Origin of the sequence: Proteiniborus ethanoligenes, from assembly GCF_900107485.1 — a bacterium.
Taxonomy (GTDB): domain Bacteria; phylum Bacillota; class Clostridia; order Tissierellales; family Proteiniboraceae; genus Proteiniborus; species Proteiniborus ethanoligenes.
In genome coordinates this window covers 1-55,019 of record NZ_FNQE01000027.1, presented here as the reverse complement: position 1 = coordinate 55,019, position 55,019 = coordinate 1, and the positions used below count along the sequence as shown (strand labels likewise).

Sequence of the window (55,019 nt, the reverse complement as noted above, 5' to 3'; positions counted from 1 at the left end):
AAACAAATATCTTAGATACTACCTGATTGAGGCTGCTAACAGTGTTCGAAACCATATACCAGAGTATAAACAATTTTATTACAAGAAGTACGGTGAAGTAACTACCCACCAACATAAAAGAGCACTCGCACTTACATCTCGTAAATTAGTACGACTGATTTTTGGATTGCTGACTAAAAATCAAATCTACTCCACCGATAAAGTTGGAGAGATTCAATAAAATATTTTCCCTTCTCAAACCTATTTTTCTCAAAAAAATTATAGGTTCTATTAAGATTACTCTTTTTTAATTGTTTCTTTTATTTTCTTTAAAAATCATCTCTTGACATATTACCAGATTGCTCTTAAAATATAATAATTTAAAAAGAATCTAAATCTATATGACAATAGCCTCCTGGGTTTTTCTTTAAATAATTCTGATGATACTCCTCTGCATCATAGAAGCAGGTAAGTGGTTCTACTTCAGTAACTATAGCTCTACTATGTTTTTTTTGCTCCTCTTCTAAAGACTTTTGTATAATATTTAAGTCACTGTCATCTATATAATAAATGCCAGTTCTATATTGATGACCTACATCTGGTCCTTGTCTGTTTAAAGCAGTAGGATCGATAACCTTCCAAAATTTATCCAAAAGCTCTTCAAGAGAAATTATTTCTTCATTGTATTTAACAATACATGCTTCAGCATGGCCAGTAGTTCCCGTGCATACCTCTTCATAAGTAGGATTTTTCCTTGTTCCATTAGCATAACCAACTCTAGTATCTTCTACTCCATTAATTCTAGATATATACTCTTCAACACCCCAAAAGCATCCACCAGCTAAAATGATTTCTTTCATTGTGTATGTACACCTCCAAATAATATATTCTCTGTACTATTATACCCTATAATTGATGTTACCTTATAAGAATTATGATATTATTTAATATAGCAGTATAAAAAATAAATTAATAAATGATTGAAGGGTCAAATTTTTTCAATATATTTATTGTATTTTCATATAATCAGTGATATAATACCATGATGTAGTATATTATCCTTGCTCTATTATAAAAATAGGGCCGTTTAGTCCAAAAGGAGGTGAAGTACATGAGAAAATACGAAGCTGTTTTAATTTTTGCACCAGGCATGGAAGAGGAATCAAGAAACAACCTTGTTGAAAGATTCAAAGGCATAATTGAAACAAATGGTTCAGTTGATAACATTGATGTATGGGGAAACAGAAAGCTTGCTTACGAAATCAATGATTACCAAGAAGGCTACTATGTTTTACTAAAATTCAATGCTGGATCAGATGTTGTTGACGAAATGGATAGAATAGCAAAAATTACAGACAATGTAATTAGACATATGATTATTAGAGATGAAGAATAATAATGTTGTACGGGGGTGTAATTGTGAATAGTGTAATACTAATTGGAAGATTGACAAGAGACCCTGAACTTAGATATTTGTCTAGTGGTATGGCAGTTTCTAGATTTAGCATAGCAGTAGATAAAAATCATTTATCGAGAGAAAAAAAACAGGAATTAGAGAGCAAAGGACAACCTACAGCTGATTTTATTAATATTGTGGTTTGGGGAAAGCAAGCAGAAAACTGTGCAAATTATCTAGTAAAGGGCAGGCTTGTAGGAATCCAAGGACGCATCCAAACTGGAAGCTATACTGCTCAAGATGGAACCAAAAGATATACCACTGATGTGGTAGCAGATAGGGTACAATTCCTTGAGTGGGGAGATTCTAAGCAAGGAAGTCAAAACACAAATAGAGACTTCAATAGTATGAATAGAGACTTTGATGCTGGAATAGACATGGACGGTTTCCATCCAGCTGATGATGATGATATTCCATTCTAAAAAAGGAGGGAAAAAGAATGGCACAACCAGGAAGAAGATTCAGAGCAAAAAAGAGAGTTTGCAGCTTCTGCGTAGATAATGTTGATAAAATAAACTACAAAGAAGTTAACAAGCTTAAAAAATATATTACCGAAAGAGGAAAAATACTTCCTAGAAGAATTTCGGGAAATTGCGCGTTACATCAAAGAGAACTAACAAGAGCTATTAAAAGAGCAAGACAAGTTGCGATTTTACCATACACAGCAGACTAGTTTAAATAGATTTAATAATAAACAAAAGGGAATATATTTAAGTATATATCCCTTTTTTTTATTAAATAGATTTTTGGCTTGTTTTCTGATAGAATTAGCAAGTAAACAAATAAGTTATAGATATAAAAATTTTTTGCGAGGTGAGGTTTAAATGAAGCGTAAGGTTCTCTCAACAAGATTTATTACTAGAACAGGACTTTTTCTAGGGCTAGCTTTAGTGTTTCAAATAGGCCTAAGGCAGCTTTCGCAGCCTATTGTAGGCTCATTAGTAAACCTAGTTCTTATTATAAGTGCAGGCTTAATGGGAACATTTTCAGGTGCAGTAGTAGGTAGTTTCACACCTTTAATAGCATTGCTCATTGGTATAATGGGATTTCCACCAGTAGTTCCTTTTATTATTATAGGTAATTTTGTATATGTTTTTATTTTTAATATATTAAGAAGAAATTTAAATATAAAGGGAGCAAGCATAACCGCTGTTGTAGGTGCATCATTAGCTAAGTATTTGGTTCTTATGATATCAGTAAAATATGTTTTAGCATTTTTTGTACCTAATGTTCCGCCCAAAATCATAGCTATGTTTTCTCTTCCACAGCTTTATACAGCTTTAGTGGGAGGGGTTTTAGCAACAATAATATTGAGATTATTACCTAAGACTTTAATTAAAGATTAAGCTTCCAGTAGCTTTGGAAGCTTAAATTATTCTGTAGAAATAAGAAAAAACACAATGGTTTAGTTAAGAGCTAAGGAATTATTTAAATTGAGAAGGATTTTTGTTAAATATAATTAGTTAAACCACGGTAGATTTGTTATAATGTATTATGGGGGGGTATAACATGACTTTCAATGATAAAAATATAGATATTACAAAAAATATTAAGATTATTGAATGGTTAAAAAGTGAACTCTTAACAGCCATAGCTTCGTTGTATGAGCTTCTTGCAAAGGGTATACAAGACAGTCATGATGCAATGCTAGATGCAATATCCAATATAATACTAGTAGCATACCTACTTGGTAAAAGGCTTGGTCTTTCATATGAAAGCATAGATGCTAAGGTAGAAGAAAAAGCAAAGCTAGGACTTATTGAAGATCATAAAATAGAAAAGTGGTATGGAGATTTAAGTAGTCTACTAGAATACTCTAAGAGAAAAAGAGGATAGAGGTGAAAAACTTGAACTTAGGAAATAAGACAAATGGCATAACGGAAGCTGCAATAATTACAGCAATTATGACAATACTTGTAATTGTTGGGAACTTAATGTTTCCAGTAATAATTTTACTTTACCCAATACCTTTTATTATCCTAGGAGTAAGGCATAAAACCCAGTATAACATATACTCAATATTAATATCTAGCATATTAATCGGAGTACTTATGGATATTTTTACAGGTATTTTTATTTTTTTAGAATTTGGTTTGCTATCTATTATAATAACTTATATGATAAATAGAAAATATAAGCCTCAGCAAATATTGATTGGTAGTTCAATAGTTACTTTAGTCTCTACTTTATTATCTTTAAGTATTATTGAATACATAACGGGCGTAAGCTTTTTAAGCCAAATTAACACATTTTTAGCAGACAATTTGCAGTTTCAATTAAATATTTTAAAAGACATGGATATATCCAGCTATGAAATGTCTTTCATAAAAGATGCTTTAATGGCAACTGTAGAATATATTATAATTATTATACCTGCATCTTTGATTATAGTTTCTGTTTTTATAGTATATATAAATTATTGGATGGCTACAGCTATATTAAAAAGATTAGGATTTAAAACTGTGGATATACCAATGTTTTCAAATTTTAGACTCCCTAGCAATATAATAATGGGCTCCATAGTTATTCTTGCTGCCGCCTCTGTAATTAGATATATGAAGCTTTTTTATTATGAAACAATATTTATTAATACCTTTTTACTAATATCCTTCGTATTTTTTATTCAAGGATTGTCTGTAGTAGTTTTTTTAGTAAACAGGGGAAAAATGAACAGGATTGTCAAGATTATATTAATAATACTTATAATTATTAATGTTCCTTTGAGTCTGGTAGTTTCTATTATCGGATTATTAGATGTTGGAATTGACTTTAGAAGGCTTAAAAAAGCCGAATAGCTCCTTGGGGGAGGATTTGTCATGGCAAATAAACGATTATTTAAGATTTTAATACCAGATTCGAAGCTCTATTTGCTTATTATAGGAGTATTGATAGGGATAATAGCATTCTACGAACCTAGAATAGCATTAATAGGTGTTGTTCTTTTAGCCTATCTAGTATATTACCATTGGAAAAACAATCATCTGAAAAAAGTTGAATGGACAAAGTATATAGAAAGTCTAACTAGTGGAATAGATACTGCTACTAAATATGCTATAATCAACCTGCCAATTCCTTTAGTTATGGTTGAAACTGATGGCTCTATTAGCTGGTATAATTCTAAATTTCTTCAAATGACAGATTCAAAGGATTTATTAGAAGAAAATATAGGAAATATTATACCAGGCTTCAATATAGATAATATAATGAACAAAAAAGAGGAAACTCCTATAGAAATATCTTATAAGGAAAAATATTATAAGGTACTATACAATATTGTTGGAGTAAGTAAGGGCAGAGATAGTATAGATGAGTATATAATAATGCTATATTGGATAGACAATACAAACTTTACTACACTTAAAACTAAGTATAATGATGAAAAGGTAAATGTAGGCTTAATTCAAATAGATAATTATGATGATGTTAGAAACAATACAGATGAGACAAATAGACCCATAGTTTTTGCTGAAATAGATAAAATGCTAAATTCCTTAGCAGCTAGAATAAGCGGTTTTATAAGAAAATACGAAAATGATAAATATTTAATTATTTTTGAAAATAGACATTTAGAGAATTTAGAAATGAAAAAGTTTGAGATTTTAGATAATGTAAGAGAGATTGATTTAGGAAATAAGATTCCTGTAACTCTTAGTATAGGTGTGGGAGTAAACGGTAAAAGCTTAACACAACAGTATGAATATGCAAAGGCTGCAATGGATATAGCTTTAGGTAGAGGTGGAGACCAGGTTGTTGTAAAGAGAATTGATAAACTCAGCTTTTATGGAGGCAAGAGCAAGGCTGTTGAAAAGAGGACAAAAGTAAAGGCTAGAGTAATAGCCCATGCACTTAGACAGCTTATAGAGCAATCTGAAAAAGTATTTATAATGGGACATAAAAATGGAGATATGGATAGCTTTGGAGCATCTATAGGCATATATAGAGCTGTAAAAAATAGAAATAAGCAACCATATATAGTTCTTAGTGGAGTAAATCCTTCTATTAAGAATATTTTTGACAGACTAAAGGTTGAGCATCCAGAGTATTTGGAAGATATAATAACACCAGATCAAGCCAGAATTATGGCAGACAAATCAGCATTATGTGTAGTAGTTGATAATCATAGGCCTAGTTATACAGAAGCTCCATATTTATTAGAAACTATTGATAAGGTTGTACTCATTGACCACCACAGAAGAGGAGCAGAATTTATAGAAGACCCCGTTTTAACTTATCTCGAACCCTATGCTTCTTCTACTTGTGAACTAGTTGCAGAAATACTATCCTATATGAGCGATAAAATGGATATCAATAAATTTGAAGCTGAGGCATTGCTTGCAGGTATTAGTGTTGACACTAAAAACTTTACATTTCAAACAGGAGTTAGAACCTTTGAAGCAGCATCATTTTTAAGAAGGGCTGGTGCAGATACTACAGCTGTAAGACAGCTTTTTCAGGATGATATAACCACGTTTATATCTAAAGCCGAGGTAGTCAAGGAGGCCAAGATAATAGATGGTAAAATAGCTATTTCTAGCTTTAGGGAAGAAAGCAAAGACTCAGTTCTTATAGCTGCAGAGGCAGCTAATGATCTTCTTAATATTAAAGGCATAGTAGCTTCTTTTGTATTGGCTTTTAGTGAGGGGAAAGTCCATATTAGTGGAAGATCATTAGGAGATGTAAGTGTACAATTAATTCTTGAAAAGTTAGGTGGAGGTGGTCATCTAGCTGTGGCAGGTGCACAGATAGAAAATGTAAGTATAGATGAAGCAGAAGAAATGCTTAAAGAAGCAATTGAGGAATATTTTAAGGAAGGTGAAAAATAATGAAGGTTATATTACTTCAAGATGTAAAAGGATTGGGCAAAAAAGGCCAAGTTGTAAATGCAAAGGATGGATATGCAAGGAATTTTTTATTACCTAGAAATCTTGCAAAGGAAGCTACAGAAGGCAATATTAAAGTTTTAGAAGAACAAAAGACTGCACAAAAAATCAAAAAAGAAGAAGAGCTAACAAACGCAAAGGAATTAGCAGAGAAAATATCAAATCTTACAGTAGAGCTAAAAGGAAAAGCAGGGGAAAACGGGAAATTGTTTGGTTCAATAACTACAATGGATGTGTCAGAAGCACTTAAGGCACAACATAAAATAGATATAGATAGAAGAAAAATGGATATAGAAGGCGGTAACATAAAAAGCATTGGTACTACTATAGTAGACATTAAAGTTTATCCTAATGTTTCTGCAAAACTAAAGGTTAAAGTAATAGAGGAATAAGACTAGATATTACAAGATACTTGATGCAATTATTCATCTAGTATCTTGTATTTATTATTTAAAGATTATTTAACTATTGAAATGGAGAATCAACATCTTTTAAATGTAAAATTGGGGTGATTTAATGGAATTAAATTCACTAGGTAAAATACCTCCTCATAGTATAGAGGGAGAGCAGTCTGTTTTAGGCTCTATGATACTAGATAAGAATGCAATTGTAGTTGCAACAGAGATATTAAAATCTGGAGATTTTTATAAAGAGGCTCATAAGGAAATATATGAAGCAATTATAGACTTATACAACAGAGATGAGCCTGTAGACTTAATAACTTTATCTGATGAGCTTAAAAAAAGAGATACATTAGATGCAATAGGAGGAATACTATACCTTGCAGATTTGTCAGAAAGTATATCTACTACTGCAAATATTAAATTTTATTGTGAAATAGTAGAGGAGAAGTCAATACTTAGAAGGCTTATTAATGCTTCTAATGAAATAATAGCAAAGGGATACGAAGCAGACGAAGATATTAATATAATAATAGATGCAGCAGAGAAGAAAATATTCGATATAACTCAAAAAAGAAGTCGTGAAGGCTTAGATCCGATAAAAGAAGTACTTCTTGAAAGCTTTGCAAGAATTGAGCAGATGGCTCAAAATAAAAGCAGTATTACAGGACTTACAACAGGATTTATAGATTTAGATAACAAAACCTCTGGGCTACAGAAATCTGATTTAGTATTAGTGGCTGCAAGACCATCCATGGGTAAAACTGCATTTTCTGTTAACGTTGCTGTGAATGCAGCTTTAAAAGGAAATGCTTCAGTAGCTATATTTAGTCTTGAGATGTCAAAGGAGCAGCTGGTACAACGTATGCTAAGCTCTGAATCTCATGTAGAACTCCAAAAAATTATAAACGGTAGATTAAATGAAGATGATTGGCCAAAGCTTTTAAGAGCTATGGGACCCCTATCTCAGGCTAATATATTTATAGATGATACTCCGGGAATCACTTTAATGGAAATGAAGGCCAAATGTAGGAGACTTAAAGCTGAAAAAGGCCTAGGACTTATAATGATAGATTATTTACAGCTTATGTCAGGTGAAGGAAGAATTGAAAGCAGGCAACAGGAAATATCTGCCATATCAAGAGGGTTAAAGGGTTTAGCAAAGGAAATGGATTGTCCTGTAGTAGCCTTGTCACAGCTATCACGTGCACCTGAAATGAGGTCTGACCATAGACCTATACTTTCAGATTTACGTGAATCTGGAGCTATAGAGCAGGATGCTGACATTGTAATGTTCTTGTATAGAGATGAATATTATCATCCTGATTCAGAAAAGAAAAATATTGGAGAGATAATTATTGCAAAGCATCGTAATGGACCTACAGGTACTGTAGAATTAGTGTTTATGGGACAATACACTAAGTTTTTAAATATGGAGAAACCAATATAATAATAAGATAGCAGGCGAACGCACTCTATAATCAGGGGGAGAAAAATAGTGTGTGATATTAAAGGAAATAGAATAAAGATAAAATCCTTAGAAGTAAAAGATGTATATGAAATGCTAAATTGGGGAAAGCACCAGGAGCCTTTATTTAAAGACTATAACTTTCCAGAGCTAAGTGATGAAGAGATTGTTAAGTGGTACAATTATAGAACACAGCAAAGGAATACAAAATGCTTTTCCGTGATAGATGGACAGGACAGAATGATAGGATATATAAATATAAGAAACATTAGACGAATATGGAAAAGTGCAAGACTAGGCATAGTCTTTGATCCTGACATATTAAATAAAGGATATGGTACAGAGGCTATAAAATTGTTGTTAGATTATTTCTTTAATATTATGAAAATGAAAACTATGTATTTAGATGTAGCGAAATTTAATAAGAGAGCCATAAAATGCTATGAAAAATGTGGCTTTAAAACCATACGTGAATATAAGGCAAAGCATATAAATTTAAAAAATGAATTATATGATGATAAAATATATCTACTATACGAAGATTATTTTTCAATTAAAAACAATACAGTATATTGTGATTACTTTGAGATGAAAGCACAAAAATACACAAATTAACAAAGTTATTCACAAATAACAAGCGAACACCTGTGCATATGTCTGTGGATATGTGGATTAAAAATAGTTTTTTAGGACAAACTGTGGATAAAAACACAATTTCATAGAATTAGTTACCTGTAGATAAATATAAAATCCTTCCTATCAATCTAAGATTTATACCATGCTAAATCTTAGATTGATAATCATTATGAGTCTATGAAAAAAATATAAAAAAATCATTGACAAAAAAGGTCGTTTCTTGTATCATATGAAGAGTAGTCTTTAAACAAGACCCATTAGCTCAGTCGGTATAAGCAGAGAACCCAAACCATGCTTCTGGTTTGGAGTGAATCGCTTAGTTGATATTAATGAATTAAAACGAAGTGATGGCTAATACCGTAAATTAAATTCAACAAGACCCATTAGCTCAGTCGGTAGAGCACCTGACTTTTAATCAGGGTGTCCCGCGTTCGAGTCGCGGATGGGTCACCATTATAACCTAAATAAATTCAATTTACTAAGGGCGCATAGCTCAGCTGGGAAAAGCAGGCATCCAAAACGCGCATAGCGTTTTGCGAGGATCGCTTTGTTGGGACCAGCAAAGTAAATTTAAAAATATGGTTATTACCACAAACAAATCAAATAAGGGCGCATAGCTCAGCTGGGAGAGCACCTGCCTTACAAGCAGGGGGTCATAGGTTCGAGCCCTATTGCGCCCACCATTATACTGCAAAGCAGTAAATTAAAAATTGAAAATTGAGAATTAAAAAAACAAAAAGCCATAAGCTAAGAATAATGGCAATTGAAAATTGGAATGTATTTCCAAAGTAATTCTTAATTCTCCATTCTTAATTCTTAATTAATATATACGGCCTGGTAGTTCAGATGGTTAGAATGCCAGCCTGTCACGCTGGAGGTCGAGGGTTCGAGTCCCTTCCAGGTCGCCATTATGACCTAACCCAATGAGCGAAGCGAATTGTAGGTAGGTCAAACGCAACGAGCACCAAATTTGTACGACCGTATGGGAGTAAACAAATTTGTGTTGCGAGACTGCGCAGATATTATGCTGGTGTAGCTCAATCGGTATAAGCAGGGCACCAAAATCATGCTTTTGATTTTGTGTGCATCGCTTAGTTACAGCGAACGAGTTAATAAAACTAAACAGTTAAATCCGAGAAGTAAAGTTAATTATGCTGGTGTAGCTCAATCGGTAGAGCAACTGACTTGTAATCAGTAGGTTGAGGGTTCAAGTCCTTTCACCAGCTCCATAAAAAAGGCTGTTTTGATTGTAATAATCAGGACGGCTTTTTTATTGCGTAAATAAGCTCACTATCTCTTGAATTTTGAAATAGTGAGCTTTATTATTACTCTCTGTAGGCTTCCCACCTTAAATCAGGTCCATAGAATTTAAGAGGTGCAAATTTGCCAAATACTCTGGAAAAAGTTCTGTTATCATAGGTATTTGCGATTTCCATTAGGGAAAGATTAGTGGAGATAATAGTTTTATTTCGCCTTAATAGCCTCGAATTAATAATGTTGAATATTTCGGTGTTAGTGAATGTATTTGTAAGCTCAGTTCCTAGGTCGTCAATTATTAAAAGATCAGCATCGAATAACAAATTATAGTTATTGTCATCCATGCTTTGCTGGGAGTTTCTTCTAAATCTGTGTTCTTCGATTATCTCTAGTATTTTAAAGGCAGTTTGATAGATTACTATTTTACCCCTATCTAAGAGGGCCTTTGCTATGCAATTGCACATAAATGTTTTTCCTAATCCTGTTGTACCATAAAACAGCAAATTTTCTTCATTATCCTCATCAAAGTTTATACAAAAACCTTCGCAGTTATTTAAAATATTTAGCATATTTTCTCTTGGAGAAAGCTTTTCGTTTTCAAAAGGCTCAGGAGAAAATATATTTATATTAAATGTTTTAAAATTCTCTTTTTCTAAAGCATGTTGAACTCCGGACATTCTGTAGGCTCTGTTTATCATCTCTTGCTTTAGGCAGTTACATTTTGAGCCATTCTTTAAAAAACCAGTATCGCTACATTTATTACAAAGATAGTTTACATCTAGATATTCTAATGGGAAATTATTTTCAGTCATAAGTATAGCTTTTTCTCTTTTCAATTTTTCCATTTCTGCTTTTATTTTATTAAGATTTTCCTCGTATAACTGTGGATTTTGAAGCATGGCAGTAGCTATTAGAAGACCTGTTTTAGATATTTCGTCATCAATTTCTTTTAATCTAGGTATTTTTAAATATATTTCTTCTTTTCTTAACCTTTGCTCGTATAATGCTCTATCTCTCCTAAGCTCATATTCTCTTAATATTTCTTGTATGTATGGCTTTTCCATATATTATCATCCTCTTCGTTTTCTTGCTATTTCTTCTAATTCCTCAGGGGTATATTTTGAAGTTCTCTGTTCAATAGTATGGAATCTGGTTTTAAAATTATTTCCTCCTGCTTGAATATTCTTATCTTTTTTTTGTGCAGGGGCTTTAGGCTTATCTTTTTCAGCTATTTCTTCTACAGTGTTTATTCCTTTTTCGTGCCATGAAGATAATATTCCATCAATATAATTCACACTAGGATTGGCAGTTTTTTTAGTGTTTTCACATGCTTTTAAAACAACCTCCATAGTAAATTTCCATTCGTCAAACCATTTGTCTATAACTTTCATTTCTGCTTCACTTGGGGTTCTATTATTAAAGCCAAGGGACCTCATTATTCTATCATAGCTGTAAAACTTTTCATCCTGCATCTTCAAATGATTTTCTAAAGCTTCTGAGTTAACTATACCCATATCATACCAATTTCTTATAATACCTTCAATATAGTTGATTTTTCTTATGCCTCTCTTTTCAACTGCATGAAAAAAGGCTTTAACTATTACTTCAGGGCTCATGTTGTAATTATATAGCCATTCAAGAATTTTCCTTTTTTCATTAGGCACCAATGGTCGCCTTACGATGTAGTCAATAGATAAAAACATTTCCTGAATACTTGGAATTTTATTTGCCTCAACTAAATCTTCTGGAGAGCAAGTATATATTGTATTAGAGCTTTGTCCAGAGCCAGATGATGTTTTTGGCATAAAGTTATTTTTTATATATAATTGCTTTAAATTTAAAAATTCAACCTTATAATCGTATTCATCACCATCTTCTTTTTTATGCTTTAGGATGATGCCTTTTTGCTCCCAAAAATCCCATGCCTTTAATACATCTGATAAAGGAATATTTAAATGCCTAGATATGCTTTCATTGCTTAAGCATAGGTTTTCATCCTTATCCTTTGCAAATTTATATCCTAATAAATAAACTTTAACATATGTACCATTTGCCATCGGCATAAAATCGTTTATAAATATATTTTCTACAGGGGTATCACCTAAATCTAAATTGGTGATTTCCAGAAAAAATGACATATTCTTCACCTACCAAAATTACATTTTACTTATATAATATTATATCATACCTTCAGTCATATTTTTAATTGTCATAAATATATTATTAATGTGGACAACAAAAAATAGGGAGAAGGATAATGAAAAAACTATTTCAAAAACTGATACACAAAATAATAATATTATTATTAATACTAGCTACACCAATTGTAATATATGTATTCACAAGTGATGATGTCCAAATAACATGGAATATAAACAGTATAAAAGAAATGAATAAGTACACAATAATTACCAAATATATTTCAAAAAGTGAAGGATTGTATGTAAAAGAACAAATTGAATACATAAATAAAACTAATAAAAACATCCAAAAAGTATTTTTATACATTAACAATATAAATATAAGAAAAGAAGCAATTGAAGAGATAGTATCTTTAGAAGGTAAGGAATTTCAAATAAAAAGAGTTAGGGCAAAAGGAAAGAACCTAGACTATAGGATAATTGGCAAAGATAAAAACATTTTAATGGTTAATTTAGACAATGAATTGGAAAAAGAGGATAAAATAATCATAGAAATCGATTATGATGTTAATATTTCGAAACTAGACCTAATTACAAATGAGGGAGAAATAAAATACTCTTTAGACAACTGGTATCCTATTATAGCATATTATAATAAGGGATGGCACCTAGAAAACACATATGATAACAAAGATAAGAACTATTTCTATGTAGAGATAGAGGTCCCAGAAGGATTTAAAGTAAATGCTTCTGGAAGATTAATAGAAAAGATAAAAAAGAAAGACGGAAATTGCTTTATATTTCAAAATAAAGGAACAATTAATTTTTGGATTGATATAATATCGACAAAAAAATAAGGAAAAACATGTATATATCCGTATAAATTATTAGAATAATGAATAAAATAGCAGAAAGACAGGCTATTTTTTGGGGTTGTCAAAACTAATAATTATGATATAATTTACACGTGCGGTTTAATTACAATCTTGTTACAAAGGGGTTACAAATTTGTTTCAGGATAGAAAGGAGCTGTATGATGAAAAGCTCAGGCGAGAATGAAAATCATAGTAATTTTACTAAAAAAATAACAAACATAAAAAGGTTTGTTACATCAAAGGCTTCAAAACTTAAAACTGTAAATATGAGATTTACTAAAGATAAACTTAGAGAATTAAAGAAAATAAAACTTAACAAAAGCATATTCAATGCTAGAACGGGTATTATAGCCATAGTAGCAGTATTGTTTATGACATTTTCATTAGTTCAGTATAAGAAAGGCATAGACCATGAAATTGCTACAAGAGCATTTAACGTTAAGCTGGGAACTACAGAAATTGGATTAGTAAGAGATATGCAAGAAGCAATAAAAATATATGACTCTATACATAAATCTCTTGAAAAAGAACAAGGGCTTGAAGTAGTCATAAATGAAAAGCTGTCCTTTGAAGATGTACATGCAGAGGATGAAGAGCTAACAGATAAGTCCATTATTGAAAAAGAGATTAAGTCAAATTTAACGTTTAATGTTGTTGCATATGCAATTAATATTAATGGTAAGGATTTTGCTTATTTAGGTACTGAAAAACAAGCTAAGGAAATCATTGAAAAAATAGAAGAGCCATTTAAACAAATTGCTGAGCAAGATGGAACAAAGATCGAAGAAATCAAAATTGTAGAAAATGTTGAGATAATAAGAAGAGAAGTGTCCCCTTCAAAGATTGATGATGCTGATAAGGTTCTGGGAGTACTTCAAAAAGGAACTGATGAGGAAAGAACTCACGTAGTTGAGAAAGGTGAAAACTACTGGACTATAGCTCAAAAATATAAAATTAGTGTAGATGATTTAGAGAAAGCAAATCCAGGTAAAAACCCAAAGCTAATACATCCGGGTGATGAAATTAGTCTAGTAGTACCAAAGCCATACTTGACAGTAGCTACATATGAAAAACAGACATACGTTGAAGAGATAAAATTTGAAACAGAATATGAATATAGCGACAAAATGTATAAAGATCAAAAATCTGTAAAGAAAAAAGGCGTTACTGGTAAAAGTGAAGTAGTGGCTAAGGTAGAAAAACATAATGGAATAGTGGTAGCTAAGGAGATACTAAAGGAAACCATATTATCTCAGCCTATAGCACAAGTTATAGTTCAAGGAACAAAAGAGCCACCACCAAAAAAAGGAACAGGAAGCTTTATGATGCCAACTAGAGGAACCCTAACATCAAGATTTGGGAAAAGATGGGGTAAGATGCACACAGGTATAGACCTTGCTGCAAGAGTAGGTACCTCAATAGTAGCTGCTGATGGCGGAACAGTAGTATTTGCAGGCAGCAATGGTTCTTATGGACTGATGGTTGATATAGACCACGGTGGCGGATTTGTGACTAGATATGCCCACTGTAGCAAGCTGTTAGTAAAGAAAGGCGACAAGGTTTATAAGGGACAGACTATAGCTGCTGTTGGAAATACAGGTAGAAGCACAGGACCTCATCTACATTTCGAGGTTATAAAAAATGGAGCAGCACAAAATCCATATAATTATATTGGAAAAGAATATTAGAAAGAATATATAGCCCACAAAAGAAGCGTTCACTTAGGGATTGAAGAAAAACTTAAATGAGCAGCTTCAAGCGGAGGCAAAAAGGCCAGCCATATCCAAGCATATGTACTTGAAATGGCTGGTCTTTGTCTTTCGTCATTTTACTGTAATTCATTTTCAGACATTTTTTCTGCTTGTTCAATAATTAATTTAACTGCATCTGCCTGTTTATCAGGTGGATACTTATATTTACGTAGAAGCCGCTTAACGGTAATGCGCATCTGAGCACGTACACTTTCACGTACATCCCAGTCAACTTTCATGCTATTTCGTATATTAATTGTTAGTTCTTTTGCAATTTGCTTCAGCACATCATTTTCATAGAATTCTCTGGCGGATTCATTTTCAGATATAGCATCATAAAATGCTAACTCATCATCAGATAAACCTAGTTCTTCACCTCTTTTATGAAGACTATTCAAATCTTTTGCCATTTCGATAAGCGTCTTTATAACTTCAGCAGTTTCGATTGACCGTTTAGCATACTTATTAACTGATGCTTCTAGCATTTCTGAGAATTTTTTAGCTTGAACAACGTTTTTTCTAGAAATCGCCTTAATTCTACCATCAAGCAATCTTCGTAATAGTTCTAATGCTAAGTTTTTTTGCGGAAGCCCTCTAACTTCCTCTAAAAATTCATCAGAAAGTATGGATATATCTGGTCTATTTAAGCCTACCGCTGCAAGAATATCTACTATCTCTTCTGAAATAACAGATTTTGAAACTAGTTGTTCTATTTCATATTCAACTTGATCTTTTGTTTTCTTAGGTTTACCCTTGGGTAACAATTTTATTATTCCGGCTTTGACCGCTTTAAAAAAACTTATCTCAAGGTTAATTTCTTGTGCTTTTTCTGATGTGGCGCACAGAGCATATGCTTTTCCTATCTCAACTACAAAGTTTAGAAAGTCTTTTTTTTCTTCTTCTTTTTTTCCAAGAATGAAGTCTACACATCTAACTATACAATCTATTCTTTGAGATGCTGTACCATCTAAGTAACAGCTATAATCGAATCCGTGTAACAAACCTTTTATTTGCTCATATTTTTCCATCATTAAATCTACTGCAACCTGAGGATCAATACCAGTTGTTTTTCTATCAGAAGGGGTATATTGTGCAAGGGCACTTCGAAGATTATCAGCTATACCGATGTAATCTACAACTAGTCCACCAGGTTTATCTTTAAACACACGATTGACTCGCGCTATAGCTTGCATTAGGTTATGCCCACTCATAGGTTTATCAATATACATAGTATGCAAACACGGAACATCGAAACCTGTTAGCCACATATCACAAACAATCACAACCTTTAACTCATCATGCGGGTCTTTCATCCTTTTTGCAAGAATTTTTTTCTGAGCAGAAGTAGTTGAGTGCATCTGGAATTCTGGTGGATCTGACGCAGCAGATGTCATAATAACTTTAATTGTTCCTTTATCCACTTCAGAATTATGCCATTCTGGACGATATTTAATAATTTTTGAGTATAGTTTAACAGCTATGTTTCTAGACATTGTTACAAACATAGCTTTGCCACTGAGTGCACTCTGTCTCAGATCATAATGGTGTAAAAAATCCTTTGCAATAACATCAAGACGAGTATCGGTTCCTACAAGAGCTTCAAGTCTAGCCCACTTTTTTTGTTGATTGATTACATATGTTTCTTCTTGTTCTTTTACAATTTCCGCATATTCAATATCTATTTTAGGCTTGAACTCCTGAGGAATATCAAGCTTAGCAATTCGGCTTTCATAATATATAGGAACGGTTGTTCTATCCTTGACTGCCTGCGTTAAATCATAGATATCAATATAATCTCCAAATAATGCAGGTGTATTTTTGTCACTCAATTCTACTGGAGTACCAGTAAAACCTATAAAAGAGGCATTTGGTAAAGCATCGCGCATATATTTAGCAAATCCAAAAGATACCTTGCCATCCTTCTCTTTAGCTTCTAGTCCATATTGGCTACGATGTGCTTCATCTGCAATTACTATTACGTTACGACGATTTGTTAGTGCTTCATTACTTTGATCACTTTCATCAGGCAGAAATTTCTGGATAGTAGTAAATATAACTCCACCAGATTCAACACTTAATAAATCTCTTAATTGTTTTCGGTTTTCTGCTTGCTTTGGAATTTGACGTAGGTAGTGAGCACTTTTGGCAAATGTTCCGTAAAGCTGATCATCTAGATCGTTTCTATCTGTAATAATAACTATCGTAGGATTGTTTAGCTCAAGAACTAATTGTCGGGCATACATTAGCATGGAAAAGCTTTTTCCACTTCCTTGTGTATGCCAAATAACACCTACTTTTCTATCTCCATTTTCTGCAGCAGCAATATGTGTTTTATATAATGCTTTTTTTACTGCAAAATACTGGTGATAACCAGCAAGTATCTTAAAAGATTTATCCTCTTCATGAACAAAAAACGTGTAATTAGATATTATGTCCAAAATACGTTTTTTGTCCATCATTCCTTGTAGCATTACTTTCAATTGAGGTGAAGATTCTGGTGCTTCACCGTTTCCATCAACAGTTCGCCAAAACATAAAACGATCAAAATCTGAAGAAATTGTTCCTACCTTTGCGTTTATTCCATCGCTTGTAACTAAGAAAGCATTGTAATTGAAAATAGTAGGAATATCTTTTTTATATGTTTGTAATTGATTGAAGCCTTCAACAATACCAATATCTTCATTGGACGCATTCTTCAATTCAATGATTGCAAGCGGTATACCGTTTATAAAGACAACAACATCGGGACGACGTTCTTTACCATTCTCGATAATTGTATACTGGTTTACAGCTAAAAATTCATTATTATCAATGTCTGTTAAATCGAAAATATAGGCTTTTTCAGTTTTTACATTTCCGTCTTTTTTTCGTATTTCTACGTCGATCCCGTCAGTTATCATTTTAAAAAAAGCGACATTGTTCTGTGTGATAGACATACTTTGATGGCGCGTTATTTTTTTTACCAAATCATCAATTACCTTATCAGGGTACTGTCGGTTAACTCTCTTGAGGGCACTGTGCAGACGATCATACAAGACAACATCTCCAAAACTCTCCCGTTCAGCAAAACTGCCGCCAGGTGAGATATCTGGGCCATAAATTGTTTGGTAGCCTAAATCTTGAAACCACTCCATTACTGCTTGCTCAAGATGGTATTCAATAAAATTTGACATATCACTCACCTACCTTTATGTGATGTTTGCTTTTTATGTATGAAGTCTGATGTTCAAGCTCTGGATACACAAAAGCTTCATTAATACCTATAATATCTAGTTCTTTAAGTATCGATTGTTTGTGCTCTTGCGGAATAACCAATGAGCGTGGAATGCCGTCGCCAAAGTCTTTAATAAGCTGATCCTTTAAATTAAACGTATTCTTAAGGAAATAATCTGGTTTGTCAATGTCTATACCCAGTAGTAAGAAAGCTCCATTTTGCCTTTTAATTCGTTCGTTATTTTTGGGGGCAACAACAGGAATATACTTTGTTCTAAATATGTTCTCGAGTTTTTCATTCTTTTCTTTATAATCTAAAGCATTATTTATTAAACCTTTTTGAACAAAATAGTCGACAAAAGCTTCAATGCTTTTCCCATCATATTCAGCAAGTGCAGCAAAATACTGTACTTGCTTTTCTGTTGGACGCTGTAATGATTCTATGAGAATAAGTATTTCGCCATCTTTATCTTCACAAATTTTGTCAGAGCAGGCAAAGTATAAAGCTATAAGAGGATTTGTTGTAACATCAATTAACCTTGTTGGAAGCCCATAATGCTGCATTTTCACGAGCTGCTCAAAATCAGTCATGTGATTACCAAACTCATATGGTTCTTGCAAAATCAAGTCATTAATTAAAGCTGTTTCTTTACTAATCATGTTATTACGAAAAATACTAGCATTCATTGGAAAGTCAATATTTGCTTGCCCTCTAAATAGCAAAGTGCCTGTTGTGTTGTTTTCAATAATTGTGCTATTATATCTTGAAATCTTGTCGAATAAGTGTCCAACACTAAAAACTGTAGCTTCCTCTTCGAAGGCTTCTTGTACATATTCTTCATAATCAGTCATTATGCCTCACCTACTTCCACTGGTAATTCTCCGCTTATAAGCTTTGGTAAAAGAGTATCTCTTATTTCAGCCAAAACAGCATTTTCTTCTTTTAGTTTTGCAATTTTCTGCTCTATAGGTTTTGCTATTTCTTCAAATCGCAACTGAAGATCCATTGGGGGTACGACCATATTAAACATTTTAAATGCTTCAAACGGTAAATTCTGACGTGTCGTCCCTATAGCATGGTGCTTGATATTTTCTAAAAATTCGGGTTGTTTCATATAGTACTTGAAAAAAGTAGGGGTTATGGTTTCTTTCATTTCGAATACAACATATATTGGACTTACTAACCCAGCATCAAACTCAGTAAGTATAGCAATAGAGCCGATATTTGCTCTGGCAGGGTTGTATGCTACCTGATTCCTCCTAACAACTTTGTAGTTTTTAGTACTTTTACTATAAACTCGCTTTGTAAACACATCTACCGAAGCTTTAAATTCTCCCTCTTTTACAACAGATAGAACAGGATAATTATTATTATCTAAGTTTTTCTTTTTAATCTCAATTATATTATCGAACACATTGGAACATTTCCAACCTTTTGGAACTCCATTCGTTAATTCATCTGTAACATCAGGATGTTTAAAATTAGTAAACCAGTTAAAATATAATTTACTAATAACTTCTTGCAATGTTATAATTCTATCTTCGTTAGATTCTATTTTACAATCCAACGGGTACAGAATATCCACTATTTTATCTTGAATTATTTTGGCTGGTTGTGGAATAAGCAGGTTAGTTATGTTGGATACGCTTATGTTAGCTTGGTTTGCACTTCCGCTTGCACTATTAGCTAACATTAAATTTATTTCCTTCCTGTTTAAAACATAGAATAAAAATTGTTTATTTGTTTTATCTTCGTCTAAAACAACTAATTTTCCTACTCTCTGATTTAAGTAACATTTTTGATTTTTCAGTCTCATTCTACCAACTTTACCTACAGCTGAGTTAGGCTGTGATGCTCTAGATCCAGTCATTGATATAAGAATATCGTTATGTTGGACAATATATGGATTTAAGTCATCTGATGTTATATCCACATACTCACAATCAGTTAAATCAATTTTAGAGCCAACTATATTCTTAATCTTTATAACTGGGAAGCGGCCATTTTTAGTGAATTCAGAGGATTTAAATGCATAACCGTTTTGAATTGTAGCAACTTTTCCGAGAATATCGTAATTATACATATAATCCCTCCTTTAGATTTTCCAACCTATATATTCTAGTTGTTTGCGAATTACTTCATCAAGTTCAGTTGATTCTTTTATGATCTTTGATAATTGTTTTGTTAATCTATCCATTGCTTCCTCGAACGGTTCATTATCTTCACTAATAGGTGCAACACCAATATAGCTAGCAGGAGTCAGATTATAATCTTTAGCCCTGACTTCTTCAAGAGTGGCAACTTTCCAAAAACCTTGCTTATCTTCATAGGTTATTTCTGTACCATCTGCCTTTGTGGCTTTCTTTTCATGATTTCGGAAAGCATGATATATAGATGTAATATCATCAATGGTTTTATCGGTTAGTTTAAGTTGTGTACGGCTATCTTCTAGTGGTTCAGTTTCCATATTGCGTGCATCAATAAAGAGTATCTCACCATGTCTGTCGCGATGTCCATTTTTCAGTTTATTCCTTGTAATAAACCAAAGGCATACAGGAATAGAAGTGGTTGAGAACAAACCACCAGGCAAGGTTACAATACAATCTATTTTGTCATCTTCTATTAAATTTTTACGAATTGTATATTCACTAATAGTAGACGATGATAGGGAACCGTTAGCAAGAACAAATCCAGCTGTACCGCTTGGAGCCAAGTGATATAGCATATGTAGAATCCAAGCGTAGTTAGCGTTACCTGCAGGAGGGATTCCGTATTTCCCCCAACGTGGATCATCAATTAAACGCTCGCCTCCCCAATCGCTTATGTTGAATGGGGGATTGGCCATGATGTAGTCCGCCTTAAGATTTTTGTGTTGATCATTGTGGAATGAGTCGGCATTCTGCTGACCTAAATTCGCATCTATACCACGAATGGCAAGATTCATTTTACAAAGTCTCCATGTATTATAATTGGACTCCTGTCCATAAATTGCAAGTTGACCGTCGATTCGTCCTTGCCTGTCTTTTACAAACTTTTCACTTTGAACAAACATTCCTCCAGAACCGCAGCAAGGGTCATATACTCTTCCATCGTGCGGCTCAATCATATTTACGATTAGTTCAACAACACTTCTAGGAGTATAGAATTCGCCTCCTAGTTTACCTTCAGCCCTAGCAAATTTACCTAGAAAATACTCATAAACTGTTCCGAGAGTATCTTTGTTTGGGTCATTCCCAATTTCAATATTTGCAAGTAAATCAACAAGCTCACCTAAGGCAGTTTTGTCTAGAGAAGCACGAGCAAAATCTTTAGGAAGAACTCCTCTTAAAGATGGATTTTCTTTTTCGATTGTATACATTGCATTATCAATTACTTGACCAATTTCTGGTGTTTTAGCTCTTGCAACAATATTATCCCAACGAGCTTCTTGGGGCACCCAGAAAACATTCTTAGCAGTATATTCATCTTTGTCTTCAGGATCTGCATACTCATCTTGTGAAATTTCTGCATATGCTTTGACAAAGCTGTCAGAAATATATTTTAAAAATATAAGTCCTAAACAAACGTGTTTATATTCAGCAGAATCCATATTATTTCTAAGTTTATCAGCCATTATCCATAAATCTTCTTTTCTTAACTCAGCCATTATAAAACTCCTCCATTACTAATGATGTTAAATGCTAAACATGGTTTTCATGAATTACATACCAAACTGATAGCAATTATATGTCGACACCTTCTTGCTCTTTTAACCTTATATATCTTTCATATGAAATAACAACAGCCTGCGGTTTATTCTGCTTGTTAACAATTACTATCTTGTCTTTTTCATTAACCTCTCTGAATATTCGAGATGCCTGTCCTTTTAAAAATTCAGTAATAGAATGATACTCTGGTATTGGATTTCCTTTTTCATTTACCACATGGACACCTCCTTAAGACAGCCATTTTGAATAATTATATCATAAAATCATTATAATTGTAAATACCTTTGACTAGATAAAAGTAATGACTTTTGATATTATATATTTCTTAAATTTCATTTTAAATAGGTGACTCTGAATCAAACTTTTAGACAAAAAAGTCGGAAAGTCTAATTGAAAAACCCAAAACTACAGCATTCAGCCTCCTTAAACTTAATACCACTTTCGCTCAAATTTGAGCAAAAGCATAAGCATTTCAGCCGTCTTTATCGGAAAAAAGACAGGCTGTTTTTTATTTTAGAGGTTCGAATCAATAGAATTCTTCGCTTATGGATGAGGAAGAAAATTATTTTTAGAAAATCCTCAACTAATGTATTCTACCAAGGCTATAAGGTGAGAGGAAAAATAATCCCCCAATGAAAGCATAGTTTTTCTCTCACTGCTCCTTGACAACTGAATACCCCGAAATGCAAGAGATACTTCAAGCAGAATATGCCATGACGATAATTCCGAGCGTATTCCTTGAAAGATAACGAGGTTTTGTCAAACAAGGCAAATCTTCTGGAACCGTAGCGTTTCGGGTTATTTATATCAGGCAAGGAGGTGAAGTAACTGAAAACAAAATATGATGACTTGCCACAGATGCTTAAAGATAATCCTCAGTTTTGCTGTTGGAAATATGAAGAGCGAAGTGGCAGAAAAACCAAAGTTCCCTATAACCCAGTAACAAGAAAAAGGGCAAAAGCAGATCAGCGGAGTACATTTAAAGATTTTAGTTCTGCGGTTGCTGCTTTAAGTGATTATGATGGTATCGGATTTTTGGTGGGTAATGACATTTGTGTTATCGACTTAGATGATTGCTTTGATAGCAGCGGTAAGCTTAAGCCTGTTGCCCAAAATGTTGTAGAGGCTTTTATTGGTTGCTATATGGAACACAGTCCATCTGGAAAAGGGCTGCATATTTTATTTAAGGCCACAGGCTTTAACTTTGACAAAGCAAAATACTATATCAACAACAGAAAGCTGGGAGTTGAGGTCTATGTATCAGGGGCAACAAACCGATTTGTTACCGTAACAGGCAATGTGTATGCAGATGGTGATATACCGGAGAAATCGAATGAGCTTCAGATGATACTAGACAAGTATATGCTACGTCCTACCCCTGTGAAGCAAATTCTGGATACAGAAAGCCAATCCTATCTGTCTGACAAGTCTGTTATTGAGAAGGCATTAAAATCGGCAAACGGAGAAAGGTTCAAAGCATTATGGCAGGGAGATACATCAGGCTATGCTTCTGCCAGTGAAGCTGATTTGGCACTTTGCGGTATGCTGGCATTTTGGTGTGGCAGGGATATTGGACAGATGGACAGACTTTTCCGAAAAAGCGGCCTAATGCGGGATAAATGGAATAGACCGCAGTCCGGCAGTACTTATGGAATGATAACCATAGAAAAAGCTATCGCAAATGCTACTGAAATATACAAACCAGGTGGTAAGCGTTCATCAGCTGCAGAAGATTTTGGAGAATGTTCCCTTGCTGACTTTAAGCCTGAGAGTAACGGTCGCTACCCTTGGACGGATATTGGGGCAAGCAGGCTGTTTGCTGATTATTATAAATCTTTTGCCCGATATGTTCCTGAAAGGAAGATGTGGTTTTGCTATGAGAATGGTATTTGGATTCCTGATGTCGGTAATCTAAAAGTAATGGAAATGTGTAAATCATTGGCTAATCAACTGCTAACCTATGCTTTGACTATTCAAGATGAACATCAAAGAAAGGCATACATTGACTATTGCCGAAAGTGGCAGTCAAGAAGATACCGAGAAACGGTACTTAAAGATGCACAGAGCGTATATCCCATATCAATGGCTGAATTTGACCAAGACCCGCTTATGCTCAACTGTGCCAATGGAACCTTGTTTTTAATATCCATGGATTTTCGTCCCCACAACAGCGAGGACAGACTTACTAAGATATCTGGTGTTAAATATGACCCGGAAGCAAAAAGCGAGCGATGGGATAGATTTATTCATGAGATTATGAGCGGAGATGAGGAAAAGGCAAAATTCCTCCAAAAGGCCTTTGGCTACAGTATCAGCGGAGACACTCGGTATGAATGCCTGTTTGTTCTCTATGGTGCTACAACTCGAAATGGTAAAGGTACGCTATGTGAGAGCGTTCTTAAGGTATTAGGCAGTTATGGCTGTACCGCAAGGCCAGAGACTATCAGTCTGAAAAAGAACAATAACAGTTCAAGTCCAAGTGAAGATATTGCCCGGCTTGCAGGAGTACGCTTTGTGAATATCTCCGAACCTAGCAGAGGACTTGTCCTAAATGCTGCACAGGTAAAAAGCATGACGGGTGGTGACACCATCAACGCAAGATTTCTACATGAGAATTCTTTTGATTTTTCGCCAAAGTTTAAGCTGTATATCAACACTAATTATCTGCCCGTTATTACGGATATGACGTTGTTTTCCAGTGGCAGAGTGGTAATTATCCCTTTTGAACGACACTTCGATGAAAACGAGCAGGATAAAAACTTAAAACGCGAATTCGCCAAACCGAAGAATCAGAGTGCTATCCTCAACTGGCTAATTGAAGGCTATCAGCTGTTAAAAAAGGAAGGCTTTACTTTACCTGATTCTGTTAAGATAGCAACGGAGGCTTATAAGCGTGACAGCGACAAAATAGCATTATTTTTCGAGGATGCCTTGGAGGAAAATCCTAACAGTGAGGTGCGGACATCCGAAGTATATGCCCGGTATCAGCGTTGGTGCAGTGCCAATGGATGTTATTCGGAGAATGCAAGAAACTTCAAACAGGCATTAACAGCTATCGCCCGTGTAGAACGGAAACGACCACGTTCTGGTGGTGGAATGACCACAATGCTTATCGGATATAGGCTGACAGAAGAAGAATTTCTTCTTATTTAAACACAGTGTAGCAGCTTGTAGCAAGAAAAACAGGTTATATAAAAAATCGCTCTCGTATAGAGAGTTTAGTTTTTACCTGCTACATCTTGCTACAAAGCTTAAAACCACTGAAACCACTGGATACAAGTCCATGTGTTAATACCTACCCCCTAGGGGAGTTCAAATCTCCACACCTTTTCATCTGGACAACGGGCGTGGGGCAACGCGTAAAAAAACGCGGTTTCAAACGGGGTATATACCCCACATTTAATAAAATTTAGGAGGTAAACGATTATGGCAACATCAACAACTTATAATAGAGCGTTTTGGAATGTTATGAAAGGAAAAGAAGAAAACAATCAAAATCTAAGCGAGGGCTTTGATAATGTAGGAGCCTATGTCGCACCAGATGAGTTCAGAGAAGGCTTTAACACTGCTTTGGCAAAGGAGAATGTATTCCGTAGATTTGCTACTGTTATCAATCTATCTTCTGCAGAAGGTAAAATTCAAGCGGTATCCTCAACGGGGACAGCAGATTGGGTTGAAGACGGAGATCCAATTCCCGAAAATGCCGATACATTTACACAGTTTCTGGTGAAATCATACAAGCTGGCATCTCTTGTCAAGCTAAACCGCTCATTCGTCACCGATATGAACTTTAATCTTGAAAAATATCTGATGGGTGATTTTGCGAAGCGTTTTGGCAAGGCTGAGGAAAATGCATTGCTTAATGGAAATGGCACAACACAGCCAACAGGTATCCTTACAGCAGATGCAGATGTAACTACAGCAGATAGTGCTACCATCTCTTTTGACGAGATTATCTCTCTGTATTTTTCATTAAAAGATGAATACCGAAATAACGCTGTGTTTATCATGCACGATAATACATCCATGCTTCTTAGAACCCTTAAAGATACAAATGGCAGTTATCTATGGAATACTTCAGATAACACCATCTTCGGAAAGCCTGTAGTTACCTCTCCATATATGCCTACAGTATCAGCAGGAGCAAAAAGCATTGTATTAGGAGATTTATCATATTACTGGCTGATTGAGCGTCAGCCAATAACAATAAAGAAATTAAGTGAGTTATATGCATTGCAGGGGCAAATTGGATTTTCTGCTTACGAAAGATTGGATGGCAAGCTAATTCAACCAGATGCTCTGAAAATATTACAAATAAAAGCTTAAATAATGGATTAGGCACTGAGTCATCAATTCGGCTCAGTGCCAGTTCCATCAAAACATCGGACAGGAGGTCACGATATGGAAAATCAAAGTAACAGCCGCACAACCAAATCCGATATCGGAGGTACGGTCTATGTGGTGGAATCACGAGTAAGTGATTCAGCAAAGGAAAGTGCATATTCCAAGCTGAAACGACTGATTACAGTCAACGCAAAAAACCTTTCAAAGTTATCAGATAGTTCATATAAACCCACGGAAATCAACTCGACTTCTTCAAGGTAGTACGGTAATATACATAGTGCTAAACCGCTTGAAGACTGTCGGAAATGGAGGATAAAAATGAATAGACAGTCAACATTTAGCACTATACGTAAATCAACATTGGCATTTGAAGAAGCAAAAATTACTGCTCTGTACTGCAGGCTCTCACGTGATGATGAGCTTGCAGGAGACAGCAACAGCATAGTGAACCAGAAGGCAATTCTAAAAAAATATGCTGAGGACAACGGTTTTCGCAACATCGAATTTTATGTGGATGATGGGGTCAGCGGTACAACTTTTGATAGACCAGACTTTAACCGCATGATTGCTGATGTAGAGTCCGGTAGAATCGGAACGATTATCATCAAGGATATGTCACGATTCGGCAGGGATTACCTTAAAGTAGGATATTATACCGAGATTATGTTTCCTGAAGCAGATGTACGATTCATTGCTATTAACAACGGTATTGATAGTGCAAACCAAGCAGACAGTGACTTTACACCGTTTCTTAACATTATTAATGAATGGTACGCTAAGGATACTAGCAAGAAAATCCGTGCTGTGTTCAAATCCAAGGGACAGTCCGGTAAGCCACTCTGCACCAATCCGCCTTACGGTTATATTAAAGACCCTGAAGATAAGTTGCACTGGATTATAGATGAGAAAGCCGCCGAAGTGGTCAGAGATATTTTCCGACTGTGCATGGCTGGCTTTGGACCCACGCAGATAGCAAAGCAACTTGAAAAGCGATGCATTGATACACCTACGGTGCATCTTCGCAAAATGGGTATTAACACTCCAGCAAGACCACCTGAAAACCCATATGCTTGGTCGGCTCGTACCGTATCAGATATTCTGGCTAAAATGGAATATTTAGGTCACACGGTAAATTTCAAGACTTCTAAAAAGTCATATAAGAGCAAAGTCAAGATATTGAACAATCCGGAAGATTGGCTGGTTTTCAAAAATACCCATGAAGCAATTATTGATGAGGGCACTTGGGAAACAGTGCAGAAAATCAGAGATGGCAAGCGAAGACCATCACGATTAGGTGAAATGGGAATGCTTTCTGGCATGATGTTTTGTGCCGACTGTGGAGCAAAGCTGTATCAGGTTAGAGGCAAGGGATGGACACACGATAAGGAATACTTCGTTTGTGCGACTTACCGCAAGAAAAAGGGTATGTGTAGTTCACATCAGATACGTAATGTTGTAGTGGAACAGCTTTTGCTAGAAGATTTAAGACGTGTAACCTCCTTTGCCAAAGACCATGAACAGGAATTCATCCGTATAGTTATGAATAATTCAGAAAAGGAACTTGCCAAAGAACTCCGCCAAAGTCAAAAGGAGTATGAACAAGCACAGACTCGCATTGCTGACATAGACAAAATCATTCGAAAGCTATATGAAGACAATGTGATGGGCAAAATTCCCGAAGAGCGTTTTTACAAGATGTCGGCTGAATATGAAGCCGAGCAGAAGGCACTGGAAGAAAGGATATCCAAATTAAAGCATACCATTGATACAGCAAATGAACAGTCCCTCAATACCGACCGCTTTTTGGCACTGGTTAAAAAGTACACAGAAATTACAGAATTGGATGCAGAAATTATCCGAGAGTTTATTGACAAAATTATAGTATTCAAGGCTGAAAAGATAGATGGCCGCAGAACCCAGCGGATTCAAATTTTCTATAACTGCATTGGTGCTATCGACTTACCAAAATAAACGAAAAAACGGCATAGCCGAATATCAACGACTATGCCGAATTTTTTAGGAATTATAAATCCCTATCTGACCGCTCCTAAATGTGGGCTTTTTTTATTTTAATCACTTAAGTTCAATAGTAAAAACACTAAAAGAAGCACAACAATTATCTCACTAAAGGAGCTCTCAGATGCTACCTTCTCTTTCTTCGGCGGAAAGGGACGTATGGGAGATGAGGGAGGCCTTGAAGGTCTAGTGTTTGGTTTTTCTTTGTCAAGATCTTTAAAGAGTTTTCTTAAATCTATTATCCCTGCTCCTTGGTTTTCATATTTATCCTTAAGGTCTGAACATGAGTTTATAAACATTGATTTTACTTGGCTTGGTGTTAAATCTTTATTTTTACTATATAACAAAGCACAAGAACCAGATACCAGCGGTGTAGCCATAGAAGTACCACTTGAAGTAACATAACCGTCACCAGAAGTATTTGATAAGGACATAATGTTTACCCCTGGTGCTACTACATCTGGTTTTCTTATTCCTTCCTTAGTAGGTCCACGGCTTGAAAAACTAGCTATAGTATCATCACTTATATCTGGAGTCCTTTTATCATCTACAGCCCCTACTGTAATCACATTAGGGCTATTACCTGGAGATAGGATGGTTTTAGCTGTAGGTCCACTATTTCCTGCAGCAACTATTACAGTAAGTCCTGCTTTAACAGCAGCTTCAACAGCTCTTACTAAAGGGTCAGAGTGTACTGAATTATTTGCAGGACTTCCTAAAGAAAGATTTATTATTTTTGTATTGTATTGCTCCTTTGACTTTACAACCCACTCTATAGCAGATACTATGTCAGAGGTATTGCCGCTCCCAGCTTCATCTAACGCTTTAACAGCCAATATGTTAGCATTAGGTGCAACTCCTGTATACTTTCCATTAGATGAAAATCCATTAGAAGCTATTATACCAGCAACATGAGTACCGTGACCATTATCGTCATAAGGCTTTGTTTTATCATTTACAAAATCCTTAAATCCAACTATTCTATTTTTGGGCTTAGTCAAGTCGTTGTGTGGAGCAACTCCTGTATCTATTACAGCCACAGTAATGTTGTCTCCTGTTAGCCCCTTTTCTCGGGGAAAGCTGGCTCCTACAGAGGCATTAGCAATATCTAATAGTGCAAATACTTTAGAATCATAGCTTATATATTCAACACTTGGATCCTTCGATAACATATTTATTTCGTTTAAGTTCATATTTAAAGCAATTGCATCAACTAATGGAAGATTTCTTTTTATTTTGCCATCCATAATATTGGCTAAACTATTAAGCTTGTGAGTATCATTTTCTTTAACTCTAACAATTACAGGAAGCTCTTCATTTGACTGGGTTTGTAGCTTTGCACTTAAAACAGGACATATTTTTGTGATATTCATTCTCCTCATTTTTTTCACCTTCCTATGTTGTAGTGTATGCACTATCATATGAAAATGTTAATGAAATTTGCAAATAAAACCTTATTTGAGAATATAAAAAAGTATGTTATAATAAACAGTAATCTCATATTAATTTTTAGAGAAGCAACATAGTCTCTAAGAGTGAAGAAGCAAACCACTTTGAAAAACTTCAAGGTGGTTAATTTTTTGCTCTTCGGCAAAGGAGGACGTAAGTTGAGAAGAGGTTTGTTTAAGAGGTTATTTAGTGACGGGGAGTTTTATAAGATATTACTTGCTATAGCAATACCTATAGTTATTCAAAACCTCATTGCTTCATCACTTAATATGGTTGACACAGTGATGATAGGCAGGGTTGGAGAATTTGAGATAGCAGCAGTAGGAATAGCAAATCAAGTTTTCTTTTTATTTATCATATTGATTATGGGATTTTATAGTGGAGCAGGTATATTTATTTCTCAATTTTGGGGAAATAATGATGAAAAAAATATTCGCAGAATTTTAGGCTTATCACTAATAATTGGTGTAATAATTTCAGTTATTTTTACAACAGGCGCCTTATTTTTACCTGAACCAATTGTTAGGATATTTAATAAAGATAATGATGTAATAAGATTAGGAAGTGATTATCTTAAGGTAGTAAGCATTAGCTATATATTTACTGCTATTACCTTTGCTTTTAGTATGGCATTAAGATCTATAGGTAAAACTATGCTACCGATGATAGTTAGTATAATAGCGTTGTTAACAAACACGATTTTGAACTATGCATTTATATTTGGAAATCTTGGAGCTCCCGAATTAGGAGTTAAAGGGGCTGCGTTGGCTACTCTTATTGCAAGAATTATAGAAGCCATTGTATTAATCTGCTATGTGTACATGAGTAAAGGTGTACTTGCTTCTAGTATAAAAGAAATGTTTAATTTCAATAAGGAATTTGTTGAGAAATCTTTTAAAACTATAATACCTGTAGTTCTAAATGAAATATGCTGGGGGCTTGGCTCTGTAGTCTATGCCATAGCTTATGGGAAAATAGGAACACAGGCAATAGCATCAATTCAAATAACTACAACAATACAAAACCTGTATATGGTTTTAGTATTTGGTATAGCTAACGCATCGGCAGTGATGGTTGGAAATCAAATAGGGGCAGGGGAAGAAGAGAAAGGAAAAGAATATGCATACCGCCTGTTTGGGCTAGGAGCATTAGTAGCCATAGGAATATCTATTCTCATATGGGTTACGGCTAAAGATGTATTAAACATATTTAAGGTTTCAGAGACAGTACTTTATGATAGCTTGATGATACTTTATATAACATCGTTAATCATGATAGTTAGAGTTATAAATATAATACTAATAGTGGGAGTACTAAGAGGAGGAGGAGATGCAAAATATTCCTTAAAGCTAGAGGCATTCACTATGTGGGGCATAGGAGTACCATTATCATTTATTGGTGCTATCTGGTTTAACTTACCTATATATGGAGTCGTTGCACTTCTAACAGTAGAAGAGGTAGTTAAATGCTTTTTTGCTGTAAAAAGATTGATTTCGAATAAATGGGTAAATAGAGTAATACACGATATTCAATAAAAAATCTCAGCGTATAAATTATATGCTGAGATTTTTTATTGAATATCGAGTAGATAGATTTAATATCTATTATAAGAGAAATATTTCTTTTACAATAAAAAACTAACAGGAGGACCAAAATGTTTAAGAATAGATATAAGTTTAAACCAATAGTTAGTATTATAAGTTTAATCTTAATACTACACTTTATGTTAAATAATAATTGTATTATTACAGCATTTTACGAAAAAGAAGATTTATCAAAAACATATAATATTGTATATAGTGGTTCACGAAACGAAAAAAATATAGCATTAACTTTTGATGATGGACCTCATCCTATTTATACAGAAGAAATATTAGATATCTTAAAAGAGTATAATGTTAAAGCAACTTTTTTTATATTAGGAAAGCATGGAGAAGAGTATCCAGATATTTTACATAGACAAAATATAGAGGGACACGAGCTTGGAATACATAGCTATAATCATATAAACTTAAAGAATCAAGAAGAAAATGTTATAAGGGAAGAATTTAGTAGAACTCAAGATATAATTAGAAAGGTAACAGGAAAAAAATCGAAATTATTTAGACCTCCTTATGGTATATATAATCAAGTTATATATGATATAGTATCTGAAAATGGGGGCAATATGGTTTTATGGACATATTATCAAGATACTAAGGATTGGGGCAATCCTGGAGTAGAAAAAATAATAGAAATAGTATTATCCCAAGCTAGGAACGGAGATATTATTTTATTTCACGATCATAACGAAGCAAAAGAAAATCAAGTGATTGGTGCTTTAAAAATTATTATACCAGAGCTATTAAATAGAGGATATAAGTTTGTGACAATATCAGAGTTATTAAAATAATAGGTTTAAGAGATCTAAATTTGTATAAAGAGAAGATGTAGTTTGATTTTCAAGAACTTTACAATGAAGTTTACATAATGTTGTGCTATAATAATGATGTTCCCTCATAGAAATGTCTTTTCATACATATAAACTAAAAGGGGGAATAATTATGAAAAAGAGATATGCTCTTGTTGTTATGCTAATATTAATAACTACAATAGCCATAGGATTAGTTTATTATAAAGAAACATTGCAGGTATCTTTTTATCCTCTTGCAAAGCATATTGAAAAAATGAGGATATTCAAATATGTACAAGGTTATAAAACTTTTGAAACAGAGAATTTTATCATAAGATATAAAGATGAAGATGAGGAATATGCTAAGCTAACTGGCAAAATAGGAGAAAAATACTATGAGAATATATGCAATATATACGGATATTATCCACCTACAAAAAACAGTATAATAATATATAATGATGAAAAATCCTTATTAAAAAATTTAAGGTTTAATAAGGGTAACACTCCTATTGGGGTTTATTATAGCGGGGTTATCCATATTTTATCTCCTGAGATATGGATAAACAGCTCTGATAATCTAGAGCAAATATATGAGGTTAATGGACCTGTTGTACATGAATTTACACATCTATTAGTTGATGAAATTACAAGAGGAAACTATCCAATGTGGTTGACTGAAGGCTTAGCTTTATATACTGAATATATAACAACAGGCTTTGAATGGGAAAGCTACAATATCACAAAGGAAGACATTAACATTGAGGATTTGGATAATAATTTTCATGCTATAGAGCAAACCTCTGCATACAGAAAGTCCTTTGAGATTGTAAAGGGCATGTCAGACACATGGGGATTTGAAAAGCTAAGAGATGTTCTACAGATATTAGGAGAAGGTACAAGCATAAATAAAACTGCTAAAGCAGTGCTTAAAATTAATTTGTATGATTTAAATAAATTATAAAAACATGAAACAAAAATACAAAGTCAACCGTCTAATAATAGGTTGACTTTGTAAAAAAATTATAGGGTAAGGGGGAGACAGGATTAAACATAGCACTCTACACTATAATACAATATATATTGATATTCTACACTGAACAACAAAATGTGTATACAGGTCTAAAGTCTAGTATTAATACAATGTTTTTTATAACGAATAGGAAAGCTTTATTTTAACATTTTTATTTAAGGAACTTGACCTTAATGTATACAAGCAGGAAAAACCTTTAGAGTATAGAATAATATATTATCTAGACAAAATATTTGATTAACAGCATTAAAGATTATAAAATTCATATAGAGGTGTTGATAAAATGGATAAGAAAATATTAGTTGTGGACGATGAAAAGCCTATAGCAGATATTTTAAGCTTCAATCTTAAGAGAGAAGGGTATGATGTTATAATAGCTTATGATGGACAAGATGCAGTTAACAAGGCTTTAAATGAAAATCCAGACTTAATACTTTTAGATGTAATGTTGCCTAAAAAAGATGGATTTCAAGTGCTTAAGGAAGTGCGTCAAAAACTTCAAATTCCTGTGCTAATGCTTACCGCTAAGGAAGAGGAGGTAGACAAAATACTAGGTCTAGAGCTTGGGGCAGATGATTACATAACTAAGCCATTTAGTATGAGAGAGTTAGTTGCTAGAGTAAAGGCTAATCTACGAAGAACAGAACTGACTAATCAGCTAACAGGAAATGAGATAATAGATTTAGGAGATCTGGTTATTGATATAAACAAATATGAGGTTAGAAAAGATGATAAAATTATTGATCTTACTCAAAGAGAATATGAGCTATTGAAGTTTTTAGCTACTAAATCAGAGCAGGTATTTACTAGAGAGCAGCTACTAGAGGAAGTATGGGGCTACGAATACTATGGAGATATTAGAACAGTAGATGTTACTGTTAGAAGGCTAAGAGAAAAAGTAGAGGATGATTCTGGAGATTACAAATACATCCTAACTAAGCGAGGAGTTGGATACTACTTTAGGAGGGACTAATATTATGTTTAAAAGCATAAGGTGGAAGTTTATAACTGTATATTTCCTCCTGGTTTTTATTGCAATGGTTATAGTTATGGCTTTTATTATAAAAAAGTTTGAGGATAATCATTTAAATCAAACCACTAGAATGATGGAATCACGAGTAAGAAACTTAGTTAATATGTCAAATAATATATCTAAAAACGATGATTGGAATATAGTAAAAGAAGAAATTCAAACAGATGTAAAAAGGCTTCCTGTATATGCAACCGAGGTTATCTATGTTATAGATAATTCAAGCATAGCGCTTATTATAGCCAGTAATTCAAGTAATAACAAAATATTAGGACAAAGTGCTTTTAGTATAGGGCAGATTCAAGCAGAGCTTATTATTGATGCAAAAAAGTACGGGGAGAAGCAGGAAGGCTATAGCTCTATAGACAATGGATCAAATAAAGCAAAGCACTTAGCATATCCTATTTTAACTGAAGAAGGTAAGGTTAAGGGAATCATATATATAACATCGGATATGACAGATATGTATGATACATTAGAAGAATCTAAAATAATATTAATCAAGGCAACCTTGCTTGCCCTTGGGATTACGGTACTGATAGGCTTCTTAATAGCTAGAAGCATTACAGTACCTATTAATGATGTGACGAAAAAGGCTGAAAGAATGGCGAAGGGAGATTTTGACCAAGTAGTTGAAGTAAAATCTGATGATGAAATTGGACAACTAGCAAGCATGTTTAACCATCTAACATTAAAACTAAAAAGCACCTTGGCCGAGGTAAATAAAGAAAAAAGCAAGCTTGACACCATAATCACACATATGGCCGATGGTGTTATAGCTGTATCTTTAGATGGCCAAATCATACACGCAAATCCTGTTGCATTAGATATGCTAAAACTCAAGCATGAAGACCTAAGCACAGTCAAATACGATGAATTGTTTGATGAAAAAAATAATAGAATAACCCTTAGTAGTATTATGAGTGAAAATAAATGGAGAGGAAATGAAATAATACAACTAGATTCAAATGTTTATAATGCAGAGTATGCTCCCCTTATAGATGAAAAGGAAAATATAGGTGGTATGATAATAGTATTCCAAGACATAACTGAGCAGCAAAAGCTTGAAAACATGAGAAAGGAATTTGTAGCCAATGTATCACATGAGCTTAAGACTCCTATAACGACCATAAAAAGCTACACAGAAACTTTAATGGATGGGGCTATTGGGGACAAAGATATTGCAATGAACTTTCTATCAATAGTAGATGATGAATGTGACAGAATGGCAAGAATAGTAAGAAGCTTATTACAGCTATCTGACCTTGACTATAAACAAACAAAATGGAATAAAAAATCTCTAGATATAAATGAGCTACTAGAAAAAATATATTTAAAAATTAAAATGGCTGCGGAAGAAAAGAAACAAGAGATAAAATTGCAGCTAGAGGAAAACATTGGGCATATAACCGCTGATAAAGATGGTATTGAACAGGTTATACTAAATATTATTACAAATGCTATTAAGTACACTCCAGAAAATGGCGTTATTGAAATTACTGCAAAGCCAGAAGGAGAAAAAGTTATTATTACAGTTAAGGATGATGGAATAGGTATTCCAAAAGAAGATATGAGCAGAATATTTGAAAGATTTTATAGAGTTGATAAGGCTAGATCTAGAGAAATGGGCGGGACAGGTCTGGGACTTTCAATTGCAAAACAAATAGTAGAAGCACATAGTGGTGAAATACAAATTCAAAGCCAGTATAAAAGCGGGACTACAGTTGACATAATATTTCCTTTAGAGTAAATAAATTGTGTAATTTAAATTTAATTACCCTGTAATATATCTGTAACAAACATAGTATATAATGAAAATGTAGTATTATGTAGTATAGGGGAGGCATAAATATGTCTAGAAAGTTCCTTACAATGGTATTAGTATTGGCAGCTGTTAGCATCACCAGCGTTGTTGGATTTGCTGGAGGTGGTAGCACGACTCTCAAACAGGCTACCAATGTAGAAGCTCAAAAAAGTGAAAAAGAAATTGACTTAATTGTAAATAGCGAAAATGGAATTCAAACAGAAGAGGATATTGTTTTAATTACTATTAAAGGCAAAGAAGGTTCAAATGTTACTTTGGAAGTTTATTTAAACTCAAATGTTTCTACAAGAGAAGATTTGCAAATAGCTGAAACCATTAAAGATGAAGATTACACATTGCTATTGACAGAAGATATTCAAATAAAAGACCTAGGAACATATTCTAAAGAAATAAAACTTAAAAAAGGTCTTTATAAAATTGTTGCTATAAAAAGTAATGGTATTATTTCTCATATAGACACTAAGTATATTCTTTGTATGGGAACGGATGACGTAGATAAGATATTATCTAATGCTAAAAAGGCACCGCTTATACCTATTACCGATGTTATAAAAACAATGATTAATAGCAAATAATTATATCATCTAGTGGAGATGATAAAATGAAGAATATAGAGAGAATAAAATCTTTTCTATTGGCTTTTCTAGTTTTGACTACAATTTATCTTGCTCAGCAGCTGTGGATTGAATTTCCATCGGAATTATTATCTTCCTTTGCATTTGGACAAGAATCAACTAGTGGGAAAGAATACACTTTGCCAGATTTCATACTACCTGAGAAATACATAGTTAATTTTGGTGGTAAGAATCGGGCAGTATTGTATTTTGATGAGGATTATGAGCTTTGGGATAAAAGTAAAGAGATACTTAAAGTAGTGTTTCAGTCAAAAAACTTAATTATTGAAGAAATAGGCAATGAAGAGCTTGAAAGCATAAGCAAAAGAAGGTCTATTTACTTTTATTTTCCTGATGAGCTATATACATTTATCTTTAGTAAAATGTTTGGTGGAGATATTACATCTTCTATGAATGATTCTGTAAAAAAGATTAATAGCATCTACATAAATTTAGATTCTGCAAGAGATAGTTTTATTGTTCTTGGGGATGATTCTAAATACTATAAGATTAGCGGTCCTAAACTTGATGTAGAGAGCCTGAGAGATGTAATTGATAAAATCAGTAAAAGCAACTATACTAGAGCCTATACAATTACTGAACTATTGGCTGCTGATAATAGTACATATCTTCCACTAGAGATGAATTTTAATCTATCACAGGTATATGTCAGGCAGGAGATCGATGTTAATAGTGAGGTTGAAGAAGATAGTATAGCGAGATTATTTTTTGACAGAGACTTGGCATATATAAGAAGAATTGAAGAAAACAATGGCTCAGTAATATACATAGATAGCCAAAGAACACTAAAGATACATGAAAATGGAACCCTTGAATATTTTAAAGCCATAGAAGCAGATGTAGAAGAGGGAAATCTACACTCTAGTCTTAGCAATTCTATAGATTTTATAAACACTCATTTAGGATGGCCTAAGGATACATATCTCTTTAAGATAGACGAGATTCAATTTGATAATACTAAAGGTTACAAATTTATATTTAAATATAAGATGGATGGATTAACTGTAATTTCAGACTACAGTGGAGAGATAAACTCCATAGAAATTGAAGTGCTGAACAATCAGGTTAGGTCCTATAAAAGGCGTATTTGGGAGCAAATAGGGAAGGTAAAGCCTAAAAGTGGATATAAAAGCATGTTATCAGCTTATGATATAATTGATAAAAACTATAGCTTTATTAAAACTAGGTATATTGAAGATAATGAAATAGCCATAGAAGAGGCAATAGATATTGATTTAGACGAAGCTGTTAAATCATCCATTAAGGATGCCTATTTAGTATATTATGATAACCTAGCTGAAGAAAATCAAGTTTTAAAGCCAACATGGATAATAGATGTGGCAGGTTATAGCTATATATTTGATGCTTATGATGGTTATGTAGAAAACGGGGGGAATCCAAGGCAATAAATTCATTGGATGGTGAAGTAAATATGGACTGGTCAAAGGCGAAAAATATTCTTATAATTGCCTTTATCATCACAAATGTTTTTTTGGTCTATGTGCTGATAAATAGCAGAAGTATAGATGCCCCTATGGTAGGAGAAGGCTTTATTGAGGATGTGAAAGTTTTTTTACTAGAAAAAGACATAAAATTAGCTGTAGAAATTCCTAGAAATATACCTTCTTTACCACTATTCAGTATGAAATATGAAACCTACGACCCCCAAAATATAGCCAACAAATTCTTAGGCGAAAATTACACTACTGAGACTATAAAGGGAAATGTATATTATATAGATAATGAAAAAAAAGTTGCAGTAAGAAATGGCAACGAAATTATATATGAAGATGAAGGTACAAGGCACAGGTTTAATAGCTTAACAACTCAAATGGCTAAGGATTTAGCTGAGGAGTTTATCAAGGATATGGGATTCGATTTAGGAGATTATAGATTAAGTATAGCAACATATAAAGAAGGGGCTTACTATATCGAATATACTAAAATCATTGATGACTATTATTTTGAAAAGAGCTATATGAGGTTTAATATTGGTTTGACTGGTATAAATAAATTTGAAAGATATTGGATAGAGTCTGCAGAGCCTTATGATTCAACAAAGATAACCATCATGTCTGCGCCTAGAGCTTTACTTAAGCTCCTAACCATGGAAGAAATATTTGGAAAGACAATAGAAGATATATCAATATGTTATTATTTAGACCCTCAAAAGTATATAGGGGCCAGCGACCCTAGAAATACGAAAGGTGGAAAGGCTGCCCCAGTTTGGCGAATTGTATTCAATGATGGAACAAAAATATTTTTAGAGGATAATTAAATAAAATAGAGGATTTTGCAAAGATAAATAGAAGAAATATAGTGTTTCTTCTATATTTTTTTGTTTATTAGCCAAAAATTGAAAGAGAGGTGACACATACTGACTTAGGTCAGTAGGTACATAATATGGATAAATTAATAATTGAGGGTGGATATAAACTAAACGGAATAGTTAATATAAGTGGATTTAAAAATGCAGCTTTACCTATTATACCAGCAGCACTATTGGCTGGAGATAGGTGTGTTATTGAAAATCTTCCAAGGATAAAGGATATATATAATATTTCAGAGATAATGTCTTCTATTGGTGCAAGGATAGAATTTGATGAAAGTGGAACTATGGTAATAGACACTAGTAATATGAAGAAATTTGTAGCACCATATGATTTATCTAGAAAAATAAGAGCATCATATTATTTATTAGGTGCAGGTCTTAGTCGTTTTGGAGAAGTAGAAGTAGCTTATCCAGGTGGATGTGACATTGGAACTAGACCTATTGACCAGCATATAAAAGGCTTCGAAGCTCTTGGAGCAACAGTAGAGATAGAGCATGGAGTAATTAAATGTAAAGCAGAAAAATTAATAGGTGCAAAAATATATCTTGATGTGGTAAGCGTAGGAGCTACAATAAATATAATGCTAGCGGCAGTAGGTGCAGAAGGCACAACTACAATAGAAAACGCAGCCAAAGAGCCTCATATAGTGGATGTAGCCAACTTTTTAAATACAATGGGGGCAGATATAAGAGGAGCAGGCACAGATGTAATCAAAATTAGAGGAGTAGACAAGCTTCACGGATGCACATATAGCGTCATACCTGATCAAATAGAGGCAGGCACATATATGGTAGCGGCAGCAGCTACTGGAGGAGATGTAACAGTAAACAACGTAATACCAAAGCATCTTGAATCAATAATAGCAAAGCTTAGAGAAACCTCCGTTGAGGTAATAGAATATGATGAGTCAGTTAGAATAATTTCAGATGGAAAAATTAGAGGAGTAGATGTAAAGACTCTACCGTATCCAGGCTTTCCAACAGATCTTCAGCAGCCTATGGCAGCTATGTTATCCGTAGCAGAAGGCATAAGCATAATAACCGAAAACGTATATGAAGCTAGATTTAAATATATAGATGAGCTAAAGAGAATGGGTGCAAATATTAAAGTAGACGGAAGAGTAGCTATTATTGAAGGCGTAGATTGTTTAAGTGGAGCAAAAGTAAAGGCTACCGATTTAAGAGCAGGTGCTGCCTTAATAGTTGCAGGTCTTATTGGAAATGGGAAAACAGAAGTAGATGATGCATTTCATATAGATAGAGGATATGAAAATATAGAACAAAAGCTTTTAAGTCTTGGAGCCAAAATATATAGGATTAGGGAATAGGTCATAACCTTAAATTTTTACATACTATTTATTTATGTTATAATATTTCTGTAGCTAAATAATAGATTAAGATAAATAGAAAGCAATAGTTGGAGGAAAATATATGTCAATAAAATTTTGCTCACTAGCCAGTGGTAGCAGTGGGAACTGTCAATATATAGAGACGGATAAAGTAAAGCTTTTAGTAGATGCAGGGCTAAGCGGAAAAAGAATTCAAGAGTCTCTCATATCCATAGGAGTAGAGCCTAGTACAATCAATGGGATATTAGTTACCCATGAGCATAAAGACCATATTCATGGAGTAGGTATTTTATCAAGAAGATTTAATATACCTATATATGCTAACGAGAACACTTGGCTAAGTATGAAATCTGAAATAGGCGAAGTAAAAGAAGAAAATATAATGGTATTTGATACAAATAAAATTTTTGAAATAAAGGATTTAAACATTCATCCATTTAATATATCTCATGATTCAGTTGAACCAGTTGGATATAGTTTTTATCATAATAATATTAAAATCAGTATAGTTACAGATACAGGTTATGTAAGCCAAGAAGTAAAAGAAAACATTAAAAACTCTCATTTATTAATGATAGAATCAAATCATGATGTCCAAATGCTTAAGGTTGGCAGTTATCCTTGGTTTCTTAAAAAGAGAATATTAGGAGAGCATGGACATCTTTCAAATGATGATGCAGGCAGATTATTAACAGAAGTAATATCTGGGAACAATGAATGTATATTGCTAGGACACTTAAGCAAGGAAAATAACTTTCCAGAATTAGCATATGAAACTGTAGCAGGAATATTAACAGAAAGTGGAATTAGTATAACTAGTGACATAAGCCTAGACTTAACTTATAGAGACAAACCAACTAAGGTATATAATTTTTAATTATAAAAAGGCTTGACAGAAATAATTGCAAGCCTTTTTTGTTCTAATAATGTTGTAAAAATATTTTCTTTGTAAATACTATATATGAAATACTTATATAAATAATAGTTTGGGGTGGTTAGATGTATGTAGTTTGTAATGATCATCTAGACATAGCTATAGAAGAATTTGTAGAAGCCTATGAACAGTCACCTGATATTTATGAGCTTGATAAAGTGAATTTTACTGACTGGACAAGTCCGCACACATGTGAGTTTTGCGATAGACAGCCTAGATATCTGGTTGTATAAGTAAGCTACTTCTATAAGCTAGTAGGTTTATATTTAATGGGGTAAAGAAAATAATAAACTAAGACATTTTAGGAGGCAAAGTATGAGATTACTTTTAGTTAATGACGATGGTATAGATGCTATAGGTATTCAAGCCTTAGCTAAAGAGTTTGAAAAAGATTATGAACTAATAATAGTGGCACCAGAAGGGCAAAGAAGTGCTTCTAGTCACTCAATCACACTGACAAAGCCTATACTAGTAAAAAGAGTAGAAGTTCCAGGGATTAAATCTAAGTCCTATAGCATATCAGGCTCACCAGCAGACTGCGTAAGGGTAGCATTAGATAAGCTAGTAGATGGACATGTGGACATGATACTTTCAGGTATAAACCTAGGGTTAAATATAGGAGCAGACATATTGTATTCAGGTACTGTATCAGCTGCTATCGAAGGAAATCTCTATAATATACCTTCTATGGCGCTATCCTGTCAGCTAGGAGAAGAACCAGATTGCTTCACAACTGCAGCCAAATATGCAAAGCAAATATTTGAAAAGGTGAAAGAGGATTTAGTAAAGAACAACATAGTTCTTAACGTAAATTTTCCTTGTATTAAAGAAGAAGACATAAAAGGAATCAAAGTATGTAAAATCGGTGGCGTAGTGTATGATTACTACTTTGTTGAAAATAAAAATGGAGAAGATGAAATAACACTTAAGCTAGATGGAAGATACAATGAAAATGTTGAAGAAGGAACAGATAGATATTATTTAAGAAAAGGCTATATAACTATGACACCACTGCATTATGATTTAACAAATTATAAGTTAATGAAAAAAGTCGATACTTGGCTGTAGCTACAATACATTGGAGGCAACGATGAAAATACGCATTGTTTCAGTTGGAAGAATAAAAGAAAAATTTATGCAAGAAGGAATAAAAGAATATTCAAAAAGGTTATCAAGATACTGTAGTCTTGAGATTATAGAAGTAGAAGATGAAAAAGCCCCAGAAAACCTAAGCAACAAAGAAATGGATCAAGTCAAAGAAAAAGAAGGAGAAAAAATCCTCTCAAAAATCCCAGCAAACTCATACATAATCTCTCTAGAGATAAAAGGCAAAAGCCTAACCTCAGAAGAGCTTTCAGAAAAAATAGAATCTCTAATGATAGAAGGAATAAACGACATAACCTTCATTATTGGAGGTTCTTTAGGTCTATCAAAAGAAGTCCTACAAAAAAGCAATCTCAAACTATCCTTTTCCAAAATGACCTTCCCTCATCAATTAATAAGAGTAATACTATTAGAGCAAATATATAGAGGATTTAGGATAATGAAGGGTGAACCTTATCATAAGTGACCTCATAATTTATTAGTTTGCATAATATCAATAAGACAGTTGTAAATATTTAGCTTTATTATATAATTAGGGTGATAAATGGGTATTGGAGGGAAAGATATGGACACTGAAAAAAATCCTATGAAGTTCAAAAAACTGGAAGAAGTTTTGGGAGGAGGGTATAATTCTTTAAAAAGACTAGAAGAGATTTTTTCATTAAATATGGGGACAGAAGTAAGTGAAATATGTGGATTAAATCTAGAGTGTTCGAAACTACTTATAGTCATACTTGAGTCTGTAGTAAGGCGTCAAATAGGTACTTTGAAGTGGGAGGTAGCTAATAGTTTTTTTTATAAAACTAATGTAATTGAAGAAAACAAGTCAGATATTGATCTAGTGTTTTTTTCGATTGATAGAAGTTCACTATCATATGGCGATATATTTATTTATTGTTATAATTCCATTATGCACGATAACTGTATATTATTCTATTCTATGGTGTATACATTGATGTCTAAAATATCTATATATGAACGTTTATTTTTTTCTGACTATTATATTGCAAGCAATATCCTTGAAAAGCTATATAAAGCAATCCCAGAAGGTAACAATGTAAATAATATTAAGCAACAACTAACAGTTGAAAATGAATTCCCCATGCTATTCAATGATTACTGTAATCAAAAATGCATTCCTAGTGGTGGTATGGTAACAACTCAAAATGATTTTTCGTATATAATGAAATCAAAATATGAGATTAATGGTCAGTTATACTTAGCTCAATTAGATTACGATTTTAATATGGCACTTAAAGCAAAGAATTTGAGACCAGTTATTATTGAAATAGACAATTATATTAATACAAGAAAGGGGAAAGAAGATAGTAAAGTTTGGGAATACCTTGCGAGATCAATACTATTAGATTTCGTGGGGAATATGAATTTTAATTGGAACATAGATTTGTCCAAAGATTTGTTAATGTGTTTTTGTGGGTTATCTCAGGATTTGATTTATAGGGATGAAGTTTCTGTAATCGAATACAATAAGCAAATTAATAACCTTGTGCATATAATATTAGGTATAATTGGTAACATTCTATCATCTGAATTATTTTATTCATCGAAATCATATTTATTGCCAGAATTATCAACATTTCTTATAAATCTTTATCATATGTTTCCATTTGATAAGATATTAGATTTTATTAAGGAGAAAATTATACCACATTTAGGAAATTATCAACACCATGTTCAAAATTACGTACATATCTTAAGTGAAAAACGATATGGTACTGAAAATGAAATGATGATTTCAACAGATGTTGAGCACTTTAAACAATCTATTATAAAGGATGTATATATTAAAGTAAAAGATGAAGTGGAAAGATATATTATAATATCTCTTTATGTAGGTATGGCAGAAGACTCCTTAATAAAAGTAGGCTTGTCTTTTTATAATAATAAGGATGAAAAGATTGTAATAGGACAAAATCCAAATGATTATATGGAAATAGAAGTGAGCTCTATAGGCGATGTAGATGGTGTGTATGGGTTTGAAGTAACCATTTTAAACATTAAAAATGTATCAAAGGTTGAAGCTAAGATATTAAGCGATACATGTCAGAAAAATAGTGATAATAATTTATCTTATGATGGATATGAAAATGCAATTGGAAACAACAAAAATCCAGATAAACAAGACCATGGTGCATGCTATATAGCAACAAAGGTATATGGCTCATACGACGCTCCAGAGGTTTTAACTTTAAGGTGTTTTAGGGACGAAGTGTTAAGTAACCATGGTGTTGGAAGAATGTTTATTAAACTTTACTATTTATTGAGTCCTCAAATCTCCAAAAGATTAAACAAGGATAGTAAAATAAGCACTCTTATAAGAATGATTTTAAATAAACTTATTAATATAATTGAAAAATACTTAAAATAGTATTTGCAAATTGATATTAGCAATTATTTTAGATGTTATAGATTTCAAGTAAATGCTCCTTGTCGTTATTCTCTGATGAGAACCCCTATACAGAAGACACAAAATATATAAAGATTACAACTGATATTGATTTAACCTTAAATAAATAGAAGGAGAATCAAACTATGAAAAAAACATTTATTATTTCAAACATCACTAAGAATGATGTTGAGAGTAATTTATTAAGAATTAAGAAAGACTATAAAAGATTTTTACCAGGAGCAGATAATATTGAACCTAAAAGTTATGAAATAAAAATAAAAGTAGGTTCATAAATATATGATGCAAAATACAGGGTTGGTAATAGAAAGAGTGGACGATTATGGATAGGTCCAGATGTTTAATTAGGTATTAAATTTGGTAATTACTTAATAATAACAATAATAGAAGAATTTAAATTATATGAAATAGGAAAGAAGGGCAATCTATTATTTGAATTGAACAACCTTAATTATGAAAACTTGCGATAAATAATAGACTATTGGGAAGGTTTATCTATAAAGTAGAGTATTAATACTCTACTTTTTTTACTGCTACTATTAGATATTATGGGACTCCAAGATACTATCCTACCAAACTCAATATCCCACAATTCAATCCTAACAGTTCAAAATACCAACTAGTAATGCTATAATGAATTTAGATACTACTAAAGGGGTTGGTGTTAGGCATGATACATGAATTGACTGATATTGAAGTAGAAATTCTACAAAATTGACTTGGGGACGTTTCAATTGTCTTGTTTTTACTGTCAAGATGCTTTTAAATAGAAATTAGAATGGCTCAAATTGAATGAAGCTAAACGGATATATATTATATTAGATTAAGGGGGCAAGCATTGTATCTAGCATAACAAGACCGCAGTTAAAGCGATTCAGTGAACTGTACCATAAATAACTGAGGTCTTTTGTAGGGTAATTATGTTCGTATAGTTGGGGTATTATAAGTATTATAAGTATTATAATTTATATTATAGGATATTAATTGAAATCGTGGTTTAATAAATTATTGATAATGATATAATAGTTAGTAAGAATAATATTGTAATATTGAGTATAACTTGGGAGATGAATAATATGGATATCATTAAAAAGTGCAAGAGTATTTTAATGGAAAATGAAAATATAGCTTTTGCCTATATCTTTGGTTCATATGCTCAAGGGAAGGTAAGAGTAGATAGTGATATAGATATTGCAATATATTCAGAAAAAAGGATAGATATAGAAACATATCTTGAAATTAAGATGAATTTATCAGAAACTTGCAAAAGGGAAATTGATTTAATTATATTAAATGATGCAACTCCTTTATTAAAATATGAAATTTATAAAAATAATATAGTATTGTTTACTCGTGATAGAGCTATAGAAACCAGTTATAAAGTAAAAACCTTATTTGAATATAATGATATAAAAAGATATCTAGATTTATCTTATGACAGAACGATAGATAGATTGAAAAAAGAGGTGGAATCTAATGGTTAATATAGAGGTAATTAAACAGAGATTAAATCAATTATCAACTTCTTTAAATAAAATAGAAAGATTCAGGGCAATATCTTTAGAGGAATTTTTACAGGATGATATCATACAAGATGTAGTTGAATACAATTTATTTATAGCTATAAATATGATGATTGATATTGCTACTCATATTGTAGTAGATAATAATATAGGTAATCCAGAGACCCTAGGTGAAGCATTTAGTATCTTAAATAAGGAAAAATATTTTAACGATGATGAAACTAAGATTTATAGAAATATGGTAGGACTTAGAAATATACTATCTCATGAATATCTAAAAATAGATAAAAAGATAATATATGGTATTCTAAAGAATAATTTAGTTGATATAAAAAAATTTATTATTTTTATCCATGATAATTTTGTTTAAAGCAAGAAATGTTTATTTTGATTTAGATGGCATAAATAGAATTTGATTAAAATGAGAAGATTATCTTACTAAAAGGTATTCTTTTTTTGCAAAAAAATCGTAGTTAAAGCGATTCGGTGAACCGTATCATAAATAATAGCAGTTTTTTGAAAGTAAGTGCTAGATGCAGGGGTTACATTTGATAACTGTGTAACTTAGACGCTTAGCACTTGCTTTTCTAATTAAACCTTAATTTATTGTGAATAAGTTAGAATTGTGTTATACTGGGAAAAATCGGAAATGATAGTTTTTTATATTTAACATAGCGACATTGATATTATTGTTTAATATTAGGAGGGCAAAATATTGGAGAAATTGAGAGTTAAAGTTAATGGAACGGAATTAGAAGTAAATCAGTATCCTAGAAATGGAGAAACGATTGTGTTTATACATTTTTCAGGGGGAAATCTGGCACAATGGAATGGAGTTGTACCATATTTTATTAATAAATATCACATAGTTACGTTGGACCTTAGAGGACATGGTAAGTCAGGGAAAGTAGTAAATGGATACACATTAGACAATATGGCAATAGATATTATAGATGTTATGAATCAATTAGGAATAGAGAAGGCGCATATAGTGGGAAGTTCTTTAGGCGGGGAAATTGCAGTAAATCTTGCAGCACATTTTCCGGAAAGAATACAGTCTATTGTAGCGGAAGGTGCGATTCAGAACTACTTTGGTAAAAATGGTGTGTGCGATATAGCAAAAGAAGAAATACCAAATAAAAAAATAGAACTGCGAACTAAGAGAGCAAAGAAAAACAATCCTGTTTTTGATTCAATAGTTGAAAAAATTGAGATGGCAAAGCAGAATTATGAGCAAGGCGGTATTCTGTGGAATCAGCAAATCGAAGAATTCGAAATATATGATAGTTCAGAAACAGGAGATGGGAAATATACATCTGCTTGTCCCAAATGGGTAATAGATAAATATTTAGAAGATTTTTGGGATATCAAATTCGAAAAGTACTTTGAAAATGTTATCTGTCCTGTTTTAATGCTACCGAGTGAAGAGGAATGGAAGTCGAAGGAGATAAAAGCAGGCATAGAAAATTTTCAAAAGCTTTTGAGGTCAAGTCGGGTTGTGGTTATTCCTGGAGGGAGTCATGCATATGTTGCATTTCAGTATCCGCTAGAATTTAGTAAGGTGATTCAAGCGTTTTATAAAGAGATAGAGCAATGTTAATGAAAGCCATTGGTATTGGGCAAGGTGCTTTAGTACTTACTGAAAAACCACTGTTAAAGTGATACGGTGAGCCACACCATAAGTGACGATAAAATTAATACAAAATTCTGACGTAATTAGATATATAAGAAAAGTATAATCATGTTTTTAAATTGTATATTATATCTATGAAGCCTGCTATCACTATCCCCTTGCCTTCCACGCTTTTATCCATGAAATAAATTTGCAGTGCCATTATTTACAATAATATGGTAGAATGATTATAAAATATTGAGGGTTTTGGGGGAATAGTTATGTTAGAAATACCTGAAGCGTTGACGATTGCCAAACAAATTAATAACACAATAAAAGGAAGAAAAGTTGTGGATGTTATCGCAAATTATAGTTCTCATAAATTTGCATGGTATCATGGTGAACCGCAGGATTACAAAGAACTTCTAAGAGGAAGCACAATTCAAAATGCAACTGCTTGTGGGGGGCTAGTACATATTAAGCTAGATTCAGCAGTAATACTCATAGGCGATGGAGCAAATTTAAGGTATCATGAGAAAGGGCAAAAGACTCCTGCAAAACATCAGCTTTTATTAGAGCTTGATGATTCTTCTAAGGTTAGTGCCACAGTTCAAATGTATGGCGGTATATGGTGCTTTAGAGATGAAGCTGAATTTGACAACATATATTATAAAATCGCAAAGGAAAAACCATCTCCACTATCAGAAGAATTTGATGAGGAATATTTCAATAAACTAATATCCCAACAGGAGGTGCAAAAGCTAAGCATAAAGGTCTTTCTTGCTACTGAACAGAGAATACCAGGTCTAGGCAATGGTGTGCTACAGGATATACTATGGAATGCTAGTGTTAATCCAAAAACTAAAGTAAGCTCATTAGACGATGAACAGCTTCACGAATTATTCAAGGCAATAAAGTCTGTACTTTGTGAGATGACAGACCTTAATGGTAGGGATACAGAAAAAGACTTTTTCGGAAATAATGGCGGATATAAAACTATGATGAGTAAAAATAATGTAGATTCCCCTTGCGTAAAATGCGGCACCATTATAAAGAAAGAAACTTATTATGGCGGTAGCATCTACTACTGTGAGAAATGCCAACCTAAGTAAAATAAGAATAAGAGAAGTGAAAAATTAATCTAATAGAGACTGAAGGGATGAAGGTGACCCAGCAGAAAACACATTAGGTATTAAAAGACGGGTTATAGCCAAAATAATCAATTGTTCTCGAAATTTTATTTTTTGAAAAGATATAAGCTTACATGATATAAAAAGGCCATAAACAAACCTATTTAGGTTATATCAAAACTAAAAATTAAGTATTAATGAAATTGAAGATTGTTTCAGTAGGGGGCTTCAAATGCTTAAAGGAAAGGGCGTAATTGTTTATACCATTTTAAAGATTGCTTTATTTGCCATTGGCTACTTGGAGTACATAGAATATCACACAGCTAATAAAATAAATATGATAATAATATTTTCTTCTATACTAGTAATAAACAGTTTTTTTAGACAATTTTATCTTTATGGGAATGATAAATTATACTGGTATAGTAAAATTAGTATTATCATGGAATTTGCATTGGGAGCATATATAGCATCACTACAACCGGTTTTTGTCATTATACTTTTCTTAACTACTACTATTTTTGAATCTGTTGCAATGCATTCTCTAATATTTGGTGGCAGTCTATCTGCAATTACACTATTTGCACTTTTAACAATAGATACACTTAATCAGATACGGATTTTAGATTATTTTTCTTTTTATATGAGCAGACTTGTATCCTATGGACTAGGATTCATATTAATCTTTATAATAAGCTACCTGGCTAGCTTACAGTTTAGGGAGCGGGAGAGAATTGCAAAGGTCAACAAGGAGCTCGAAGAGGCATACAAACAACTTATAAACACCTCATCTCACCTTCAGGAATTATCTATTGAAAAGGAAAGGAACAGAATGGCTAGAGAAATTCATGACACCCTTGCACATACCTTAACAGCGGTGTTAGTACAGCTGGAGGCATGTAAGAAGCTAATAGGTGTAGATTCATCAAAGGCTAAAGTTGAAATTGAGAAAGCCCAGGAATCCACCCGGGATGGGCTTATAGATGTAAAAAATGCTATAAAAGCCCTTAGACCCAAGATACTAGAAAACAGTTCATTAAAAGGAGCAATTAATAAGCTTATCCAGGACATTGAAGATATAAGCAATGTTAAAGTATATTTACATGAAAGCCTGCTACAGGAACTTGAGTTATCATCTGCTATGGAAGTAGCCCTATTTAGGGTGATACAGGAGTCTATTACCAATGCTATTCGTCACGGTGCTGCAGAGGAAATTAACATTTTCTTAACCATTAGTGAAGATATATTGCATTTAGATATTTCTGATAATGGAAGGGGTTGTTCCCATGTAAGAGAAGGTTATGGATTAAAAGGGATTATGGAGAGAGTTAAGAGTTTGAACGGTACAGCTTACTTTTCCAGCACAGTTGGTAAGGGATTTCGTACTCAAATAGCCATTCCATATAAAGGGGGTGTCAGCAGTGAAAATTAAAGTGATGATTGTTGATGATCAACGTTTGATGAGAGAAGGGCTAAAGACTATCTTGGATTTAGAAGAAGATATATCAGTGATTGAACTTGCAGATACAGGGGAGGATGCACTGAGAAAAATTAAGATTCAGGAACCAGATGTGGTGCTAATGGACATTCGGATGCCAGTGATGGATGGAGTAGAATGCACCGCTGCCATTAAAAGGGATTATCCGCATATAAAAGTAGTTATTCTTACCACCTTTGATGATGATGAATATATCATCGATGCCTTGTGTAATGGAGCAGAAGGATATATTCTTAAGGATTTACCTTCAGAAAAGCTTATAAGTTCTATAAGGGATGTATATAATGGAAATTCAATTATGCAGCCCGAGATTGCAGCTAAGGTGATTGCTTGTGTTAAGCGAAATAAATCAAGTTCATCTGGGGATCGTTTCGCTACAGCTAAAGGACAATCAGACGAACTTACAGATAGAGAAAAGGAGATTTTAACCCTTGTAGCAAGAGGTATGAATAATAATGAAATTGCAAAAAGTTTATATTTATCAGTGGGTACTGTAAAAAATCATATCCGCAGTATCTATGAAAAAATCGACGTTAATGAGCGTTCTAAGGCTATTATATATGCCATGGAACACCATTACCTAGATTAATAATTTCTAAAAAAAGTAATAGAATCTATGTTACTGAAGTAACATAGATTCTATTACTTTTTTTGTTACTCGGGTGACATGTTTAATGAAAAATATTTTCCTATAATGTAAGTGTAAGAAGTAGATAGGCATATTAATAATGTAAAATGAATGGAGGTAGAATTAGTAATGTTGTTTGATTATAAAGCTCAAAGTATTCTTAGGTCTGCCAATGATTATTTATCTGCCAATAATCATTTAGAAAGCTATTTCAAGAGTTAGGGTTTAGACAGTCTGTATATATTTAGTCTTCTGGAAAGAGATAGAAAACAGCAGAAAAGAAATAAGATTAAGGGGATTAGAAAGATGTTGACAAGAAAATGAAGTAAATTTTTATGTTTCTAAAAACAATTATTTCTGAAAAACTAGCATGCATTGCAATTAATATATGATTATATGCTAATTGAGGAGAGATAGTTCTATGAAGGTAAGTGATAGAAGGGTTTTATTGATAATTGCTCTAATATTGTCTTTAACTTTAATCTTAGGCAGAAGCAATACTAGTATAACAAAGGCTATTGAAAAACCAGCTAAGAAAAATATGGATATGCTGATAGAAGTGTCTGCACTTATTAGCTCAATCAAATATAAAGAAGCAAGAAGGTTTTTCGAGGAGAACTATGACATAATAAAAGACAATGACATGGGGTTAAATGCTTATGGTTTTTTGGAGTTTCATATTTTTAAAAATTATGAAGGGGCAGAAAAGTTATATAGGGGAGCTATAGGATTGAATCCCGAAAATCCTGAACATTTTAAGGGAATTGGAAGTATTTATAAGGCAAAGGGCAAATTTAAAAAAGCTATAGAATTCTATGAAAAGGCAATAGAATTAACTTCTAACAAAAGCAAATTAGCCCTTAATCCAGAACTAGCACTTTTATACAAAGAAATTGGATACTGTTATCTAAAACTTAACAATATAAAGAAGGCTATAGAAATACTGGAGGTGGCAACAAGAAATAACCCCTATAGTATAGAGGTCAATGCTATATTGCATAGACTTTATGTTGAAGAAGAAGAGTATGAAAAAGCTTATGGTGTATGGAAGAATGATAATCTTATAAATGAAAACGTGGATCATGTGTATAAAGGAATATTAGAATGGAATAAGCTTTACAAAGATGCTGTCAGGGACAGACATGAAAGGAATCATCTAAAAATGGCTGAGCTTTATACAGATCTTGTACTCTATGATGAGGCAGCTATAGAATATGAAAAGGCCTATTCTCAGGATAAGACAAATGAGGATATTAGGAATAAACTTGACGAAATAAAAACCTACTTGTTATATAGGGATAGAATGAAGTCCTTACTTGATAACTATTACCAGGAGAGATGCATAAATGGCGAAGTGGAGGAATTGACTTTTTATGAAAGAATTAAACCAGCCTATGAAATAATTGCACCATTATTTCATGAAACAGAATGTAATTCTGGAGCCACTTCAATATGGATAGAAAACCTTAATAAAGAAATAGAGAAGAAGTTTAATGTAAAAATTGAGGTCATAAAAGCAAACGGGAGCATGTTAGGATTACACCACGGAAGGATTATAGATAAATCCAGGATAAATTTCACCCTATGGGGAGAAGAGGCGAATCTAACAGTTGTAACACTTAAAAACATGGCCAGCAATGGGCTGGATAATTGGAGATACAAAAAAGGAGGAGTAGGAGGATGGAGTTCAAATTCGTCTGAAATTGTCAGAGTAATACTTGATGATTCATATGATACTATGCTTCAATTGGCTTCTCTTTATAACGCTGATGAGGTACAGGAATTAAGAAAGAGATTTGGAGTTTTTAAAATGGAAAAGGAGAAAAGGGAGCCCTTAGAATTATATTACTCACCAGAAATTCAAATTCATTTTGTTACTAAGCAGGCAAATATCAATGCTGAAGAAGCAAAAATCAACAATATACCTGAAGATAAATATCAAGGTTACATTTTTGACAAAATTGAAAAGGATTACTCAATTAAGACAACAATTTATGCTCATGAAAGCCAGCATTCTATTGATTCTAAAAACAAAGTAAGAAACACATGGCTTGGCGAGAGTGAATATAGAGCTAAGCTTTCTGAATTGGCTTATGGCAACATGCAATTCCTAATCCTAAGCGGATGCTATTCATCTTCAATAGGTATGGAAGTAAATAATACCCATACAAAAGCCAATACACAACTATATAAAGATATTGTTCAATACATTTATGATAATAGTGGCAAGTATTCGCAAATAGATATTAAAACCAATATCTTAGCTCAATTAAATAAGCTAAGTGAAGATGATATACGATTTATAGCCATTGAAATATATAAAAAAAATTATGGTATGTCATTTCGAAGTGATGTGCATTAGCTCAGCTAGTAAACGGTGAAGATGCTTAAAAACAAATGAAGTCAAGGTCCTAATTTTCAATATAAGGTAAAGTTGTGGTAAAAAATTTGAAGGATAAACAAGAGAACAGAATGAAAAGGTTAGATTATTCAGAAATTATATAAGACGATGGAATGTAAAAAATATGGCAATAGGGAGCCTTTCATCAATCAGAATGTTGTTGTAGACGGAAATATTGTTACAGCAAAAAGAAATGGATATGTAGATTTTGCAATAACCATAGGACGAGTTATGAATATATATAAAGATGAGAATGATTTAATAGGGGCAATTGAGTACTTTAAATGCTTTAATGAGGGATTTAGAAACTATTGTCTACCATAATTAAAGCAGGATTACTAAATTGCTTTTATGATTACAAGTCATAATATTCGTATAATTTTTATAAAATTGGAGGGCAAAAATGAAACATCAATTAATCATTGTGGACGGTCATTCAACAGTTGGAAAATCAACTACATCTAAGAGCCTATATAAACAAATTGCATATCAGGACAAAGCATATTGGCTTCATGAAGAGTGTCAAAAACATCCCATAAGATTTGAAGAGTTTGAAGAAGGTGATATTCATACATTAGATGGTATGGAGATAAATAGAAAGATAATGTTGCAGAAATGGGAAAAGTTCAGAGAGGAGATTAAGCTAAGCAAGCAAGTTTGTATTACAGAAGGGTGTTTTTTACACTCTGTAGATAGATATCTTTTAAACAGTGCTTGGAACGAAGAACAGATTAAAGATTATTTTCACCAAATACTTGAAATTATCAGACCTTTAAATCCACTAATTATTTTCCTATATAGACCAGATATGAAGTCAAGTTTTGAAAAAGCCTTTAAGGCTCGTGGTGATTGGTGGAAACAGCTTATTTTAAGTGCTCCTGGTCCTTACGGTTTTTTTAGAACACATGAATATACAGGAGATGATAGCATATTTGATAGCTTAGCCTATGAACAGGAGCAAATGGCAAAAATATTTGATGTTTTGTCCTGTAACAAGTTAAAGATAGATACAACAGATGAATGTTGGGATGGCTATGTACGTGAAATAACAGAAGCTGCCGGATATAAATACTATGAAGAAGACAATAAAATGCTGGAAATAGAAAAGTACTGTGGAACTTATAGGCTTGAGGAAGGAGAGGAGACATGGGATATTAGCTTTGATAATGAAACAAAGCAAATATATACATCGTTATTTTGGCCGTACATGCCAATGAAATATATTGGTAAAGAACAATTTGAACTAATTTCATTTCCAGTCATTCTTCAATTTGATTTTATAGAAGGGAAAACCCGATTCATGGTCAGTGGGAATTATGATTGGAAGTATAACGATAAAAGGTTTATTAAAATATAGTATTGTAGTCTACATAAGCTAAAACATCATAATAAATTGCATCATTGTTTTTTTGTTTTTTCAGTAACAAGTAATAATTACAATTGGATCTATTTTACCTATATTGGACTTATAAGGCAAGGTGAAATTTCTATTTTATGAGCAATCTGGTAATATGTCAAGAGATGATTTTTAAAGAAAATAAAAGAAACAATTAAAAAAGAGTAATCTTAATAGAACCTATAATTTTTTTGA

The 55,019-nt window shown here is 33.0% G+C and carries 49 protein-coding genes, 4 tRNA genes and 1 pseudogene; 45 read left to right on the top strand and 9 right to left on the bottom strand.

The genetic code is table 11. The annotated features are described in order from the left end of the window. Positions 1 to 220 (top strand): annotated as a pseudogene (locus BLV37_RS15200) (IS110 family RNA-guided transposase); the annotation flags it as partial. Positions 221 to 359: 139 nt separating this feature from the next. Here the strand turns inward: BLV37_RS15200 and msrA are convergent. Continuing rightward, a complete protein-coding gene (gene msrA, locus BLV37_RS11465) occupies positions 360 to 839 on the bottom strand; it encodes a peptide-methionine (S)-S-oxide reductase MsrA (protein WP_091731556.1) in 480 nt (159 codons plus the stop codon). Positions 840 to 1,090: 251 nt separating this feature from the next. Here msrA and rpsF point away from each other — a divergent pair, with 251 nt between their 5' ends. The 14 genes from rpsF (at position 1,091) to BLV37_RS11395 (ending at position 10,049) form a co-directional block, all read left to right on the top strand. Continuing rightward, positions 1,091 to 1,375, top strand: a complete 285-nt coding sequence (gene rpsF / locus BLV37_RS11460) for a 30S ribosomal protein S6 (RefSeq protein ID WP_091731553.1) — start codon at positions 1,091 to 1,093, stop codon at positions 1,373 to 1,375. 23 nt (positions 1,376 to 1,398) lie between these two features. After that, a complete protein-coding gene (locus BLV37_RS11455) occupies positions 1,399 to 1,857 on the top strand; it encodes a single-stranded DNA-binding protein (RefSeq protein ID WP_091731550.1) in 459 nt (152 codons plus the stop codon). After that, positions 1,851 to 2,108: a 30S ribosomal protein S18 gene (gene rpsR, locus BLV37_RS11450; protein ID WP_483145412.1), complete on the top strand. Its 258-nt coding sequence runs from the start codon at positions 1,851 to 1,853 to the stop codon at positions 2,106 to 2,108. The genes BLV37_RS11455 and rpsR overlap by 7 nt, the downstream gene beginning before the upstream one ends. Before the next feature lie 151 nt (positions 2,109 to 2,259). Beyond that, complete coding sequence (locus tag BLV37_RS11445) at positions 2,260 to 2,781, top strand: ECF transporter S component (protein WP_091731545.1); 522 nt, start codon at positions 2,260 to 2,262, stop codon at positions 2,779 to 2,781. A 163-nt stretch (positions 2,782 to 2,944) separates the two neighbouring features. Continuing rightward, the gene (locus tag BLV37_RS11440) at positions 2,945 to 3,271 is read left to right on the top strand and encodes a MazG-like family protein (RefSeq protein WP_091731541.1); all 327 of its coding nucleotides are present in this window, start codon (positions 2,945 to 2,947) and stop codon (positions 3,269 to 3,271) included. Positions 3,272 to 3,273: 2 nt separating this feature from the next. Further along, positions 3,274 to 4,230, top strand: coding sequence for a YybS family protein (locus BLV37_RS11435; protein WP_091731538.1), 957 nt, complete (start codon positions 3,274 to 3,276; stop codon positions 4,228 to 4,230). A 21-nt stretch (positions 4,231 to 4,251) separates the two neighbouring features. Beyond that, the gene (locus BLV37_RS11430; RefSeq protein WP_091731534.1) at positions 4,252 to 6,258 is read left to right on the top strand and encodes a DHH family phosphoesterase; all 2,007 of its coding nucleotides are present in this window, start codon (positions 4,252 to 4,254) and stop codon (positions 6,256 to 6,258) included. Then, positions 6,258 to 6,707 (top strand): 50S ribosomal protein L9, encoded by a 450-nt coding sequence (rplI, locus tag BLV37_RS11425; RefSeq protein WP_091731531.1) that lies wholly within the window; start codon positions 6,258 to 6,260, stop codon positions 6,705 to 6,707. Before BLV37_RS11430 ends, rplI begins: the two co-directional genes overlap by 1 nt. A gap of 124 nt (positions 6,708 to 6,831) precedes the next feature. Continuing rightward, a complete protein-coding gene (gene dnaB / locus BLV37_RS11420) occupies positions 6,832 to 8,166 on the top strand; it encodes a replicative DNA helicase (RefSeq protein ID WP_091731529.1) in 1,335 nt (444 codons plus the stop codon). Between the two features lie 48 nt (positions 8,167 to 8,214). After that, positions 8,215 to 8,799 (top strand): GNAT family N-acetyltransferase, encoded by a 585-nt coding sequence (locus BLV37_RS11415; RefSeq protein WP_091731526.1) that lies wholly within the window; start codon positions 8,215 to 8,217, stop codon positions 8,797 to 8,799. 398 nt (positions 8,800 to 9,197) lie between these two features. Continuing rightward, positions 9,198 to 9,273: transfer RNA gene (locus BLV37_RS11410), tRNA-Lys, on the top strand. A 154-nt stretch (positions 9,274 to 9,427) separates the two neighbouring features. Then, positions 9,428 to 9,503: transfer RNA gene (locus BLV37_RS11405), tRNA-Val, on the top strand. 148 nt (positions 9,504 to 9,651) lie between these two features. Next, positions 9,652 to 9,728: transfer RNA gene (locus tag BLV37_RS11400), tRNA-Asp, on the top strand. Between the two features lie 245 nt (positions 9,729 to 9,973). Beyond that, a tRNA-Thr gene (locus BLV37_RS11395) sits at positions 9,974 to 10,049 on the top strand. Positions 10,050 to 10,145: 96 nt separating this feature from the next. Here BLV37_RS11395 and BLV37_RS11390 read toward each other — a convergent pair. Together BLV37_RS11390 and BLV37_RS11385 are read right to left on the bottom strand one after the other, a co-directional pair. Then, a complete protein-coding gene (locus BLV37_RS11390) occupies positions 10,146 to 11,141 on the bottom strand; it encodes an ATP-binding protein (RefSeq protein ID WP_091731523.1) in 996 nt (331 codons plus the stop codon). Between the two features lie 6 nt (positions 11,142 to 11,147). After that, entirely contained in the window at positions 11,148 to 12,215 is a 1,068-nt protein-coding gene (locus BLV37_RS11385; RefSeq protein ID WP_091731520.1) for a DnaD domain-containing protein, read from the bottom strand. A gap of 119 nt (positions 12,216 to 12,334) precedes the next feature. Here BLV37_RS11385 and BLV37_RS11380 point away from each other — a divergent pair, with 119 nt between their 5' ends. Together BLV37_RS11380 and BLV37_RS11375 are read left to right on the top strand one after the other, a co-directional pair. Then, a complete protein-coding gene (locus BLV37_RS11380) occupies positions 12,335 to 13,075 on the top strand; it encodes a gluzincin family metallopeptidase (protein WP_091731518.1) in 741 nt (246 codons plus the stop codon). A 179-nt stretch (positions 13,076 to 13,254) separates the two neighbouring features. Next, entirely contained in the window at positions 13,255 to 14,781 is a 1,527-nt protein-coding gene (locus BLV37_RS11375; protein ID WP_176967967.1) for a M23 family metallopeptidase, read from the top strand. Between the two features lie 140 nt (positions 14,782 to 14,921). Here the strand turns inward: BLV37_RS11375 and BLV37_RS11370 are convergent, their stop codons facing one another. From BLV37_RS11370 to BLV37_RS11350, 5 genes are all read right to left on the bottom strand, one after another. Continuing rightward, positions 14,922 to 18,017, bottom strand: coding sequence for a type I restriction endonuclease subunit R (locus BLV37_RS11370; RefSeq protein ID WP_091731513.1), 3,096 nt, complete (start codon positions 18,015 to 18,017; stop codon positions 14,922 to 14,924). A gap of 1 nt (position 18,018) precedes the next feature. Then, positions 18,019 to 18,909, bottom strand: a complete 891-nt coding sequence (locus BLV37_RS11365; protein WP_091731510.1) for an FRG domain-containing protein — start codon at positions 18,907 to 18,909, stop codon at positions 18,019 to 18,021. After that, positions 18,909 to 20,141 carry a restriction endonuclease subunit S gene (locus BLV37_RS11360; RefSeq protein WP_091731507.1) on the bottom strand — a complete coding sequence of 411 codons (1,233 nt, stop codon included), beginning with the start codon at positions 20,139 to 20,141 and terminating at the stop codon, positions 18,909 to 18,911. The genes BLV37_RS11365 and BLV37_RS11360 overlap by 1 nt, the downstream gene beginning before the upstream one ends. 12 nt (positions 20,142 to 20,153) lie before the next feature. Beyond that, positions 20,154 to 21,704 carry a type I restriction-modification system subunit M gene (locus BLV37_RS11355; protein WP_091731505.1) on the bottom strand — a complete coding sequence of 517 codons (1,551 nt, stop codon included), beginning with the start codon at positions 21,702 to 21,704 and terminating at the stop codon, positions 20,154 to 20,156. Between the two features lie 76 nt (positions 21,705 to 21,780). Further along, entirely contained in the window at positions 21,781 to 21,981 is a 201-nt protein-coding gene (locus BLV37_RS11350) for a type II toxin-antitoxin system prevent-host-death family antitoxin (protein ID WP_053430236.1), read from the bottom strand. A 642-nt stretch (positions 21,982 to 22,623) separates the two neighbouring features. On the opposite strand from BLV37_RS11350, the gene BLV37_RS11345 reads away from it, so the two are divergent. From BLV37_RS11345 to BLV37_RS11330, 4 genes are all read left to right on the top strand, one after another. After that, positions 22,624 to 24,918, top strand: coding sequence for a phage/plasmid primase, P4 family (locus BLV37_RS11345; RefSeq protein ID WP_176967966.1), 2,295 nt, complete (start codon positions 22,624 to 22,626; stop codon positions 24,916 to 24,918). A gap of 273 nt (positions 24,919 to 25,191) precedes the next feature. Further along, the gene (locus BLV37_RS11340; protein WP_091731500.1) at positions 25,192 to 26,091 is read left to right on the top strand and encodes a phage major capsid protein; all 900 of its coding nucleotides are present in this window, start codon (positions 25,192 to 25,194) and stop codon (positions 26,089 to 26,091) included. Positions 26,092 to 26,166: 75 nt separating this feature from the next. Then, complete coding sequence (locus BLV37_RS11335; RefSeq protein ID WP_071441617.1) at positions 26,167 to 26,370, top strand: transposon-encoded TnpW family protein; 204 nt, start codon at positions 26,167 to 26,169, stop codon at positions 26,368 to 26,370. 57 nt (positions 26,371 to 26,427) lie between these two features. Next, positions 26,428 to 28,080, top strand: coding sequence for a recombinase family protein (locus BLV37_RS11330; RefSeq protein WP_091731496.1), 1,653 nt, complete (start codon positions 26,428 to 26,430; stop codon positions 28,078 to 28,080). Between the two features lie 98 nt (positions 28,081 to 28,178). On the opposite strand, the gene BLV37_RS11325 is transcribed toward BLV37_RS11330, so the two are convergent. After that, a complete protein-coding gene (locus tag BLV37_RS11325) occupies positions 28,179 to 29,507 on the bottom strand; it encodes a S8 family peptidase (RefSeq protein ID WP_091731493.1) in 1,329 nt (442 codons plus the stop codon). 225 nt (positions 29,508 to 29,732) lie between these two features. On the opposite strand from BLV37_RS11325, the gene BLV37_RS11320 reads away from it, so the two are divergent. From BLV37_RS11320 to BLV37_RS11210, 24 genes are all read left to right on the top strand, one after another. Further along, positions 29,733 to 31,109 (top strand): MATE family efflux transporter, encoded by a 1,377-nt coding sequence (locus BLV37_RS11320; RefSeq protein ID WP_091731489.1) that lies wholly within the window; start codon positions 29,733 to 29,735, stop codon positions 31,107 to 31,109. A gap of 119 nt (positions 31,110 to 31,228) precedes the next feature. Beyond that, positions 31,229 to 31,966: a polysaccharide deacetylase family protein gene (locus tag BLV37_RS11315; protein WP_208975261.1), complete on the top strand. Its 738-nt coding sequence runs from the start codon at positions 31,229 to 31,231 to the stop codon at positions 31,964 to 31,966. Positions 31,967 to 32,117: 151 nt separating this feature from the next. Beyond that, positions 32,118 to 32,930, top strand: coding sequence for a peptidase MA family metallohydrolase (locus BLV37_RS11310; protein ID WP_176967965.1), 813 nt, complete (start codon positions 32,118 to 32,120; stop codon positions 32,928 to 32,930). 352 nt (positions 32,931 to 33,282) lie between these two features. Continuing rightward, entirely contained in the window at positions 33,283 to 33,972 is a 690-nt protein-coding gene (gene yycF / locus BLV37_RS11305; protein WP_091731484.1) for a response regulator YycF, read from the top strand. Between the two features lie 4 nt (positions 33,973 to 33,976). Further along, positions 33,977 to 35,779, top strand: a complete 1,803-nt coding sequence (locus BLV37_RS11300) for a sensor histidine kinase (RefSeq protein WP_091731481.1) — start codon at positions 33,977 to 33,979, stop codon at positions 35,777 to 35,779. A gap of 101 nt (positions 35,780 to 35,880) precedes the next feature. Then, complete coding sequence (locus tag BLV37_RS11295) at positions 35,881 to 36,429, top strand: hypothetical protein (protein ID WP_091731479.1); 549 nt, start codon at positions 35,881 to 35,883, stop codon at positions 36,427 to 36,429. Between the two features lie 26 nt (positions 36,430 to 36,455). After that, positions 36,456 to 37,898: a YycH family regulatory protein gene (locus BLV37_RS11290; protein ID WP_091731476.1), complete on the top strand. Its 1,443-nt coding sequence runs from the start codon at positions 36,456 to 36,458 to the stop codon at positions 37,896 to 37,898. A 5-nt stretch (positions 37,899 to 37,903) separates the two neighbouring features. After that, positions 37,904 to 38,767 (top strand): two-component system regulatory protein YycI, encoded by an 864-nt coding sequence (gene yycI / locus BLV37_RS11285; RefSeq protein WP_091731473.1) that lies wholly within the window; start codon positions 37,904 to 37,906, stop codon positions 38,765 to 38,767. 125 nt (positions 38,768 to 38,892) lie between these two features. After that, complete coding sequence (locus tag BLV37_RS11280) at positions 38,893 to 40,149, top strand: UDP-N-acetylglucosamine 1-carboxyvinyltransferase (protein WP_143031512.1); 1,257 nt, start codon at positions 38,893 to 38,895, stop codon at positions 40,147 to 40,149. Positions 40,150 to 40,258: 109 nt separating this feature from the next. Continuing rightward, positions 40,259 to 41,047, top strand: a complete 789-nt coding sequence (locus tag BLV37_RS11275; RefSeq protein ID WP_280140143.1) for an MBL fold metallo-hydrolase — start codon at positions 40,259 to 40,261, stop codon at positions 41,045 to 41,047. 122 nt (positions 41,048 to 41,169) lie between these two features. Beyond that, positions 41,170 to 41,337, top strand: a complete 168-nt coding sequence (locus BLV37_RS11270) for a CxxH/CxxC protein (RefSeq protein ID WP_091731468.1) — start codon at positions 41,170 to 41,172, stop codon at positions 41,335 to 41,337. A gap of 82 nt (positions 41,338 to 41,419) precedes the next feature. After that, positions 41,420 to 42,172, top strand: coding sequence for a 5'/3'-nucleotidase SurE (surE, locus tag BLV37_RS11265; protein ID WP_091731465.1), 753 nt, complete (start codon positions 41,420 to 41,422; stop codon positions 42,170 to 42,172). 22 nt (positions 42,173 to 42,194) lie between these two features. After that, positions 42,195 to 42,674, top strand: coding sequence for a 23S rRNA (pseudouridine(1915)-N(3))-methyltransferase RlmH (rlmH, locus tag BLV37_RS11260; protein WP_091731462.1), 480 nt, complete (start codon positions 42,195 to 42,197; stop codon positions 42,672 to 42,674). Positions 42,675 to 42,773: 99 nt separating this feature from the next. After that, positions 42,774 to 44,597 (top strand): CFI-box-CTERM domain-containing protein, encoded by a 1,824-nt coding sequence (locus tag BLV37_RS11255; RefSeq protein WP_091731460.1) that lies wholly within the window; start codon positions 42,774 to 42,776, stop codon positions 44,595 to 44,597. Positions 44,598 to 44,761: 164 nt separating this feature from the next. After that, complete coding sequence (locus tag BLV37_RS15090) at positions 44,762 to 44,911, top strand: hypothetical protein (protein WP_176967964.1); 150 nt, start codon at positions 44,762 to 44,764, stop codon at positions 44,909 to 44,911. Between the two features lie 801 nt (positions 44,912 to 45,712). Next, entirely contained in the window at positions 45,713 to 46,120 is a 408-nt protein-coding gene (mntA, locus tag BLV37_RS11250) for a type VII toxin-antitoxin system MntA family adenylyltransferase antitoxin (RefSeq protein ID WP_091731457.1), read from the top strand. After that, complete coding sequence (gene hepT / locus BLV37_RS11245) at positions 46,113 to 46,529, top strand: type VII toxin-antitoxin system HepT family RNase toxin (protein WP_091731455.1); 417 nt, start codon at positions 46,113 to 46,115, stop codon at positions 46,527 to 46,529. The genes mntA and hepT overlap by 8 nt, the downstream gene beginning before the upstream one ends. A gap of 345 nt (positions 46,530 to 46,874) precedes the next feature. Then, entirely contained in the window at positions 46,875 to 47,759 is an 885-nt protein-coding gene (locus tag BLV37_RS11240) for an alpha/beta hydrolase (protein ID WP_176967963.1), read from the top strand. Between the two features lie 293 nt (positions 47,760 to 48,052). Next, complete coding sequence (locus BLV37_RS11235) at positions 48,053 to 48,883, top strand: DNA-formamidopyrimidine glycosylase family protein (RefSeq protein WP_091731449.1); 831 nt, start codon at positions 48,053 to 48,055, stop codon at positions 48,881 to 48,883. A gap of 250 nt (positions 48,884 to 49,133) precedes the next feature. Next, on the top strand, positions 49,134 to 50,333 hold the full coding sequence (locus BLV37_RS11230) for a sensor histidine kinase (protein ID WP_091731446.1): 1,200 nt from the start codon (positions 49,134 to 49,136) through the stop codon (positions 50,331 to 50,333). A gap of 4 nt (positions 50,334 to 50,337) precedes the next feature. After that, a complete protein-coding gene (locus BLV37_RS11225) occupies positions 50,338 to 50,988 on the top strand; it encodes a response regulator transcription factor (RefSeq protein WP_176967968.1) in 651 nt (216 codons plus the stop codon). Positions 50,989 to 51,448: 460 nt separating this feature from the next. Next, positions 51,449 to 53,389 carry a tetratricopeptide repeat protein gene (locus tag BLV37_RS11220; RefSeq protein WP_091731442.1) on the top strand — a complete coding sequence of 647 codons (1,941 nt, stop codon included), beginning with the start codon at positions 51,449 to 51,451 and terminating at the stop codon, positions 53,387 to 53,389. 147 nt (positions 53,390 to 53,536) lie between these two features. Then, the gene (locus tag BLV37_RS11215; protein ID WP_091731440.1) at positions 53,537 to 53,752 is read left to right on the top strand and encodes a type 1 glutamine amidotransferase family protein; all 216 of its coding nucleotides are present in this window, start codon (positions 53,537 to 53,539) and stop codon (positions 53,750 to 53,752) included. A 79-nt stretch (positions 53,753 to 53,831) separates the two neighbouring features. Next, positions 53,832 to 54,785 carry a P-loop NTPase family protein gene (locus BLV37_RS11210; protein ID WP_091731437.1) on the top strand — a complete coding sequence of 318 codons (954 nt, stop codon included), beginning with the start codon at positions 53,832 to 53,834 and terminating at the stop codon, positions 54,783 to 54,785. Positions 54,786 to 55,019: the final 234 nt, after the last annotated feature.

Bases quoted from the DNA above. Each gene is read 5' to 3' on its own strand.
- msrA (WP_091731556.1), bottom strand. From the start codon at position 839: ATGAAAGAAATCATTTTAGCTGGTGGATGCTTTTGGGGTGTTGAAGAG.
- rpsF (WP_091731553.1), top strand. From the start codon at position 1,091: ATGAGAAAATACGAAGCTGTTTTAATTTTTGCACCAGGCATGGAAGAG.
- BLV37_RS11445 (WP_091731545.1), top strand. From the start codon at position 2,260: ATGAAGCGTAAGGTTCTCTCAACAAGATTTATTACTAGAACAGGACTT.
- BLV37_RS11440 (WP_091731541.1), top strand. From the start codon at position 2,945: ATGACTTTCAATGATAAAAATATAGATATTACAAAAAATATTAAGATT.
- BLV37_RS11430 (WP_091731534.1), top strand. From the start codon at position 4,252: ATGGCAAATAAACGATTATTTAAGATTTTAATACCAGATTCGAAGCTC.
- rplI (WP_091731531.1), top strand. From the start codon at position 6,258: ATGAAGGTTATATTACTTCAAGATGTAAAAGGATTGGGCAAAAAAGGC.
- dnaB (WP_091731529.1), top strand. From the start codon at position 6,832: ATGGAATTAAATTCACTAGGTAAAATACCTCCTCATAGTATAGAGGGA.
- BLV37_RS11390 (WP_091731523.1), bottom strand. From the start codon at position 11,141: ATGGAAAAGCCATACATACAAGAAATATTAAGAGAATATGAGCTTAGG.
- BLV37_RS11385 (WP_091731520.1), bottom strand. From the start codon at position 12,215: ATGTCATTTTTTCTGGAAATCACCAATTTAGATTTAGGTGATACCCCT.
- BLV37_RS11380 (WP_091731518.1), top strand. From the start codon at position 12,335: ATGAAAAAACTATTTCAAAAACTGATACACAAAATAATAATATTATTA.
- BLV37_RS11375 (WP_176967967.1), top strand. From the start codon at position 13,255: ATGAAAAGCTCAGGCGAGAATGAAAATCATAGTAATTTTACTAAAAAA.
- BLV37_RS11370 (WP_091731513.1), bottom strand. From the start codon at position 18,017: ATGTCAAATTTTATTGAATACCATCTTGAGCAAGCAGTAATGGAGTGG.
- BLV37_RS11365 (WP_091731510.1), bottom strand. From the start codon at position 18,909: ATGACTGATTATGAAGAATATGTACAAGAAGCCTTCGAAGAGGAAGCT.
- BLV37_RS11360 (WP_091731507.1), bottom strand. From the start codon at position 20,141: ATGTATAATTACGATATTCTCGGAAAAGTTGCTACAATTCAAAACGGT.
- BLV37_RS11355 (WP_091731505.1), bottom strand. From the start codon at position 21,704: ATGGCTGAGTTAAGAAAAGAAGATTTATGGATAATGGCTGATAAACTT.
- BLV37_RS11345 (WP_176967966.1), top strand. From the start codon at position 22,624: ATGCTTAAAGATAATCCTCAGTTTTGCTGTTGGAAATATGAAGAGCGA.
- BLV37_RS11340 (WP_091731500.1), top strand. From the start codon at position 25,192: ATGGCAACATCAACAACTTATAATAGAGCGTTTTGGAATGTTATGAAA.
- BLV37_RS11335 (WP_071441617.1), top strand. From the start codon at position 26,167: ATGGAAAATCAAAGTAACAGCCGCACAACCAAATCCGATATCGGAGGT.
- BLV37_RS11330 (WP_091731496.1), top strand. From the start codon at position 26,428: ATGAATAGACAGTCAACATTTAGCACTATACGTAAATCAACATTGGCA.
- BLV37_RS11325 (WP_091731493.1), bottom strand. From the start codon at position 29,507: ATGAGGAGAATGAATATCACAAAAATATGTCCTGTTTTAAGTGCAAAG.
- BLV37_RS11315 (WP_208975261.1), top strand. From the start codon at position 31,229: ATGTTTAAGAATAGATATAAGTTTAAACCAATAGTTAGTATTATAAGT.
- BLV37_RS11310 (WP_176967965.1), top strand. From the start codon at position 32,118: ATGAAAAAGAGATATGCTCTTGTTGTTATGCTAATATTAATAACTACA.
- yycF (WP_091731484.1), top strand. From the start codon at position 33,283: ATGGATAAGAAAATATTAGTTGTGGACGATGAAAAGCCTATAGCAGAT.
- BLV37_RS11300 (WP_091731481.1), top strand. From the start codon at position 33,977: ATGTTTAAAAGCATAAGGTGGAAGTTTATAACTGTATATTTCCTCCTG.
- BLV37_RS11295 (WP_091731479.1), top strand. From the start codon at position 35,881: ATGTCTAGAAAGTTCCTTACAATGGTATTAGTATTGGCAGCTGTTAGC.
- BLV37_RS11290 (WP_091731476.1), top strand. From the start codon at position 36,456: ATGAAGAATATAGAGAGAATAAAATCTTTTCTATTGGCTTTTCTAGTT.
- BLV37_RS11280 (WP_143031512.1), top strand. From the start codon at position 38,893: ATGGATAAATTAATAATTGAGGGTGGATATAAACTAAACGGAATAGTT.
- BLV37_RS11270 (WP_091731468.1), top strand. From the start codon at position 41,170: ATGTATGTAGTTTGTAATGATCATCTAGACATAGCTATAGAAGAATTT.
- surE (WP_091731465.1), top strand. From the start codon at position 41,420: ATGAGATTACTTTTAGTTAATGACGATGGTATAGATGCTATAGGTATT.
- rlmH (WP_091731462.1), top strand. From the start codon at position 42,195: ATGAAAATACGCATTGTTTCAGTTGGAAGAATAAAAGAAAAATTTATG.
- BLV37_RS11255 (WP_091731460.1), top strand. From the start codon at position 42,774: ATGGACACTGAAAAAAATCCTATGAAGTTCAAAAAACTGGAAGAAGTT.
- BLV37_RS15090 (WP_176967964.1), top strand. From the start codon at position 44,762: ATGAAAAAAACATTTATTATTTCAAACATCACTAAGAATGATGTTGAG.
- mntA (WP_091731457.1), top strand. From the start codon at position 45,713: ATGGATATCATTAAAAAGTGCAAGAGTATTTTAATGGAAAATGAAAAT.
- hepT (WP_091731455.1), top strand. From the start codon at position 46,113: ATGGTTAATATAGAGGTAATTAAACAGAGATTAAATCAATTATCAACT.
- BLV37_RS11235 (WP_091731449.1), top strand. From the start codon at position 48,053: ATGTTAGAAATACCTGAAGCGTTGACGATTGCCAAACAAATTAATAAC.
- BLV37_RS11230 (WP_091731446.1), top strand. From the start codon at position 49,134: ATGCTTAAAGGAAAGGGCGTAATTGTTTATACCATTTTAAAGATTGCT.
- BLV37_RS11225 (WP_176967968.1), top strand. From the start codon at position 50,338: ATGATTGTTGATGATCAACGTTTGATGAGAGAAGGGCTAAAGACTATC.
- BLV37_RS11220 (WP_091731442.1), top strand. From the start codon at position 51,449: ATGAAGGTAAGTGATAGAAGGGTTTTATTGATAATTGCTCTAATATTG.
- BLV37_RS11215 (WP_091731440.1), top strand. From the start codon at position 53,537: ATGGAATGTAAAAAATATGGCAATAGGGAGCCTTTCATCAATCAGAAT.
- BLV37_RS11210 (WP_091731437.1), top strand. From the start codon at position 53,832: ATGAAACATCAATTAATCATTGTGGACGGTCATTCAACAGTTGGAAAA.